The following is a 57541-nucleotide window of genomic DNA, read 5'->3' on the forward strand; positions in this document are numbered from 1 at the left end:
TGAGCTTTTGCGCCAGGGCGGCGGCAAAGGCCTGTGGGCAGGCGCGATGGGCGTTGTGACCCGCCGCCGGGATAGTGGTAACCGGCAGCCCGGCCCCGGCGGCCAGACGCTGAAATTTGAGGTCGTGCTCGCCGCAGAGATAGTGGAAAACAGGAAGGCGCTGGATTTCCGGCAGCAGATACGGCTGGCGGGCGAGCGAGGTATTGAGCAGCATAGCGGCCAGCGCCTGCGGATCGTTATCGGCTCGCAGGGCGATCAGCTGTTGCCGCTGCGGTTCGCGCAGATCGGCAAATACCGGCTGGCGATACCACTTATGCAGCGTGTCGCCCAGCGGCTGCTGGCGGAACAGGCTGGCCCAGTGGCGATCGTCAGCCAGCCGCTGCGCCCGCTCATGGGGCGACGCCAGCCCGAAGTGAGCGCCTTCCACCACCACGCCAGCCAGCGACGAATCTGCATAGCGGCAGGCGTGATACAGCGCCGCGCGGCCGCCGAGCGAATAGCCGATCAGCCAGTAGCGTTGAATGCGATGCTGTCGCAAAGTGGCGTTCAGCCGCGCCGAAAGCTGTTCAAAACCGCTGACCTGCTGCGCCCGTGAGCCGCCGTGTCCGGGTAGGTCAATGCTCAGCTGCGGCCAGTCGCGGAAAAAATCCTGCACCGGCTGCCACTCCCGACCGCTGCCCAAAAAGCCGTGCAGCCAGACCAGCGTCGGCCTGTCGCTGCGGTGTTCGCCCTGCCAGCGCGCGTGCAGTATCATTTTCGCCATGCTCCGGCGAGCCACGGTGCGCCCGCCTCAACCTTCAGCTCAATCAGCGTGGCGGTGGTGCTACGCCAGCCCGCTTCAACAGCAGCCTGCAGCGACGGCCAGTCTTCCGGCTGACGGTAAGCCAGGCCGAACATAGCGGCGGCGCTGGCGAAACACGCCTGCTGCGGCAGGGTGAAAAAGCGCGCCCGCTCGTTTTCAGGCGTCGGCAGCAGGGAAAAAATCTGTCCGCCGCCGTTATTGACCACAATCAGCACCAGCGGCCCGGCGGTCAGCGCCAGGCTGTTGAGGTCATACAGCGCCGAGAGATCGCCCACTATCGCCAGCAACGGTTTGCCGCTGCCGCGCTGTACGCCGGTCGCGGTGGCAAGTAGCCCATCAATGCCGCTGGCACCGCGGCTGGCATAGACGGGATAGCCAGCAGGCAGGCGGGCAAAGGCGTCGGCCAGCCTGATGGTCAGGCTGTTGCCCAGAAACAGCGCGCCCTGCTCCGGCAGCAGCTCTGCCAGCCGCTGCGCCAGCTGCGCTTCACCAAACTCCTGTAGCCTTTCGGCGAGCGCTGCGTGGGTTTCCAGCGCCAGCGCCTGTAGAGAAGGCAGCCATGCGGGTTGCGAAACGGCTTGATGATCGACAAGCCATTTGCCGATGTCGGCCACTATGCGCTGACTGCGATGATGGGCGGGATCCAGATGGCCGGGCAGCGGATCGATGAGCCAGTATGCCGCCGGATCCGCTGCCGCCAGCCAGCTGGTCAGCCTTTTCCCGGTAAGCCGGGCGCCAAACTGAATAATGATTTCCGCTCGATCGAGCGCCTGCCGCGCATGTTCCTCCTGGAGCCAGAGTTCGCTACAGGGAAACGGCGCGCCGGTATGGGACTGTATATCCGCCAGCAGCGGCCAGCCCAGCGTCTCTGCCCATTCAGCCAGCGCCACGCCCTCCTGCGCCGTGATTTTGCCCGCGATAATCAGCCCGCGCTTTTGCCGCCAGCGCGGCCAGCTGTCGAGCACAGGCGTGGCCCGCTCCGCATGGATGTTCAGCCAGGGCGTGTCTTCGAGCCACCATTTGCCCAGCGCATCGTGCCAGGCCTGGAACGCCGAGGACGCTTCGCCGTATAAAGGTTCGGCAAAAGGCACGTTGATATGTACGGTGCCTGTAGGATGCTGTTGCAGCAGCGCATCAATGGCCGAAACCAGCCAGCGAGACGGAATATCTGCAGAGGGTCGGGGAAGATCCAGCGCGCCGCCGACGTGGCTGGCGAAAATACCGGGCTGGATGATGGCCTGATTGGCGCCGCAACCGATGAGTTCCGGCGGGCGATCGGCGCTGAGCACGATAAGGCGTTCGCCGGTCAGGCTGGCTTCGATCACGGCGGGCGCAAGATTGGCGACGGCGGTGCCGGAAGTGACGATTATCGCCACCGGACGCTGCGTCGCTTTCGCCAGGCCCAGCGCCAGATAGCCGAGGCCGCGCTCGTCAAAGTGGGTATGACAGATCAGGTTGCCCGCGGCGGCTTCCAGCGTCAGCGGCGCGGATCGGGAACCGGGTGCAATACAGATGTGCTGCACGCCATGACGGCTAAGGGCTGCCAGTATAACGGCGGCCCAGTGGCGGTTGAAGATACTGTGCGACATCACCCACTCCAGATCAAACAAGCAGCGGGCAGTATAAGAGCGCCCTGGCGGGCCGATTTTGATTTAGGGCAGGATTAACGTGTTATTTTCACTTTGGCAACCTGGGCGGCAAAAACAAAACGGGCACCCTGAAGGTGCCCGTTATTACTGGCGTAGCGCCCGGCGTTATCGCTTAGCGACGCGCCAGCAGCAGTCCTACCACCAGGCCCAGCGTAGCGCCTACGCCGATGCCCTGCCACGGCTTCTCATGAACATACTCATCAGCACGGCTGGCAACTTGTTTAGCGCGATGGTAGTAGTTATCTGAGGCGTTGCTGACGCGTGCTTTAACGTCGTTCAGCGATTTTTCCGCTTTGGCTTTCAGCTCAACATATTTCTGATCGGCCGGATCGCCAGATGATTTCAGCACTTCCTCCAGCGTTTCGGTCAGCAGAGCCAGATCGTCATCCAGGCGGGTGTCGAGTTCTTGTGGGTCAGTTGTCTTAGCCATAACATCTCCTTGTGCGAATAATACCTTTAACTATAGACACTTTTTGCCGCTTTGCTTGTTTATCCGCCCAGGAATCGGCTGATATTGATTCCCGTTAAATGCCTGCTTTTGTCAGATTTATCTGCTAAATTTTGCCTGACTGAATTTCTGACGCCACACGCTGTCGTAACTCCCTGTGACCCGCTCACAATTCAGCTAAAACAGGCTCTTATAGCCACAGATCTAGCGCAGTTTTTACAGTTCCGTTCAGCAAAGGATATGACTCTGGCATGAATCGAAGAATGTTTATGAAGGCGTCAATGGCTTTCGCTACGGTAAGCGGGATGTCCGGTTTATCGACGTTGTTTGCACAGGCCGCCTGGGCCGACACCGATATCGCCGACGGCTCGGCAAAGCGTTTCGATTTTGACGTGTTGCAAAAAATGGCCGCAACCCTTGCGCAGAAACCTTACGGCGGCGCGCCCGCTCCCCTGCCCGAAACGCTGGCCACCCTGACGCCGCAGGCCTACAACGAAATTCAGTACGATGCGAATCATTCGCTGTGGAACGGCAACGCCGATCGCGAGCTTGACGTGCAGTTTTTCCACGTCGGCATGGGGTTTAAACGCCGTTTACGCATGTTCTCCGTGGATGCCGATCGGCAGGCGCGTGAAATTCACTTCCGCCCCGAGCTGTTTAACTACAACGACGCCAAAGTCGATACTAAACAGCTGGAAGGCAAAACCGATTTAGGCTTCGCCGGTTTCCGCGCGTTTAAAAAGCCGGAGCTGGCCAGCCGTGATATCGTCTCCTTTCTGGGCGCCAGCTACTTCCGCGCGGTTGACGATACTTATCAGTATGGTCTTTCCGCACGCGGCGTGGCTATCAACACCTTCGGCAGCAAAGAAGAGTTTCCGGACTTCACCGCCTTCTGGTTTGAAACGCCAAAAGCCGATGACACCACCTTCACCGTCTATACCTTGCTGGACGGCGAGAGCTGCACCGGCGCGTTTAAATTTATTATTCACTGCGAAGAGAAACGCGTAGTCATGGAGGTGGAAAACCACCTTTATGCCCGTAAAGATATCGACCAGCTGGGCATTGCACCAATGACCACCATGTTCAGCTGCGGCACCAACGAGCGCCGCATGTGTGACACTATCCATCCGCAGATCCACGACTCCGATCGCCTGGCGATGTGGACCGGCAGCGGCGAGTGGATCTGCCGCCCGCTGAATAATCCACAGCGGCTGACGTTTAACGCCTATCAGGACGAGAACCCGCGCGGCTTCGGCATGTTGCAGCTGGATCACGACTTTGAGAATTATCAGGATGTGATCGGCTGGTACAACAAGCGTCCGAGCCTGTGGGTGGAGCCGGTCGGCAAGTGGGGCAAAGGCGCAATTAACCTGATGGAGATCCCGACCACGGGCGAAACGCTGGATAATATCGTGTGCTTCTGGCGTCCTACAGAAAGCATCAAGGCCGGCAGCGCGCACAGCTTCAGCTACAAGCTATACTGGAGCGGCCTGCCGCCGGTTCACAGCGATCTGTCGCGCGTGAAGGCAACCCGCACCGGTATGGGCGGCTTCCCTGAAGGCTGGGCGCCGGGCGAGCATTATCCGGACGTCTGGGCACGCCGTTTTGCGGTGGATTTTGTCGGCGGCGATCTGAAAGCGGCCGCGCCAAAAGGCATCGAACCGGTGATTACGGTCACCTCGGGCACCGTTAAACAGGTCGAGATCCTGTATGTCGAGCCGATTGACGGCTATCGCATTCTGTTTGACTGGTATCCGAACAGCGATTCCGTCGAGCCGGTTAACCTGCGTTTGTTCCTGCGCACCAAAGACCAGACGCTGACCGAAACCTGGCTCTATCAGTATTTCCCACCGGCGCCGGATAAGCGTAAATACGTTGATGACCGGCAGATGACGGCGGGCTAAACGTTAACAGGCGAGGAACTCCTCGCCTTTTTTATCCCTGTTCAATTCAGGCAAATGGCACAGGGATACTCGCAAAAGCCGTCCGGCTAATTTCTGTTACCTACAAAGAAAGTCCTGTGCCGACATCAGGCTACGATGCCTGGCGCGAGAAGAACGGCGCTGCCTGCTGTAGAAAAAACCGGACAGCACTATCCCATCGGGTAGCGCAAGCCAACCTGACGCCCCTGCCTCACGCCCGGTTGAGCTAAGTAATTCTAAGCCAGCCACTCCGTATCGAGCTTGCTGGCCTCTGTCATCAATCCAATCGCCAATATCCGCAATGAAAAATTGTATATACAAAAAATCACTTAACTTTGGTATTAAAATAAGAAAACCACTTGAAATGGCTATAAAGTGGACTTATCTTGTATATACAAAAATCAGGGAAGAAGGATGAAACATCATGGAGCTGATGATTTCTCAGAAAATCAGGCTGAAACTGTCTGAAAAAAAGCCTCCCGTAACGGAAGATGAAATAATCCAGTGCTTTTCCAACAGGGACGGGCATTTTCTTGAAGATAACAGAGAGGATCATCAGTCAGATCCTCCGACGCGTTGGTTTATTGCTGAAACGGATTATGGAATAAAACTCAAAGTGGTTTTTATCTTTTATCCGGGTAGAGGGGTAGCTATCAGGACGGCATACGCCCCTGACGATGACGAAATACGCATCTACAACAAATATGGATACGAAAAACTATGAGTAACAACGTTAACAAGCCAGACCAAAACGGCTCTCTCATCGCCTCAACGGATGCCGCATGGGAAGAAGGCGTGCTTGGGCGTAGCGAAGCGCATGTTAAAATTTCCAGCGAGGCAAGCGCTGCGGCGTTTGAAAAAGAGATTAATGAGGCGCTTGAGCTACAGCCCATCTCAATACGTCTTAACAAGTCGCTGATTGAAGATCTCAAAATGATTGCAGAGCTTGCGGGGCTGGGCTATCAGCCGCTGATCAGGCAGGTGCTGACAAGATTTACCGACTGCGAGAAAAAAAGAATTTTACGCCAGGTTCACTCTGAAGAGATGAAAAAACAGTCCGGCAAGAAAGCAAAAAAAGTGGCGTGACCCGCCCGGATAGCCCTGCTAACGCAGGGCTTGCCACCGCTGGCAAATGTCAGCAGCCGACGTGCTGTTAAGAAGCCATTGTTAAGGCGTCTTTCCGCTCTCTTACTTATTTGTGTATCCGCGCCCTTTCCATATCCACATGCGGGATGCCGTCTTCCGGATAGACCTCGCCCGTCGGCTTAAAGCCAAACTGTCCGTAAAAATCCTGCAGATGCGCCTGAGCGGATAAAAAGATGTCGTGCTGCGGCCAGTGGCGCTCGCAGTCAACAATCGCCTGCTCCATCAGCCGGTTGCCCAGCTTCAGGCCTCGCGCCTCGCCAGAGACGATCACTCGCCCAATCTTCACCGGCTCCTCGTCGTTTTTTGGCGCAAGCAGGCGCGCATAGGCCAGCAGCTGGTTATTCGCTATGCCCAGTAAATGACGGTTCTCACCGGCCAGATCCGCGCCGTCCACGTCCTGATAAGGACAGTTCTGCTCGACGATAAACACCGCATTGCGTAACGCCAGGATCTGGTACAGCTGAGTTGCATTCAGCTCGCTATGATGTAGATTCTGCCAGCGGATCTCCATTTTCTTTCTCCCGATGTGCGTCAATTTTGTTACTGTCAGGTGAGGGATACTGCCATTCCCTTCCGCACAGGCTAAGGTTTTATATGACAAAAATAACTGATAATAAAGAGTATTTCGATACCTGCTTCGACAGGCAGGCGCTGTCGGCCGCCTGTTTTGAAGGCGTCATTTTTGAAGGATGCGACTTCAGCCACTGCAACTTTACCGCCGCCAGGTTTATCCGCTGCAAATTTATTAACTGCCGCTTCGACCAGTGTAATCTCAGCGTGATGGAAATGCCCGATTCGCGTTTTAACGAGGTCAGCTTTACCGAATGCAAACTCAGCGGCACAGACTGGACGCGCGCTTACTGGCCCGCTTTTAATCTGGATCACGAGCTGCGTTTTACGCAATGCCTGTTGTCCAACGCCTCCTTTTTCGGCCTGACGCTGCAAGAAGTGAAAATGATGGAGTGCCAATTGCATGACGTGGATTTCAGAGAGTGCGATCTGAGCAAAGCCGAAATACTGAACTGCGATCTGGCCGGAAGCTTGTTTAACAGAACCAATCTTCAGGCGGCGGATTTGACCGACTCGCGCGATTTCTCCATCAATGTACTGAACAATTCGGTGGCAGGCGCAACGTTTTCCCGTCTGGAAGCGTTAAGCCTGCTGGAAAGCCTGGGCGTCAACCTGGTGGACTGAAGCCTGCCCGGTTGCGCACAAAAAAAATCCCGGCCTGTCAGTCAGGAGCCGGGATTTTTTAACAGCCTGCTGAGTTACATCAGCGGCTGCGCCATCTGCACCAGCGAGATCAGCGGCTGCGGATAAATACCCAGCACCAGCACCAGAATCGCCGAGATCAGTACAACCACGCCGCCGGCGGTAAAGGCCCAGTTAGCTGGCGTATCGCGCTGCAACAGCTCCGGTGGGTTCAGATACAGGCTAACGGTCACGCGCAGATAGTAGTAAAGGCCGATTGCGCTGCCTACCACTACCGCACCAGTCAGCCACCACAGCTGCGCGCCCACGCCTACGGCAATCACGTAAAATTTACCGATAAAGCCCAGCGTCATTGGGATACCCGCCAGCGACAGCATCATTACCGTCATCACCGCCGACAGGATCGGACGGTGCCAGAACAGGCCGCGATAGGAATACAGCGAGTCCGCGTCCGGGCCGCGATACGGGCTGGACATCAGGCTGACCACGCCGAAAGCGCCCAGGCTGCTGAACAGATAACCGGCCAGGTAAACGCCCACCGTTTCCAGCGACAGCTGATGCGTCTGGATAGCAATCAGCGCCACCAGCAGATAGCCCAGATGCGCAATGGAAGAGTAGCCCAGCAGACGTTTGATATTGCTCTGCGAAATCGCCATCAGGTTGCCGAACAGAATCGAGGCAAACGCGATAATCGCCAGCACCAGACGTACCGCTTCGCTGTCGGCGGCCGGCGCGTACAGGAACAGGCGCATCACCACGCCGAAAATGGCGATTTTGCTGGCAGTCGCCAGGAAGGTCGACACCGGCGCAGGCGCGCCCTGGTAGACATCCGGCGTCCACAGGTGGAAAGGCACCAGCGACAGCTTAAAGCCCAGGCCCACAATCATCATGCCCAGCCCCGCCAGCAGCAGCGGCTGTTGCAGCATTCCGTCGTTCAGGCTGCGGCCCAGCGCAATAAAGCCCAGGTTGCCGGAGTTGGCATAAAGCAGCGCCATACCGAACAGCAGAAAAGAGGAAGCCACAGCGGACATAATGGTGTATTTGATGCTGGCTTCCAGCGAGCGCTTCAGCTGGAAGGCGTAGCCCACCAGGCCGAACAGCGGCAGGGAAATCAGCTCAATACCGATAAACAGCGAAGCCAGGTGATTAGCGCTTGCCAGCACCACGCCGCCCAATGCTGCAATCAGCACCAGCAGGTAGAACTCTTCCTGGTTATCCGGGTAGTTGGTCAGCCACGGATAGGCGAAGGTGCAGGTTGCCAGGCTGGCTAAAATCACCAGGCCGGTATAGAGCATTGAATAGCCATCGACACGCAGCAGCGGCGTCACGTCCATCGCGCCCGCGTGTCCCACGAACCAGAGTGAGAACAGCGCCAGGTTCAGCCCTACTACCGCCAGCGTGGCATTGACGAAGTGGTTGCGCCGCCACGCAATGGAGAGCATCACGACTACCACCGTCAATCCGACGATCAGCATGGGCAGCAGCGCGATCAAATGTTGAGGAGTTATTGTCATGGCGAATTACGGCCTTGTAGTTGAAATTGAAGCGGTAAACCACTGCTGAATATTGCTCATTGCAGCATGTGAGGTGTCCAGAATCGGCTGTGGGTAAACGCCCAGCAGCAGCAGCAGAACCACCAGCACCATAATCATCAGGAACTCGCGCGGCGACATGCCCCGCAGCGGCGTTTCTGACTTCGGTGCGCCGTAATAGGCCCGCTGCATCATAATCAGCGAGTATACGGAAGCGAACACCAGACCAAAGGTAGCAATGACGATGATCACCGGCACCGACTGGAAGCTGCCGGTCAGGATCATAAATTCGCCAACGAAATTACCCGTGCCCGGCATCCCCAGATTCGCTACGGCAAAGAACAGCGACAGACCCGGCAGCCACTTGATGCGCGCCCACAGCCCGCCCATCTGACGCATATCGCGAGTGTGCAGACGCTCATAAAGCTGGCCGCACAGGATAAACAGCGCTGCGGCGGAAAGACCGTGCGCAATCATTTGCACCACCGCGCCCTGGAAAGCGAGCTGGCTGCCGGTATAGATAGCAATCAGCACAAAGCCCATGTGCGAAATAGAGGTGTAGGCGATCAGGCGTTTGATGTCGTACTGCGAGAAGGCCATCCAGGCACCGTAGAAAATCCCGATAATCCCCAGCCACATCGCAATCGGCGCGAACTCGGCGGACGCGTTCGGGAACAGCGGCAGCGCAAAGCGCAGCAGACCGTAAGCCGCCGTTTTCAGCAGAATGCCCGCCAGGTCAACGGAACCGGCCGTCGGGGCCTGACTGTGCGCATCCGGCAGCCAGCCGTGCAGCGGCACCACCGGCATTTTCACCGCGAAGGCGATAAAGAAGCCCAGCATCAGCAGATACTCAACGGTGTTGCTCATTGGCGTTTTCAGCAGATCTTCGTAGTTAAACGTCCAGACGCCCGTGGCGTTGTAGTTAACGAAGACCAGCGCCAGAATCGAAATCAGCATCACCAGGCCGCTGGCCTGAGTGTAGATAAAGAACTTGGTGGCCGCGGTGATACGCGTTTTCCCGTCCGACGCCTTGTGTCCCCACAGCGCGATCAGGAAGTACATCGGCACCAGCATCATTTCCCAGAAGAAGAAGAACAGGAACAGATCGATAGCCAGGAACACGCCGATAACGCCGCCCAGGATCCACAGCAGGTTCAGGTGGAAAAAGCCCTGCCATTTCTCAATTTCGTTCCAGGAGCAGAGGATAGCCATCACGCCCAGCAGGCCGGTAAGCACCACCATCAGCAGCGACAGGCCGTCCAGCGCCAGATGCACGTTGATACCGAAACGCGGTATCCAGGAAACCAGAAACTCGGATTGCCACTGCGGCAGCCCGGCGGCCTGGGTCAGCGAATAGCCGCCCTGCAGCCAGAGCTGTAGCGAGAGCGCCAGCGTCAGCCCCATCGAGATCAGCGCTATCCAACGCGGCACCTTGCTCCCGAAGCGTTCAAACTGCCAGCAAAGCAGGCCGCCGATGAACGGGATGAGTATAAGCCAGGGTAATAACATGGCGATTTGATTCCCTTTTCTGAACCTGCATGGGCTATCTTACTGGCCATTTTTGCCCCCGGCAGTGCTCGCAGTCCTCACATACTAAAGTATGCTGCGGGTGCGGCGCGCTGGCGGTGACAAAACTGACTGCGCCGATGACGCCCAACATTCAGGTAATTTTTAACATCTTTTAATTCTGGGTGAGTGTTTACCCCACCCCGCTCACAAACTTTTAGACCACCATCAACAGCGCGAGCACCACGACCGCACCGACGCTCATCGAAGCGACGTACCAGCGCAGATAGCCGTTTTCGCTGACCACCAGCCCTTTGTTCGCCAGGCGGGAGAACAGGGCCGGGATATTCATCAGCGCATTCAGCGGATCGCGTGACAGGGCCCAGGCGACGAACAGATAAGGCTTGACGAAAATCTTGTCGTAAAGCCAGTCGAAGCCCCAGGCGGCGAACCACCAGGTGGTGAAGAATCGGCCAACCGCGCTGCCGGCGATGCTGTTAACCAGCGAGCGTTTGCCCAGCCACAGAAAGGCCGCCAGCAGGATGCCGATAATCGCCACTACGCCAGAAGTGATTTCCAGCGTCAGCACGCTGCCGTGCGCCAGCTCGGTGGTTTCCGGCAGCACGCCGCGCAGCGGAGGAACAATCAGCGCACCAATAAAGGTGGAGAGGATCAGCAGCACAATCAGCGGCAGATGGTGCGTAATGCCTTTGCCTGCGTGCGCGTGAATTTTCTCTTCGCCGTGGAAGGTAATAAAAATCATGCGGAAGGTGTAGAGCGAGGTCATAAAGGCCCCGACCAGACCGGCCACCATCAGATTAATATGACCGTTCGCCAGCGCACCCGCCAGGATCTCGTCCTTACTGAAGAAGCCAGCGGTGATCAGCGGCAGCGCCGACAGCGCCGCGCCGCCTACCAGGAAGCAGGCATAAACCAGCGGGATGCTTTTGCGCAGGCCGCCCATTTTGAAAATGTTCTGCTCGTGGTGGCAGGCCAGGATCACCGAACCGGACGAGAGGAACAGCAGCGCTTTAAAGAACGCATGGGTCATCAGATGGAAAATCGCCGCATCCCACGCCTGCACGCCAAGCGCCAGGAACATGTAGCCAATCTGGCTCATGGTGGAGTAGGCAAGCACGCGTTTGATATCGGTTTGCACCAGCGCGGCAAATCCCGCCAGCACCAGCGTAATCGCGCCAATAATCCCCACCAGGTGCAGCACTTCCGGCGTCATCAGGAACAGACCGTGGCTGCGGGCAATCAGATAAACGCCCGCCGTTACCATGGTCGCGGCGTGGATCAGCGCAGAGACCGGCGTCGGGCCTGCCATCGCATCCGCCAGCCAGGTTTGCAGCGGCAGCTGTGCCGATTTACCTACCGCGCCGCCAAGCAGCATCAGCGTCGCCCATTGCAGCATAGGGTTATCCGCCGCAAAGTGCGCAGGCGCCAGCTCGACCATCTCACGGAAGTTCAGCGTGCCCAGCTCGTTGTAGAGAATAAACAGCGCAAACGCCAGGAAGACGTCGCCGACGCGCGTGATGATAAAAGCTTTCATCGCCGCCGCGCCGTTGTTCGGGTTGGTATAGTAGAAACCGATCAGCAGGTAAGAGCAAAGCCCCACGCCTTCCCAGCCCAGATACATCAGCATCAGGTTATCGGCCAGCACCAATACCACCATGCTGGCGATAAACAGGTTGGTATAGGCGAAAAAGCGCGAGTAGCCCTCTTCGCCGCGCATATACCAGGAGGCGAACATATGGATAAAGAAGCCAACGCCCGTGACCACCGACAGCATGGTCAGCGACAGGCCGTCCAGCGTCAGGTTGACTTTGATATCAAAGTTGCCAACGTGCATCCAGGTCCACAGCGCCTGATTAAAAACAGCCTGGCCCTGCGCAAAGAAATCCAGTCCGGCATAGAGCGTGACCAGTGCGGCCAGCCCTACGGAGCCCATCCCTACCGTAGCGGCCAGATTTTCTGACCAGCGGCCGCGCGAAAACGCCAGCAGCACGAAACCGATCAGCGGGAATAAAATAGTTAAATAGAGAAGATTCATCCGCGCATCTCGCTCACTTTATCAATATTGAGGTTCTGGCTGCGACGATGCAGCTGCAGCAGCAGCGCCAGGCCAATACTTGCCTCGGCAGCGGCCAGGCTGATCGCCAGGATATACATCACCTGACCGTCCGCCTGTCCCCAATAGCTGCCCGCGACCACAAACGCCAGCGCCGCCGCGTTGATCATGATCTCAAGGCTGATCAGCATAAACAGCAGGTTGCGGCGGATCACCACGCCGGTCAGGCCAAGCACAAACAGGATGGCCGCCAGGATAAGCCCGTGTTGCAAAGGGATCATGCGTTTTCCTCCTTCTTCACCGCATCAGGGCGATTGCTTAACACCTCGCCCGGACGCTGTTCGCGACCGATATGGTAAGCCACCACCAGACCGGCCAGCAGCAGCATGGAAGCCAGCTCCACCGCCAGAACGTAAGGGCCGAACAGGCTGATGCCGACCGCTTTGGCATCGATCATCGTGCCGTCAATGCCCTGGTCATTAATAGTCAGGATGGCGTAAACCATCACCACCAGCAGCAGCAGCGACAGCAGACCGGGGCCGAACCAGACGCCCGGCTTCAGCCACTCGCGCTCCTGCGCCTGCACGCTGTCGCCCAGGTTTAGCATCATCACCACAAACACGAACAGCACCATGATAGCGCCCGCATAAACGATAATTTCCAGCGCCCCGGCGAAATAAGCGCCCAGCGAGAAAAACACGCCCGCCACCGAAAGCAGTGAAATAATCAGATATAACAGCGCGTGGACCGGGTTGGTGTGGGTGATAACGCGCAACGTCGTCAGCACGGCCACCAGTCCGCAAAGATAAAACGCAAATTCCATGCCTGGCTCCTTAAGGTAACAAACCCTTGACGTCGATGGGTTTGGCTTCGCTTTCCGCTTCACCTTTGTCTTTGCCTTCGATCGCCATGCCCGCCATCCGGTAGAAGTTATATTCCGGATATTTGCCCGGCCCGGAGATCAGCAGGTTCTCTTTTTCATAAACCAGATCCTGCCGCTTAAACTCGCCCAGCTCGAAATCAGGGGTAAGCTGGATAGCGGTGGTCGGACAGGCTTCTTCACACAGGCCGCAGAAAATGCAGCGCGAGAAGTTGATGCGGAAAAACTCCGGATACCAACGGCCGTCCAGCGTTTCTGCCTTTTGCAGCGAAATACAGCCTACCGGACAGGCTACCGCGCACAGGTTACAGGCCACGCAGCGCTCCTGGCCGTCGGGATCGCGGGTCAGCACGATGCGGCCACGGTAGCGAGGCGGCAAATAGACCGGCTCCTCCGGGTACATCTGCGTTTCACGCTTGGCAAAAGCATTCGATCCGATCAGGACGATACTGCGTACCGTGGTGCCGAACCCTACCAGAATATCTTTTATTTTCATGGTAATAACCTCTTACTGCGCGTTGTACAGAATCACTGCGGCAGTCGCCAGCAGGTTCAACAGCGTCAACGGCAGACATACTTTCCAGCCGAACGACATCACCTGGTCGTAGCGCGGACGCGGCAGCGCAGCACGGATCAGAATAAACATCATCATGAAGAAAGCTGTTTTAATCGCGAACCAGAAAACGGGCGGCAGCCACGGACCGTTCCAGCCGCCGAAGAACAGCGTCACAATCAGGGAAGAGACGGTTACGATACCGACGTATTCACCGACAAAGAACAGGCCGAACTTCATACCGGCGTATTCGATGTGGTAACCGTCGGCCAGCTCCTGCTCTGCTTCCGGCTGGTCAAAAGGATGACGGTGACAGACCGCGACGCCCGCAATGGCAAAGGTCAGGAAGCCAAAGAACTGCGGAATGATGTTCCACAGGTGCTGCTGGCTGTTGACGATATCCACCATATTGAAGGAACCGGCCTGCGCCACCACGCCCATCAGCGACAGGCCGAGGAACACTTCGTAGCTCAGCGTCTGCGCCGAGGCGCGCATCGCGCCCAGCAGCGAGTATTTGTTATTACTCGACCAGCCCGCAAACAGCACCGCGTACACGGCCAGACCGGCCATCATCAGGAAAAACAGCAGACCGATATTCAGATCCGCGCCCATCCAGGTCGAGGTGACCGGCACAATGGCCATTGCCAGCAGCAGCGAGGTGAACGCGATCATCGGCGCCAGCGTAAAAATCACGCGGTCGGTAAACGGCGGCGTCCAGTCCTCTTTAAAGAACATTTTGATCATGTCCGCCACCAGCTGGAGCGAACCGCCCCAGCCGACGCGGTTTGGCCCGTAGCGGTTCTGGAACAGGCCCAGCAGGCGACGTTCGCCAAAGCTCATAAAGGCGCCGCAGCCTACCACCACAAACAGGATCACCAGCGCTTTGCCGACGGCAATCAGTACATCTGTAACTTCCGGTGTCAGCCAGCTCATTGTGTTGCCTCCTGCAGATCCTCAATACTTGCCCCCAGCAGGAACGGCGGTACGCCCGGCAAGCCCAACGGTAAACCCACCTGCCCTGCCTGCAAGGCGGTCGAGAAGCGAACCGGTAGACGCAGCGTTTCGCCCGCGCAGCGGAAGGCGACCGTAGCGCCTGCGTTGACGCCCAGTTTCGCCGCGTCTTGCGGGTTAACCATCACGTAAGGCAGCGGCATACGCTGCTGGAATACCGGTGAACGCTGGGTCATCTCTTCGCTGCCGAACAGATGGAAGTAAGGCGCGACGCGCCAGCCGTTCTCTTTGCCCGCGAAGGCTTCCGGCACGGCGGTGAACCATTCCAGCTGGCCTTCGCCCGCTTCGAACAGGCGCACGCCCGGATCGCCAAAGCGCAGTTTGCCGCCCACTTCGTCCTGGAACTTATTCCACGCCTGCGGAGAGTTCCAGCCTGGCGCCCAGGCAAACGGGATCTGCGAACGAGGCGCATTCGGCTGGTTGTTCCCTTCCATAGAGAAGGCGAACATGGTGTCTTTATCCTGCGGCTGACGCGGTTCGTGCACGCTGATATTGGCGCGAGCCGCGGTACGGCCGCTGGCGCGGATCGGCGAGCGGGCCAGTTTCTGACCGCGAATACGGAAGCTGGCGTCCGGCGCGGCGGCCTTGATCCCGGCCAGCTGCGGTAGCGCCGCCACGCAGGCATCGATCACGTGATCGAGCTGCGTCCAGTCCACTTCGCGGCTGCTGATGGTGCTGGCCAGCGAGTGCAGCCAGCGCCAGCTTTCCAGCATCTGGATTTTGTCATCGTAGTAGGACGGATCGTAAACCTGGAAGAAGCGCTGCGCGCGGCCTTCCTGATTGACCACGGTGCCGTCGCTTTCTGCAAAGCTGGCGGTGGAAAGGATCAGACCCGCTTTCTCGGTGGTCGCCGTGCGTTGATGATCGATAACGATCACGTTCGGCGTGTTGGTCAACGCCGCATCGACACGGGCTTTTGGCGCATGGCGATAGAGATCGTTTTCCATAATGATAACAGCATCGGCAGAGCCACTTGAAAGCTCGTCGAGCGCTGCATCCAGCGGCTTGCCGCCGATCATGCCCAGGCCCACGCTATTGGCTGCGCCGGATAGCAAAGTGATACCCACGTCCGCGCCGCGTCCTTTCAGCGCTCTGGCAACGTTAGCCGCCGCCTGGATCATCGCCTCGCTGCCCGCGTGCACGCCGGAAATAATCAGCGGTTTCTTCGCGCCGGCCAGCGCCTGTACCACTACGTCGATCTTACCGCTCAGTTCACGATCGAGACCGTCTACCGCCGGCGCCGTTTCATCCAGCGCGTTAGCAATAGCGAAGCCCAGACGCGCCTGATCTTCCACCGGTGCGCGATAGCTCCAGGCGGCGATGTCGTCCAGACGGGTTTCGTCTACGTTGGTGACAAACAGCGGATGTTTGGCGTGTTGGCCGATGTTCATAATCGCCGCAATCTGCCAGTCGGCCACTTTCTGCGCCGCCGCCATTTCGCGCGCTTTGCCCTTAACGGCCTGGCGCACGGAGAGCGCGATGCGTGCGCCGACCTGGGTCAGATCTTCGCCCAGCACCAGCACGGCATCGTAGCTTTCGATTTCGCGCAGCGCTGGCGTATGGATACCGCCTTCGCGCAGTACTTTCAGCATCAGTTCCAGACGCGCCTGCTCGCCAGCCGGAATACCGGTGGAGAAGTTCTCGGCACCGACCAGCTCACGCAGCGCGAAGTTGCTTTCAACGCTGGCGCGTGGCGAACCGATACCAATCACTTTTTTCGCCTGGCGCAGCACGTCCGCCGCGCCCTGCATCGCCTGCTCGGCGTTGAGCGCGATCCAGTCGTCGCCGCGACGCTGCATCGGCTGGCGCGGACGATCCTTCAGGTTGACGTAGCCATAGCCGAAGCGGCCACGGTCGCACAGGAAGTACTGGTTTACGGTGCCGTTATAGCGGTTCTCAATACGACGCAGTTCGCCGTAACGCTCGCCGGGGCTGGTGTTGCAGCCGACGCTGCACTGCTGGCAGATGCTTGGCGCGTACTGCATATCCCATTTACGGTTATAACGCTCGGAGTGCGTTTTATCGGTAAATACGCCGGTAGGGCAGATTTCCACCAGGTTGCCGGAGAACTCGCTCTCCAGCACACCGTCTTCCGGGCGACCGAAGTAGACGTTGTCATGCGCGCCATACACGCCCAGGTCTTTGCCGTCCGCGTAATCTTTGTAGTAGCGCACGCAGCGATAGCAGGCGATACAACGGTTCATTTCGTGCGAGATGAACGGGCCGAGATCCTGATTGCGGTGGGTGCGTTTGGTAAAGCGGTAGCGGCGGAAGCTGTGGCCGGTCATCACCGTCATATCCTGGAGATGGCAGTTACCGCCCTCTTCACAGACCGGACAGTCGTGCGGGTGGTTGGTCATCAGCCACTCCACCACGCTTTCCCGAAACTCTTTCGCTTCGCCGTCATCAATAGAAATAAAGGTGCCGTCGGAGGCTGGCGTCATACAGGACATCACCAGGCGACCACGGGTATCTTCGGCATTCTGGAATTGCTTTACCGCGCACTGGCGGCAGGCACCGACGCTACCGAGCGCCGGATGCCAGCAAAAATAAGGAATATCAAGGCCGAGCGAGAGGCAAGCCTGTAGCAGGTTGTCCGCGCCGTCGACGTCGTATTCTTTACCGTCTACATGAATTGTAGCCATAGTGAAATTGCTCAAGTAAGGCTCGAAACCGAGCGTTAAACACAATTCTTTAAATAACCGTCTTACCTGACGTTGTAGCGGTGTTAGCGGCGTTCTCTTACCCCGGTCACTTACTGAAGTAAGCTGCCGGGGATGCGTTCTCTTGCTACCTGGCTACAACGCCAATTAATTTGGTTATTTCGCGCATTTCTTTGTTTGCACGGTATTTTTACCAGCGCGCCTTCAGCAGGTTCGCCTGGATACCGGCGATCGCGTGCGCGTTGCTGTAAACCTGCGGCGCCATGCCGGCTTCAAATTCTTCACGGAAATACTTGATGGCGCTCTGCAGCGGCTCTACCGCGCCCGGCGCGTGCGCACAGAAAGTTTTGCCCGGCCCAAGCTGGCGGCAAAGCTGCAGCAGGGTTTCGATATCGCCCGGCTGCCCTTCTTTCCGCTCCAGCGCGCGCAGGATTTTTACGCTCCACGGCAGGCCGTCGCGGCACGGCGTACACCAGCCGCACGACTCGCGAGCAAAAAACTCTTCCAGGTTGCGCACCAGCGATACCATATTGATTTCGTGGTCGACCGCCATCGCCAGCGCGGTGCCCAGACGGCTGCCCGCTTTGCCAATGCTGGCGAACTCCATCGGCAGATCCAGATGCGATTCGGTCAGGAAGTCGGTGCCCGCGCCGCCCGGCTGCCAGGCTTTAAACTTCAGGCCATCGCGCATGCCGCCCGCGTACTCTTCCAGAATTTCGCGCGCCGTGGTGCCGAAAGGCAGCTCCCAGACGCCAGGGTTTTTCACCCGGCCGGAAAAGCCCATCATCTTGGTGCCGGTATCGTCGCTCTTAGAGATGTTCTTGTACCAGTCGACGCCGTTGGCGAGGATTGCCGGCACATTGGACAGCGTTTCCACGTTATTGACGCAGGTCGGCTTGCCCCAGACGCCTGCCGAAGCAGGGAAAGGCGGCTTGGAGCGCGGGTTAGCGCGGCGGCCTTCCAGCGAGTTAATCAGCGCGGTTTCTTCGCCGCAGATATAGCGGCCCGCGCCGGTATGCACGATCAGCTCGAAATCAAAGCCGGTGCCCAGAATGTTTTTGCCGAGATAGCCCGCTTCGGTCGCTTCCGCGATGGCGCGACGCAGGTTGACGGCCGCTTCAATATATTCGCCGCGCAGGAAGATATAGCCGCGATACGCTTTCAGCGCGAAGGCGCTAATCAGCATCCCTTCCACCAGCTGGTGCGGCATTTGCTCCATCAGAAGACGGTCTTTATAGGTGCCCGGCTCCATCTCATCGGCGTTACACAGCAGGTAACGAATGTTCATGGATTCGTCTTTCGGCATCAGGCTCCACTTCAGTCCCGTGGAGAAACCTGCGCCGCCGCGCCCTTTCAGGCCGGAATCTTTTACCAGCGCCACGATTTCGTCAGGCGCCATGCCCTTCAGCGCCTTTTCCGCTCCGGCATAGCCGTTTTTGCTGCGATATTCATCGAGGAACACCGCCTGCTTGTCTTCGCGCATACGCCAGGTCAGCGGGTGCGTCTCTGCAGTACGAACAATCTCTTTAATGGTCATTGATACTGCTCCAGTAACGTGACGACGTTTTCCGGCGTGAGATGCACATGCGTGTCCTCATCCACCATCATCGTCGGGCCTTTGTCGCAGTTGCCCAGGCAGCAGGTCGGCAGCAGCGTAAAGCGGCCGTCCGGCGTGGTCTGGCCCGGCTTGATGTTCAGGCTGGCTTCCAGCGCTGCCTGAATACCCTGATAGCCGGTGATATGGCACACCACGCTGTCGCAGTAGCGGATCACATGGCGGCCAACCGGCTGGCGGAAGATCTGGCTGTAAAACGTGGCTACGCCCTCTACGTCGCTGGCCGGAATGCCCAGCACGTCGGCAATGGCTTTGATAGCGCCATCCGGCACCCAGCCACGCTGTTTCTGCACGATTTTCAGCGCTTCAATCGACGCCGCCCGCGCATCTTCGTAATGGTGCTTTTCCTGTTCTATCGCATCATGCTCTGTCGCACTCAGGACGAAAGCATCTGAAGGCTCGATCGTTTCGATCGCAATTCTTTGATCGTGCATAATTAGCGGTCCACGTCTGACATAACAAAATCAATACTGCCGAGGTAAACGATCAGATCGGATACCAGGCTGCCGTTGATGACGGAAGGGATCTGCTGCAGATGCGGGAAGCTAGGCGTGCGCACGCGGGTGCGGTAGCTCATGGTGCTGCCGTCGCTGGTCAGATAGTAGCTGTTGATCCCTTTGGTAGCTTCAATCATCTGGAAAGACTCGTTGGCCGGCATCACCGGACCCCACGAAACCTGCAGGAAGTGGGTGATCAGCGTTTCAATATGCTGCAGCGTGCGCTCTTTCGGCGGCGGCGTGGTCAACGGATGATCGGCTTTAAACGGCCCTTCCGGCATGTTTTTCAGGCACTGTTCCAGGATGCGCATACTCTGCCGCATCTCTTCCATTTTCAGCATAACGCGGGTGTAGGCGCAGCTGATGCCGTCACCAATCGGCACTTCAAAATCAAAGTTTTCGTAGCCGGAGTAAGGACGCCATTTGCGCACGTCGAAGTCCAGACCGGTTGCGCGCAGGCCCGCGCCCGTGGTGCCCCATGCCAGCGCCTCTTCCATGTTGTAGGCGGATACGCCTTTGGCGCGGCCAATCAGCACGGAGTTTTTCAGCGCCGTCTGTTCGTAGGCCTTCAGGCGCTTCGGCATCCAGTCAAGGAATTCGCGCAGCAGACGATCCCAGCCCTTCGGCAGATCGTGCGCCACGCCGCCGATGCGGAACCACGCCGGATGCATACGGAAGCCGGTAATAGCTTCCACCACGTCATAAATTTTCTGGCGGTCGGTAAAGGCAAAGAACACCGGTGACATCGCCCCGACGTCCTGAATAAAAGTAGAAATATAGAGAAGGTGGCTGTTGATACGGAACAGTTCGGAAAGCATCACGCGGATCACGTCAACGCGCTCAGGCACTTTAATGCCCGCCAGCTTTTCTACCGCCAGCACGTAAGGCATCTCGTTTACGCAGCCGCCAAGATATTCAATGCGGTCGGTATAGGGGATATAGCTGTGCCAGGACTGGCGCTCGCCCATCTTCTCCGCGCCACGATGGTGGTAGCCGATATCCGGCACGCAGTCGACAATCTCTTCGCCGTCCAGCTGCAAAATAATGCGGAAAGCACCGTGCGCCGAAGGATGGTTAGGGCCCAGGTTGAGGAACATAAAGTCCTCGTTGGCGGTGCCGCGCTTCATGCCCCACTCTTCCGGTTTGAAGGTCATCGCCTCCATTTCCAGATCTTCTTTCTGCTTGGTCAGCTCGAAGGGATCGAATTCGGTGGCGCGCGCCGGGTAATCTTTACGCAGCGGATGGCCTTCCCAGGTTTGCGGCATCATGATGCGCGTCAGGTGCGGATGGCCGTCAAACGTAATGCCGAACATCTCCCAGGTTTCGCGCTCGTACCAGTTGGCGTTGGCGAAAATTTTGGTGATGGTAGGTACATGCAAATCGTTTTCGGACAGCGCCACCTTGAGCATAATGTCGCGATTGCGCTCAATGGACAGCAGGTGATAGAAAACGGAAAAATCCGCCGCTGGCAGTCCGTCGCGATGCGTGCGCAGGCGTTCGTCCATACCGTGCAGATCGTACAGCATGACATAAGGCTTCGGCAGCTTGCGCAGAAACTCTACAATTTCCAATAATTGTTCGCGTCTTACCCAGACCACCGGAATGCCGGTGCGGGTTGGCTGAACGGTAAAGGCATCTGGCCCAAAACGGTTACGCAATTCGCCGATCACCGGATCATCCAGGTGATCCCGGGTTTGCCATTCTGGCTGAGCGAGATCTTGCGTGGTTAAATCTGTCATAGGTCGTTCACCATGTGGGCCTGTCGACAGGCACTCAGTATTGGCGTCAGAACAGGCCGCCCGCGTATTATTTTTTTCTGCGTGCTGTTTGGGCCTTGTTCATTAACTCTTAAATTTCGTCCGGGGTGCGCAAGTTGGTGACCGCAATGCGTTCGCCCTGCTTCCTTTCACGTTCGGACTGCATGTTGGCTCGATAAACGCCCTGATCGCCGACCACCCAGGAAAGCGGACGACGCTCTTTGCCGATCGATTCCTGGAGCAGCAGCAGAGCCTGCATATAGGCTTCGGGGCGTGGCGGACAGCCGGGAATATAAACGTCAACCGGCAGGAATTTATCCACGCCCTGCACCACGGAATAGATATCGTACATGCCGCCCGAGTTAGCGCAGGCGCCCATCGAAATCACCCACTTGGGCTCCAGCATCTGGTCGTAAAGACGCTGAATAACCGGTGCCATTTTGGTGAAAGGCGTACCGGCTACTACCATGAAGTCGGCCTGACGAGGCGAGGCGCGGATAACTTCGGAACCAAATCGCGCCACGTCGTGCACGGAGGTAAAGGAAGTTGTCATCTCTACGTAACAACAGGAAAGGCCGAAGTTAAACGGCCACAGAGAGTTTTTACGTCCCCAGTTCACCATATCGTGCAGAGCATGTTCGAGCTTGCCCATATAAACGCTTTGATGAACGTGCTTTTCCAGCGGGTCGGTGACGATCTCCTGCTTCTGCAGCGGGTAGCGATCGTTATCGCCGTTCGGGTCTGCGCGGGTTAGCGTATAATCCATTGTTATGCCTCGCTTTTACTGCGTGTGACGATGGGAATGCGAAACGGTAGTGGTTTTGGCTACCACACGGCGAGGTGGGGGTGCCCAGTCCAGCGCGCGGATCCGCACCAGATAAACCAGTCCGGCAAGCAGTACCAAAATAAAGATGGTGGCTTCGATAAAGCCGATCCAGCCGCTTTCGCGGATGGCGGTCGACCATGCATACAGATAGAGCGCTTCCACGTCGAAAATGACGAAGAACATGGCGACCAGGTAGAACTTGGCGGACATGCGCATCTTGGCGGTGCCGACCGGCGCGGCGCCGGACTCAAAAGGGGTATTTGTGTATCTTCCGCGTGCTTTTCCGCCCAGAAACCACGCTCCGGCTAACATTGCACAGCACAGACCGATGGAGACGATCAGAAATACGGCAAACGCCCAATGATGAGCGACGACTTCAGTGGTTGTTGACATACACTCTGCTTAACTCAATAAAGGGCGTCAGGGGGCTGCTCTCATGCACGGCAGTTGGCTGAAGCCTCGATTCACGGGAAAAAATAAAAAACCAGATAAACTATGCTGTCTTTGTTGATTAAGCAGCAATTTTATGGGGTTTTTTACTCCTTTATATAACCTTCTGTCAACTTTCATAAAAGTATCCGTAGGTTATTTTACACAAGTAGCATTTATTTAACATTTGATGCGCAAAGATTGCGCTAAATCGTGTCAGTGACCGACCCTGCACTAAAGTGTAGCGGGTATTTCCCTGCACGGATCGCGGTTTTAACACAGGCTATTCTGGCAGGAATTGCCTGCATTTCCTTCCCCTTACAAGGGTTATTTTTTTGATCCAGCACACGGTTTTAGTCTTTATGAGAAAAAAATAGCCAGGCAGAAGTGAGCAAAATCAATTCAATTTGATTTTTAATTTTTTCACGATGCCGGATAAGGTCAACAAACGGCGTTGGCGCTTTTTAAAACACCAGCATAAAAAAGACCAGGAGAAAAACGCGGGAGAAAGGAAATTAAGGCATAAAAAAAGCCCTCCGAAACACTAACCGTTTCGAAAGGCTTTTTTAGACAGCTCTGCTAACTTTTGTGAATATTAATCAGGATGTTAGAGAAACCGAATTATCACTCGTCTTCATCTGCAAAAGCGGAGCGATCCTGACCCGTAGCGGTCAGATTGTAGGGATCGTTGCTCGACTCCATGGCGTTGAAAATAGCCAGCGCCAGTTCGTTGTCGCTTTCCGGATTGCGGCACAGCAGGTATTCCGTATCCGGCAGCATCGGCAACCCTTCGGCTGCACCCATCACGCGGAGTTCCGGGCTCATCATCTCTACCGGACGAGCGGTCACGCCCAGACCCGCTTTAACGGCGGCGCGGACGGCAGCCAGCGTAGAGGCCACATAAGAGATGCGCCACGGGATACCCGCTTCGTTAAGGTGATCAATAGCCATATCACGATAAGGGCTTGGCTCGTCCAGCAGCACCAGAGGAATTGCTTCTCCGCGCTGGAACACGTAATCGGCCGCACAGTACCAGAGCGTGGGCGAAGTACGCAGGACCTGCCAGGTAAAGTTCATCGGGCTGGAAGTGGTTACCACCAGGTCTACTTCTCCCTGGTTCAGCATTTCCATCATAAATGGATTACGCTTGACGCGAACATCGATAGCCAGCTTCGGATAAACCGAGGTCACGCGGTTGAGCAGGAAAGGCAGAATGGTGTCTGACGTATCGTCAGAAGCGCCGATAGTCAGCACGCCCTGGATATTGCTGTACATCAGCGAGGTGCAGGCTTCATCGTTAAAGCGCAGGATTTTTCTGGCGTAGCCCAGCAGCTGAATACCGTGCTCGGTCAGCAGCTTATTACGGCCATGCCGGGCGAACAGCTCTTTCCCTACCAGCTGCTCCAGACGCTGCATCTGCTGGCTGACAGCAGACTGCGTACGGCATACTGCCGCCGCGGCAGCGGCAAAAGTATTCAGATCGGCGACGGCCACAAACGTTCTGAGCAGATCGAGATCGAGATTAAGAATTGGACGATTTGCACTGGTCATGTTTTCTTCACTTTTATAAGATTTTTAAGATACTACTATCCTGGTGTTATTATCTGCTTTATCAATAAGATAGAGAGACAACCGTAGGCAATGCGACCCGTTGGCTCGTCATTGCCTTAATCACAAACGCGTTATCCCAGCGGCCCAATATGCCCGACTGATGCCGTTGCAAGGCCGCTGACAGATTTATACGTTTGGTACTTCAGCGTGCGTCAGGTTACCTGCCGCCACACCCTGTTACCGTCCAGCCGCCCGCTGGATTAGCCCGGCGCTGTTAGTGTAAGACAACCATAAAAAATCAAACAGCCAGAACACTGTAGTCACAGTGGAATAATAATAAACAAAGCTTAACATTATTGGCGATAAAACGCGCTAAATATTGTTCCGGAAACAGGTTCGTCATACGTCCTTTTTCCTGAAGGATATCCTGACATACTGTCGATTACTTTTTAAGCCCAAATCCGATTATTCTTATCAGTAAAATAATTTTTTATTGTGGATCGCACCTTCTGCTCGCTTTGCACCATAAAAATTTATCAATTAGTAACAATATATCAGCAACGACTGCTCTCCCGTTAAGGTTCTGTCGCTTTTTGTCACCGTCGCCTGTTGCTGCGGTGATGGGCAACCACTGACCAGCCAGTTAAGCAAAGCTGAATAGTTTCATGCGGTGTCAATGCATCTTATTTTACCTAATCGTTACAAAAATGGCCTTCTTGCTTGCAAAAAAACGGGCTTTTTTACACGCTCCTGCACCCAATGCAGGCGTAAGTTTTATTAAACCTTCTCCAGGAAAAAGCGTCGAACCTGAACGGGCTTTGCTGCTGTGCCGTTCAGACAACGCGCAGGCGCGCCGGGCAAACCCGCTATCGGGCTTCAAAAGCGCTGGCGAGAGGAGTACATTGTGCGGGTTTACTTTTCCACGGCAGGAATGCGGCTCAGCCAAAGGCGAATGAAATGACCCCAATTGATAAATCCAGCAAGCTCGATAACGTTTGTTATGACATCCGAGGCCCGGTATTAAAAGAAGCCAGACGCCTTGAAGAAGAAGGCAATAAAGTCCTCAAGCTCAATATTGGCAATCCTGCGCCTTTTGGTTTTGAAGCCCCTGACGAAATCCTGGTCGATGTTATTCGCAACCTGCCGAGCGCGCAGGGTTACTGCGACTCTAAAGGTCTCTATTCGGCGCGTAAAGCTATCGTGCAGCACTATCAGGCTCGCGGCCTGCGCGAAATCACCGTCGAGGACGTTTATATCGGCAACGGCGTTTCCGAACTGATCGTGCAATCGATGCAGGCATTGCTGAACAGCGGCGATGAGATGCTGGTGCCGGCGCCCGATTATCCGCTATGGACGGCCGCCGTTTCGCTTTCCAGCGGTAAAGCGGTGCACTACCTTTGTGACGAGTCGGCTGGCTGGTTCCCGGACCTGGACGACATTCGCAGTAAAATCACTCCGCGCACGCGCGGTATCGTGATTATTAACCCAAATAACCCAACCGGCGCAGTTTACAGCAAGGAGCTGCTGCTGGAAGTCGTGGAGCTGGCCAGACAGCATAATTTGATCATTTTCGCCGATGAAATCTACGACAAAATCCTTTATGACGCCGCTCAGCACCACTCTATCGCCGCGCTGGCGCCGGATCTGTTAACCATTACCTTTAACGGTCTGTCAAAAACCTACCGCGTGGCGGGGTTCCGCCAGGGCTGGATGGTGCTGAACGGGCCGAAAAAACATGCCAAAGGCTACATTGAAGGGCTGGAAATGCTGGCCTCAATGCGCCTGTGCGCTAACGTGCCTGCGCAGCACGCCATTCAGACCGCGCTGGGCGGCTACCAGAGCATCAGCGAGTTTATCGTGCCGGGCGGCAGGCTGTATGAACAGCGCCAGCGCGCCTGGGAACTGATCAACGATATTCCGGGCGTCAGCTGCGTCAAGCCGGACGGCGCGCTTTATATGTTCCCGAAAATCGATGCCAAAAAATTCAATCTCCATGACGATCAGAAAATGGTGCTGGATTTCCTGCTGCAGGAAAAAGTGCTGCTGGTGCAGGGCAGCGCCTTTAACTGGCCATGGCCGGATCATGTGCGCATCGTCACCCTTCCCCACGTAAACGATCTTGAAATGGCTATCAGCAAGTTCGGCCGTTTCCTGGAAGGCTATCGCCAGTAGTCTGATACCGAACCGGATCGGCCAATATCGCTGCATTCTGTAAACTACCGTGATGCCAGAGCGGAATACTTACCGCTCTGGTCTTCAGGCACAGGAAACCGTCCGATGAATCAAAGTCATTTTTTCGCCCATCTCTCCCGTCTTAAACTCATCAACCGCTGGCCGCTGATGCGCAACGTGCGCACGGAAAACGTTTCCGAACACAGCCTGCAGGTGGCGATGGTGGCCCATGCACTGGCAGTGATTAAAAATAAAAAATTCAACGGCAACCTTAACGCGGAACGGATCGCGCTGATGGCGATGTACCACGACGCCAGCGAAGTCCTGACGGGCGATTTGCCAACGCCGGTAAAGTATTACAACGCGCAGATCGCCAACGAATATAAGAAGATTGAAAAGATAGCGCAGCAGAAGCTGGTCGAGATGCTGCCCGACGAGCTGCAGGATGCCTGGCGACCGCTGCTGGACGAGCAGCAGCGCAGCGAAGACGAGACGGCTATCGTCAAGCAGGCTGATGCGCTCTGCGCCTACCTGAAATGTCTGGAAGAGCTGGCCGCCGGTAACCATGAGTTTCAGCTGGCGAAAGCCCGGCTGGAAAAGACCCTGACTCAACGGCGCAGCCCGGAAATGGACTATTTTGTAGAGGTCTTCGTGCCGAGCTTCAGCCTGTCGCTGGATGAAATCAGCCAGCAATCGCTGTAGCCGCGATTAAAACGGGAAGAGCAGCGGCACCAGCAGCACGCTGACCACCATAATCAGCAGCGTAAAAGGCACGCCCGTTTTGACAAAATCGCTGAAGCGATAGCCGCCCGGCCCCAGCACCAGCGTGTTGACCGGACTGGAAACCGGCGTCATAAAGGCGCTGGAAGCCGCTACCGCGACAATCATGGCGAAAGGATAAGGCGAAACGCCCATTTGATGCGCTGCGGCGACGCCAACCGGCGCCATCAGCACCGCCGTGGCGGTATTAGAGATAAACAGACCTATAGTCGCGCACAGAACGAACAGGCAGGTCAGCATGACGTGCGGCGTATAGCCGCCGGCCAGATCCATCAATCCGTCGACAATCAGCGTTATTCCCCCGGTTTTTTGCAGCGCCAGCGCAAACGGCATCATGCCCACAATTAAAATAATGCTCGGCCAGTGGATCGCCCGGTAGGCGCTTTCCATATCGATGCAGCGAAATTTACCCATCAGCAAACAGGCAATGAGCGCCGCTATGGGATTGGGGATTTCATTGGTGAGCATCATGGCAACCATCAGCGCCAGGCAAAAAATGGCGTGCGGCGCCTGGCTGCTGGCGGGCGCGACGTCTTTAACCTCAGCAGGCAGGCTGAGCAGCAGCACGTCCCGCTTTTGTAGCTGCAGCTGAGTGATTTTTTTCCAGTCGCCGATCACCAGCAAACAGTCCCCCAGCTCCAGCGGCAGATCGCTCAGTAAGCCTTCCAGTACCTCGCCGCGACGGCGGATGCCGATCACGCTCACGCCGTAACGTGTACGGAACGAGCTTTCCCGCAGCGTTTTGCCCTGCAGTTCGGAATCGGGAAAAATCAGCACTTCCGCCATGCCGACATCCTGCGCCCGATCGGAAAAGTATTCGCCGCGCAGGATCATCGGTTCCAGCCGGTATTCGCTGCAAAATTCGCGGATATCGATATCGGCGGCGGACATATCGATCAGCAGCACGTCGCGGGCGCGAAACTGCGTCATGCCGGTCACCGGCACCATCACACGCCGGAATTTGCGCCAGCGCTCCAGCCCAACCACGTTAATGCCGTAGCGCTCGCGCAACCGTAAATCGTCCAGCGGCTCGCCAATCAGCGGCGAACCGGGGTGCACGGCCAGGCGGCGCGCTCTGCCGCTCAGCCTGTAATCCCTGATCAGATCGCGGAAAGTACGTTCCTGTCCTTTTCTGGCCTGTTTGTTTTCCGCCGCGCCCAGCCAGAAACGCGCGACAAGCATATAGCCGATGCCCAGCAGCAGCGCGACCAGCCCGATCGGCGTGACGTCGAAGAAGCCGAAACCCGCCAGCCCTTCCCGCACCAGCTCGCTGTTGATCACCAGATTGGGCGCCGTCGCGACCAGCGTCAGCATGCCGCTGATCAGCCCCGCGAAGCTCAGTGGCATCATCAGCCTGCCCGGCGAACGGTTCATCTTCGCCGAGACGCTCATCACTACCGGGATAAAAATCGCCACCACCCCGGTAGAGCTCATAAACGCGCCCAGACCGGCTACGGTCAGCATCAGCAAAGCCAGCATTTTCGCTTCGCTGCTGCCCGCCATTTTCATCAGCCAGTCGCCCATTCTCAGCGCCACGCCGGTACGAACCAGCCCTTCACCGATCACAAACAGCGCCGCGATCAGCAGCACGTTAGCGTCGCTGAAGCCCATCGTGGCTTCCTGCAAGGTCAGCGTGCCGCTAAGCACAAAGGCGATAATCACCAGCAGCGCCACAACATCCATACGCACCTTGCCGCTGACAAACAGCGCGATCGCCATTGCCAGCAGGCTCAGCACCCAGATAAGCTCGTTATTCACATCCGCTTCCCGCTTATGAGCAAAACTGTCGGGAGGATGCCATAAAAAAGCCCCGCGGATGCGGGGCTAAATCATAAGTTAGTGCTTTCGATGCACGTCGATGGTGCCGTCACCGTTTTTATTGATGATCAGCTCCTCCAGCGAGCTGAGCTGCATGGCGACCTCTTCCAGACGAGGTGAACCGGCAGGGGCGTTGACGGCAATCACATGGCTGCCCGCCGCGAGGCCGGAAAGGATACCCGCAGCGGCGTCTTCCACTACCACGCACTCTTCTGGCTCCAGCTCCAGCAGCTGGGCGCCCAGTAAATAGGCATCCGGTGCCGGCTTACCGTTTTGCACGCGTTCAGCGGTGACGAATACCTCCGGTTCCGGCAGGCCAGCCGCCTTACGCCGGGCAGAAGCAACGGGAACAGAGCCGGACGTAACGATAGCCCACGGAATATGCAGCTCGTTAAGCGTGGCGAGCAGTTCCTGCGCGCCCGGTAAAGCTACGATGCCGTCAGTATCTTCCGCTTCGATTTTTTCCAGCGCCAGAAACTCCTGCTGGATGGCCTCTTCAGACGCGCCGGCCATAAAATGACGCAGTGAGGTGATAGCCTGCTTGCCGTGGATAAAATTCAGCACCTCATCCGCTGCGATGTTGTGCCGCGAGGCCCAGTTTACCCAGGCGCGTTCGACTACCGGGAGAGAGTCCACCAGCGTGCCGTCCAAATCAAACAGAAAACCTTTACACTTCACTACATGTTCCTTCTCAGGCGTTGATGATTTGCGCGATCTCGTTCGCGCTCAGATGATACTGCCTTGGGCAAGTGTGCCATACGGCCAGCATCCGTTGATACTTTTCCCACATCGGCGTCTGGGCGTTAAAGCCGTGGCTGCCCGCATCAAACTGAGTATAGCGGCCTTCAATCTGTACCATAAACCGCACGTAGCCAAGGAATCGCGCCTCGGTAGCGGCGTCGAAGCCTAAAAACTGCAGGCGACGCGCTTCGATTTCGCCGGGATCTTTCAGATTTGTCCAGGACACATGCAGCGCGTGGTGCATCTCCATAATATCAATCAGCGTACGGCAGACGGATTCCGGCAGCTCGCCGAATTCGCGATCCAGCTCGCGCATTTGCAGGCCATAGCCGCGTTCGACGATCGTTTGCAGACGACGATAGCGCTCAAGATTATCGGGATCCAACAGGCTCATCAGCTTGTACTGGTTAGAAAGGATTAAACGCTGCGCATGGCTCATTTCCATCATCAACTCCTGGTGTCACGGTGGACAAAATGAAAGGATGGCGCAAGGATCGCATAACGCGCTGTGGCGAGGCACAGCAAACCGCTACTTCTTTGATGCAGGGCAGTTTTTCGCCGCCGCAGCGGCGAAAACCGTAGAACTCAGAGATCGTCGAGGAAAGTTTTGTCCAGCTGACCGAAAGCGCGCTTCAGCACGTCGGCGAGAGCCTGGTAAGTAGGTTTGCCTTCAACAGGCGCCAGCGCCTGGCCAGCGGCCTGAAGTTTTTCGCGCACTTCGTGAAACCAGCTAAGCAGCGTGGGCGGCAGCGGCGTGGCGGAACGTTTGCCCAGCCACCACAGGCCCTGCATCGGCAGGCTACAGGCGAACAGCGCGGTGGCGACGGCAGGCCCAAGCTGGCCCCCCAACGCGATCTGCCAGGTCATGGCGAAGACGGCCAGCGGCGGCATAAAACGGATGCCGAATCGCGTCGCCGTGGTAACTCTGTTTTCCGGAAACAGAGGCGCAAGACGCTTGTCGGCTGGCCACGTCTTCATATAATGCTGCCCGTTCTGAAACAGCTTGACCCAACCGACAGTGCCGGATTCATTTGCCATGGTTGACCTCAACTTCACGGATAAAAATTAAACAAAAAATACCACGTAACAACTTTACCTTACAGCCTTCAAAAAATTTTGTCTTTACAAGGCACTCTGGTTATCCTGTGCGCGATTGTTGAATGGCTGTTACATGCTTGCTGCGATTCTGCTGAGCTCACACGGACCGGCCCGCACAAATTCAAAAAATCTTTGGGTTTTTATGAAATTTTTTTGCTTTCGGACAAATTATGCCGACAGCATGATGTTCATCATAATGTACCAGCTTTCATGCGCTACGCTGATAGTCTGATTGAGTTTTTTTTCGCCACCCTCAACCAATAGGACCTACCATGTCGAGTAAGTTAGTTCTGGTTTTGAACTGCGGTAGCTCTTCGTTAAAATTCGCCATTCTTGATCCCGCAAACGGCGACGAATATCTTTCCGGTTTAGCCGAATGTTTCCACCTGCCCGAAGCGCGCATCAAGTGGAAACTGGAAGGCGAAAAACAGGAAGCGGCCCTGGGGGCTGGCGCAGCTCACAGTGAAGCTCTTAACTTTATCGTTAAAACTATTCTGGCACAAAAACCAGCGCTGTCTGCACAAATTACTGCAATAGGTCACCGTATCGTGCACGGCGGCGAAAAGCTGACCCAGTCCGTGGTGATTGACCAGGACGTTGTTCAGGGTATTAAAGACGCCTCTTCTTTTGCGCCGTTGCATAATCCGGCGCACCTGATCGGTATCGATGAAGCGATGAAAAACTTTCCGCATCTTTCCGATAAAAACGTGGCGGTGTTCGATACCGCGTTTCATCAGAGCATGCCGGAAGAGTCTTACCTGTATGCCCTGCCTTATCATTTATATAAGGAACACGGCGTGCGCCGCTACGGCGCTCACGGTACCAGCCACTACTACGTCACGCACGAAGCGGCCAAAGCGCTTAACAAGCCGCTGCATGAACTGAACATCATTACCTGTCATCTGGGCAACGGCGGTTCCGTCAGCGCAATTCGTAACGGCGAGTGCGTGGACACCTCTATGGGCCTGACGCCGCTGGAAGGCCTGGTCATGGGCACCCGCTCCGGCGATATCGATCCGGCGATTGTGTTTTTCCTGCACGACACGCTGGGGATGAGCGTTGACGCCATCAACAAAATGCTGACCAAAGAGTCCGGGCTGCTTGGCCTGACCGGCGTGACCAGCGACTGCCGCTACGTGGAAGAGAACTACACCACCAAAGAAGATGCTAAGCGCGCGATGGACGTTTATTGCCATCGCCTTGCCAAATACATCGGTTCCTATACGGCGCTGATGGAAGGCCGGCTGGACGCGGTTATCTTTACTGGCGGCATTGGCGAAAACGCCGCAATGGTGCGCGAGCTGACGCTGAAAAAACTGGCGCTGCTCGGTTTTGAACCCGATCATGAGCGTAATCTGGCCGCTCGCTTCGGCAAAGCGGGTTTTATCAATAAAGAAGGCACCCGACCTGCTATTGTCATCCCGACTAACGAAGAGCTGGTGATTGCGCAGGACGCCAGCCGCTTAACCGCTTAAGTGCACACCGTCAGCTCAGGCTGACGGTGCTGTTTCAGACATCAGGAAACCCACCGCCGCTGTTTTTCCGGCAGTTATCGCTAAAGCATCGGCATAACGGGTCTAATTATGAGAGGTTTACCTTGTCTCGTACCATAATGCTCATCCCTACCGGCACCAGCGTCGGTCTTACCAGCGTCAGCCTTGGCGTTATCCGCGCGATGGAGCGTAAAGGCGTCCGTCTCAGCGTGTTTAAACCTATCGCCCAGCCGCGTACCGGCGGCGATTCGCTTGACCAGACCACGCTGATTATCCGTAAAAACTCCGCGATTCCGGCAGCCGAACCGCTGCAGATGAGCCGCGTGGAATCGCTGCTCGGCGCTAATCAGCAGGACGTGCTGATGGAAGAGATCATCGCGCGCTACCACGAGAACACCAAAGATGCAGAAGTGGTGCTGGTGGAAGGCCTGGTGCCGACGCGCAAGCATCAGTTCGCTACGGCGCTGAACTATGAGATCGCCAAAACGCTGAACGCGGAGATCGTTTTTGTGATGTCGCCCGGCAACGATTCGCCGGAAGCGCTACAGGAGCGTATCAAGCTGACGCGCAGCAGTTTCGGCGGCAGCAAAAATAAAAACATCACGGGCGTGATCGTTAATAAGCTGAACGCGCCTGTTGATGAACAGGGCCGTACCCGTCCCGACCTTTCCGAAATTTTTGATGACTCCACCAAGGCCAGCATTGCCAATATCGATCCGCAGCAGCTGGCCGTCAACAGTCCGCTGCCGGTGCTGGGCTGCGTGCCGTGGAGCTTCGATCTGATAGCTACCCGCGCTATCGATATGTGCCACCATCTTAATGCGCAGATTATTAACGAAGGCGATATTGCCACGCGCCGCGTGAAGTCGGTGACGTTCTGCGCCCGCAGCCTGCCGCATATGCTGGAGCATTTTCGTCCCGGCTCGCTGCTGGTGACCTCCGCCGACCGTCCTGACGTGCTGGTGGCTGCCTGCCTGGCGGCAATGAACGGCGTGGAGATCGGCGCTATCCTGCTGACCGGCGGCTATCAGATCGATGCGCCTATCCAGCGCCTGTGCGAACGCGCCTTCGCGACCGGCCTGCCGGTGTTTATGGTGAAAACCAATACCTGGCAGACCTCGCTGAGCCTGCAAAGCTTTAACCTGGAAGTGCCCAGCGACGATACCCAACGCGTTGAGCGGGTGCAGGAATACGTGGCCAGCCATATCAGCGCCGACTGGATTGACTCGCTGACCGCCGCCTCCGAGCGCAGCCGCCGCCTGTCGCCGCCGGCCTTCCGCTATCAGCTGACCGAGCTGGCCCGCCATGCCCGCAAGCGCATCGTTCTGCCGGAAGGCGACGAGCCGCGTACCGTTAAAGCGGCCGCTATCTGTGCCGAACGCGGCATCGCTACCTGCGTGCTGCTGGGCAATCCGGATGAGATCCAGCGCGTAGCCGCCGCCCAGGGCGTCGAGCTGGGCAAAGGCATCGAAATCGTCGATCCACAGCAGGTGCGGGAAAACTATGTGCCTCGCCTGGTGGAGCTGCGTAAAAACAAAGGCATGACCGAGGTTGTGGCGCAGGAGCAGCTGGAAGACAACGTGATGCTGGGCACCATGATGCTGGAAAGCAGCGAAGTGGACGGTCTGGTTTCCGGCGCGGTGCACACCACGGCCAACACCATTCGTCCGCCGTTACAGCTGATTAAAACCGCGCCGGGCAGTTCGCTGGTCTCTTCGGTGTTCTTTATGCTGCTGCCGGAGCAGGTGCTGGTGTATGGCGACTGCGCCATCAATCCGGATCCGAATCCGGAGCAGCTGGCTGAAATCGCCATCCAGTCCGCCGATTCCGCTACCGCTTTCGGCATTGAGCCGCGCGTGGCGATGATCTCCTACTCGACCGGCAACTCCGGCGCGGGCAGCGACGTGGAAAAAGTGCGCGAGGCTACGCGCATCGCCAAAGAGAAACGCCCGGATCTGGTGATCGACGGCCCGTTGCAGTACGACGCTGCGATTATGGCCGACGTCGCCAAATCCAAAGCGCCGGATTCACCGGTCGCCGGTCGCGCCACCGTGTTTATCTTCCCGGATCTGAATACCGGTAACACCACCTATAAAGCCGTACAGCGCTCTGCCGATCTTATTTCCATCGGGCCGATGCTGCAGGGTATGCGCAAGCCGGTTAACGATCTGTCGCGCGGCGCGTTAGTAGACGATATTGTTTATACTATCGCCCTGACCGCCATTCAGGCGAAACAGGCCGAAGGTTAATACGCACTTTAAATTGAAGCGGATCGAAAGGTCCGCTTTTTTTTTGCGGAAATAAAAAAGTCATCCTGGCGGAATAACATTACCCCCGGTATTTGCGCCCGTCCTGGAACATTCATTTTTACGCAAAGAAAAAACACACAACTCTCTGATATAAAAAATAAAAATTCTGAATAAAATTATTCCTGGTAGAATCCAGGTTCCGGTGCCAGGCTTATCATGGCAAGAGACAGAGTCTTTTTGATAATAATGTCTTCAGGAACAACACCTATATCAGGCAAGGGAGTTCTCTCATGAGCGATCACCAAGTTCATCCGGTTTACAATGAAGTAAATAGCGGCATTCCGCTAAAGCGTATTTCATGGAGCGCTATTTTCGCAGGCGTGATCCTTTCCGTGGTTATTTATTTGCTGCTAACCATTCTGGGTACGGCAATTGGCGCGACCACGATCGATCCGTTAAAAGAACAAAATCCGCTTGAAGGCCTGGGCACGGGCGCCACTATCTGGACAGGGCTGAGCATGCTGATCTCTGTCGGTGCGGGCGCCTATATCACCGGCCGCCTGGCACAGCGTGAAGGCGCGCTGCACGGATTACTGATGTGGGCCGTGAACACGCTGGTTTGCGTGTGGCTGTTCGCTATTGTGCTTAGCAGCGCCGTTAGCGGTACTGCCAGCGTGATCGGCTCCGGCTTCAACATGCTGGGCAACGGTATTTCCAGCGTAGCGCCTTCTGTAGGCCAGAACATTAAGCAGAAACTGCAGGAAAACAATATTGACCTGAACAATCTGCAAAACGAGCTGGAAACCACGCTGCGTCAGACCGGCAAGCCAGAATTGCAGCCGGAAAAACTGCAGCAGGACGCTAATAAAGAAGCCGATACCGCGCAAAATCAGGCTGAGGACACTGCCAAAGATCAGCAGAATGCCGATACCGATTTAGCCAGCTGGTTCTCAGGCGTCGTGCAGCGTAACCAGGCTACCCTTCAGGCTGCCGACGTTGACGCGCTGAAAAACATCGTTAAAGCCCGTACTGGTAAGAGCGATCAGGAAGTCGATCAGATCGTTGCTCAGACGCAACAGAGCTACGAGCAGGCTTACCAGAAATATCAGGAACTGAAAAAACAAGCGGAGCAGAAAGCCCGTGAAGCCGGTGAGCAAGCCGCCGCCGCTACGGCAAAAGCCAGCTGGATCGCCCTGATCACGCTGCTGGTGGAAGCCGCGATCGCAGGTTGGATGGGTATGCTGGGTCGTAAAACACAGCCCCGCCTGGCCGTACGCGAAACTCGCTAATCACCAGTGCTAAAAAGGCCGCTTATGCGGCCTTTTTTTTAGCGATTCTGCTCGCCGTTGCGGCTCAGCCACAGCGACAGCGCTTTCAGCGAATCATCCGTAAACTCGTCGCAGCGGCCAGTGATCTCTTCCGGCGTCATCCAGAATATCTCTTCGACCTCTTCTTCCTGCATCGCGAACGGGCCGTGAGACACGCAGCTAAACAGGCCTCCCCACACGCGACAGTGCTGGTCTTCATAATAGAACAGACCATGCTCCGCAAAAGGTACAGCGGCAATGCCCAGCTCTTCTTCTGCTTCCCGACGCGCCGACTCCAGCATCTCTTCGCCGCTTTGTACTACGCCGCCAGCGGTTGCATCCAGCATTCCCGGCATAAAGTCTTTGTTCTGCGTCCGGCGCTGCACCAGGATCTTGCCTGCGCCGTTATGCACCACGATATAGGTGGCGCGATGACGTAAACATTGCGCCCGCATCTGCGCCCGGCTGGACTTCGCGATTACCTCGTTATCTTCGTTAACGATATCCACCCACTCCGTGCCGCTGTCTTGCTCCACCATCCCCAACCCTTACTTTTCTGGCGCCTTCGCGCTCGTTGATGCCTGCCCGCGCAGTCTGCCACGGGTCGCCTTAAGATACTGATCCCGCTGTGTCATTCTGCGGTATCTTTAGAAGATTCAGACAGCCAAAGCTGCACCGACGCCCGCTGCCACTGAAAATGAGCGTAATCCGCCACGCGCGCCGGTACGCTGTCGCCATGCAGCGCCAGCCTGTTAATCATTATCGCTAAATCCGTATCCGCTATCGACCACTCGCCAAAAAGATTCTGCTGGCCCGACGGCAGCAGCTTTTCAACGGCGCTTATCAGTTTATTAGCGGAGCGCTGCGCCGCCGTCGACAGCGGCGCAAAGGTTTCGCCAGCAAACAGAACTTCCGTGGGGCGCTCCTGGCGAAGCGGCAGAAAATCACTGCGCAGCCAGGCCTGGATCTCTCTGGCCCTGGCGCGCTTTTCCCGGCCCTGCGGATAAAGCCGTTCAAACTCCGGCGCAGGAAAGCGCTCCTCCAGATATTCGGCGATGGCGGAGGATTCAGAAAGCATAAAATCATCAAGCTGCAAAGTGGGCACGCGGCGCGTCAGCGACAGCGCGCCATAGCCCGCCTCAAGGTGCTGGTCGCTGGCCAGATCGATACGCTTTACTGAAAAAGGCACCCCCTTTTCGCTGAGCGCCACAAAAACAGACATCACATAGGGACTAAAAAAACAGGCATCTGACCACAAAACAACGTTGGGATAATTCATCCTCGGTTCCTTATCAGGCGGCGTCTGCAACCTGTTTACCCATTTTTTTAACAGAAGGCAATCTCTCCTGACCGGCGTCGGTTACTTTGCCGACGCGCGTCGCGCTTTCCCGTCAACTTCGCCTAAGCTTATGGCATTGACGACACCCTTTGAGGAGAAAAAAATGCACATTTTACTCACGGGCGGCACCGGTCTGATCGGCAGCCATCTGATCCCTCGTCTTCTATCCCGGGGCGACAGCGTGAGCGTGGTCACGCGCGACGTCGTCAGCGCACGGCAGAAACTGGGGGAAAAGGTTAGCCTGTGGTCCGGGCTGGATCAGCAGCGTAACCTTGACGGCGTGGATGCCGTTATCAACCTGGCCGGCGAGCCTATCGCCGACAAGCGCTGGACCGAACAGCAAAAGCAGCATCTTTGTGAAAGCCGCTGGCAGATGACCGAAAAGCTGGCCACGCTGATCAATGCCAGTACGACCCCGCCGAAAGTTTTTATCTCCGGTTCGGCAACGGGGTTTTACGGCGATACCGGCGATGTGGTGATCACTGAAGACGATCCCGGCCATGCGGAATTTACCCATAAGCTGTGCGCGCACTGGGAAGCGCTGGCGATGGCGGCCGACAGCGACAGAACACGGGTTTGCCTGCTGCGTACCGGCGTCGTGCTGGCTAAAACCGGCGGCGCGCTGAGCAAAATGAAGCTGCCCTTCAAACTGGGCATCGGCGGCCCCCTTGGCAGCGGACAGCAATATATGCCGTGGATCCACCTGGACGATATGCTGAACGCGATCCTGTGGCTGCTGGATAACCCGGATCTACGCGGGCCGTTCAATATGGTTTCGCCCTACGCGGTACGCAACGAGCAGTTCGCCGCCATGCTGGGTCATGCGCTGCACCGACCAGCCTTTATGCGCACGCCCGCCAGCGCGATTAAGCTGATGATGGGCGAATCCGCGGTGCTGGTGCTGGGTGGTCAGCACGTGTTGCCGAAGCGGCTGGAAGCGTCAGGCTTCAGCTTTCGCTGGTATCAGCTGGACGAAGCGCTGGCGGACGTGGTGTAACGGCCCTATTTCAATGCGCCCGCTAAAAACTGCTGCAGCCGCGGACTTTGCGGATGGTTAAACAGCACCTCCGGCGGCCCCTGCTCTTCTATCCGGCCCTGATGTAAAAAAATCACGTGGCTGGAGACGTGGCGGGCAAATTCCATTTCGTGCGTCACTACCACCATGGTTTTGCCCTCTTCCGCCAGCTTTTGCATAATCCGCAGAACTTCGCCCACCAGCTCCGGATCGAGCGCCGAGGTTGGTTCATCAAACAGCAGCACTTCCGGCTCCATTGCCAGCGCGCGGGCAATGGAAACGCGCTGCTGCTGGCCGCCGGAGAGATGCACCGGATATTTTGCCCGCGCGCGCTCGTCGATGCCGACCTTATCCAGATAGCGAATGGCCCGCGACTGCGCCTCGGCCTTGCTCAGGCCCAGCACCTGGATGGGCGCCTCCATCACGTTTTGCAGCACCGTCAGATGGCTCCAGAGGTTAAAGTGCTGGAACACCATCGTCAGGCTGGTGCGCAGCGCCCGCAGCTGCTCTTTATTGGCGACTTTTAGCTGGCCGTCGGTGTCGCGCACCAGATTAATCAGCTGATTATTAACGGCAATAGAGCCTTCGCTCGGCTTCTCCAGAAAGTTAATGCAGCGCAAAAAGGTACTTTTCCCCGAGCCGGAAGAGCCAATAATGGTGATGACATCGCCCGCCTTTGCCTGAAGCGAGACGCCCTTCAGCACTTCATGATCGCCATAGCGTTTATGCAGCTCGGTGACGTTTAGTTTATTGGACATAGGTCTACTCAATGGGTCGATGAAGGTTTCATATGCGCCAGCCAGCGTTTTTCCGCCCTGCGGAACAGGCTAATCAATACATAAGAGATAATCAGATACAGCGCCGCCGCGATGCCGAAAGCAACGAAAGGCCGATAGGTGGCGGAGTTGATATCGCGCGCGACCTTCAGCAGGTCGGGCACGGTCGCGGTAAAGGCCAGCGCCGTAGAGTGCAGCATCAAAATTACCTCATTGCTGTAGGCGGGCAGCGCGATGCGCAGCGCCGAAGGCAGAATAATGCAGCGATAGAGCTTAAAGGTAGAGAAGCCATAGGCGCGCGCCGCCTCGATTTCACCATGCGGCACGGCGCGGATGGCGCCAGCGAAAATTTCCGTGGTGTAGGCGCAGGTATTCAGCGTCAGCGCCAGCAGCGTACAGTTCAGGCCGCTGCGGAAAAAGGTATTCAGCAGATCGTTGCCTTTAACCACGTCCAGCGTATACATGCCTGAGTAGAACACCAGCAGCTGGACATACAGCGGCGTGCCGCGAAACAGATAGGTAAACAGCCAGACCGGAAAGCGTACGGCTTTAATGGACGACACGCGGGCGATCGCCAGCAGTATCGCCAGACAGCCGCCCAGCGCCACGGAGATAATCAGCAGCCAGAGCGTAATCGCCACGCCGGAAAAGCGGTAGCCGTCCGTCCACAGCAGGGCCTTCCAGTATTCCTGCAAAATGTCGATCATAAGTCCGCCCTTTTCACGCCCACGGAGTAGCGACGCGTAAGCCACCACAGCACGCCGTTAGAAAGCGTGGTGAAAATCAGGTAAACCACACCGGCGACGATGGCGAAATAAAACGGCTGCCAGGTGCTTTTGCCCGCCAGCTGCGTGGCTTTTACCACATCCTCCAACCCCAGCAGCGACACCAGCGCGGTCGCCTTGAGGATCACCTGCCAGTTGTTGCCGATGCCGGGCAGCGCATAGCGCATCATCGCCGGGAACAGGATGCGGCGGAACGTTTGCGACGCGGTAAAACCGAACGCGGTGGCCGCTTCGATTTGCCCTTTCGATACCGCCATAAAGGCGCCGCGAAACGTTTCCGTGAAATAGGCGCCGTAGATAAAACCCAGCGTAATAATGCCCGCCGTCATCGGATCGATATTAAACTGGCTGAGGCCCATCAGCTCGGTAACCTGGTTAAGCGCGATTTGCAGCCCATAGAAGATCAGCAGCATCAGCACCAGATCGGGCACGCCGCGGATCAGCGTGGTGTAGCTTTCAAACAGCATTGCCAGCGGACGACGGCCGGAAAGCTTTGCGCCCGCGCCAATAAGGCCCAGCACCACCGAAAGCAGCACCGAACAGAGCGCCAGCTCCAGCGTCACCATCGCGCCTTTGAAAATGATTGCAGAGTAGCCATACAGCATAAGGAGTTTCCTGTCTGATTTAAGGCGTTTGCCCCAACGCCGGGGGCAAATCGGGGGCCGCCAGCGCCGCCCCCTGACAGGTTTTCTTAGCCGCCGTAGACGTCAAAGTTAAAATATTTTTTCGCCAGCTTGTCATAGGTGCCGTCCTGGCGCATCGCCGCCACGGCTTTATCGATAGCGGCTTTCAGCTCGGTGCTTTCTTTCGGCAGCCCCATACCTGTGCCGACGCCAAAGATTTTTTCGTCCTTCACTGCCGGGCCGGCAAAAGCGTAGTCTTTACCAACGGGCTGCTTGAGGAAGCCTTCGCTGGCGGCCACTTCATCCTGAAACGCGGCGTCGATACGTCCCGCCGTCAGATCCTGATAAACCAAATCCTGATTGGCATAAGGCGTTACGGTTACGCCCTGCGTGCGCCAGTACTGGTTGGCATAGGTTTCCTGCGTTGTGCCCTGCAGCAAACCAATAGTTTTGCCCTTCAGCGACGCCACGGTCGGTTCGATTTTGGCACCTTTAGGGGCGATCAGGCGGGCGTTGGCGGCATAAAGTTTTTCAGAGAAGGCGATCTCCTGCTGACGCTTTTCGGTAATAGAAAGCGAAGAGATAATCGCATCGATTTTTTTCGCCTTCAGCGACGGGATCAGCGCGTCGAAATCGCTTTCGACGAAGGTACATTTCGTTGCCATACGCTTACAGATCTCGTTGGCAAGGTCGATATCAAAGCCCACCAGTTCGCCCTGCGCGTTTTTGGATTCAAACGGCGCATAGGTTGGGTCGGTGCCGATACGCAGCGTTTTGGGCACGGCGGCCAGCGCGCTACCGGCAGAGAACGCCAGCAGCAGAGAAAGAGCCATCACCTGCTTCTTCATAGATTATCCTCAGAGTCACTTTTATTATGGAGGGGCCAGCGTAAAGACGTGCAGCTTTCATGCCACCTTTACCAGAGGGTCACGAAAGCGCACCGGCGCATAAAGAAGTTAAAAAAACGCGACCCGACAGCAGGATTATGGAAGAAGAATGCCTCGCTTTGGTGCATTTTCTGCACGCAAAGCGTGTTTATGGGAGCGGGCGCACCAAAAAAGCGCAGGACACAGGCTTCTATGCACCCTGCCAGCGCGTGAAAAGATCGTTATCCAGCTCGATATCAAACTGATCCAGCACGCGGTTGACCGTCTGGTCAACGATGTCCATGACGTTCTCAGGACGATGATAGAAGGCCGGTACGGGCGGCATGATAATCGCGCCCAGCTCCGCCGCCGTGGTCATCATCCGCAGATGGCCCAGATGCAGCGGCGTTTCCCGCACGCAGAGCACCAGACGACGACGCTCTTTCAGGATCACGTCCGCCGCACGCGTCAGCAGACCGTCGCTGTAGCTGTGGACGATGCCGGACAGCGTTTTCATTGAACAGGGCAGGATAGCCATTCCGTCGGTTTTGAACGAGCCGGAAGAGATGCTGGCGGCGATATCGCGCGCGTCATGCACCACATCCGCCATCGCCTGCACGTCGCGCACGGAATAGTCGCTTTCCAGCGCCAGCGTCTGCCGCGCGGCCTGGCTCATCACCAGATGCGTTTCCACTTCGTCGACCTGTTGCAGTATCTGGAGCGTGCGAATGCCGTAAATTACGCCGCTGGCGCCCGAAATGCCGATGATAAGTCGTTTCATAATAATCCTTAACCTTCCTGGGGCCGGCCCAAAAAAAATGGGCCGGAATAGCTTCCGACCCATGATACCAGGAAAGCGGCGAGCGCATCAGCCCTCGTTGTGCATTTCCAGGTTTTCGACCTCGTTCTGGCGCGCCAGCGCTTTTGCGTCGTCGTTGCGCAGCGACTGGATATGCTCCAGATAGCGCTGATCGACATCTTTCGTCACGTAGACGCCGTTAAACACCGAACATTCAAACTGGGCAATATCCGGATTTTCTTCGCGCACCGCCTCAATCAGATCGTCCAGGTCCTGGAAAATCAGCGCGTCGGCTTTGATCAGCTTGCAGATCTCGTCCACTTCCCGCCCGTGCGCAATCAGCTCGGTCGCGCTTGGCATATCGATGCCGTAGACGTTCGGGAAGCGGATTTCCGGCGCGGCGGAAGCCAGATAGACTTTTTTCGCCCCGGCTTCGCGCGCCATTTCAATAATCTGTTCCGACGTGGTGCCGCGCACGATGGAATCGTCCACCAGCAGCACGTTCTTACCGCGAAATTCCGCGCGGTTGGCGTTCAGCTTGCGGCGCACCGCGCTGCGGCGCTGGTGCTGGCCCGGCATAATAAAGGTGCGGCCCACGTAGCGGTTTTTCACAAAACCCTGACGGTAAGGCTTGTCCAGAATGCGCGCCATTTCCAGCGCGATATCGCAGGAGGTTTCCGGGATCGGGATCACCACGTCAATATCCAGGTCTTCCCATTCGCGGGCAATCTTTTCGCCCAGCTTGGTGCCCATGCGCACGCGGGCGCTGTATACGGAAATTTTGTCCAGGAAGGAATCCGGGCGGGCAAAATAGACGTACTCGAACAGGCACGGGTTGCATTTGGGGTTTTCCGCGCACTGACGGGTGAACAGCTGCCCTTTCTCAGTGACGTAAACCGCTTCGCCCGGCGCCACGTCGCGCAGGAACTCAAAGCCCAGCGTATCCAGCGCCACGCTTTCGGAAGCCACCATATACTCGCTGCGGCCGTCTTTCATTGCGCGCTTGCCGATAACCAGCGGACGGATGCCGTTGGGATCGCGGAAGGCGACCAGGCCGTGGCCGATAATCATCGCTACGCAGGCATAAGCGCCGCGCACGTGCTGGTGCACCGCCGCCACCGCCGCGAAAATATTCTCCGCTTCCAGCGGATAGTGCTGAAAACGATCCAGCTCGGTGGCGAAAATATTCAGCAGGATTTCCGAATCGGAAGTGGTGTTCACGTGACGGCGGCCGCTTTCAAACAGCTGCTTGCGCAGCTCGTGGGCGTTGGTCAGGTTACCGTTGTGCGCAAGCGTAATGCCGTAAGGCGAGTTAACGTAGAAGGGCTGCGCTTCAGAAGCGCTGGAGCTTCCGGCGGTCGGGTAGCGGACGTGGCCGATCCCCATATTGCCCTGCAAACGCTGCATATGGCGGGCTTCAAAAACATCGCTCACCAGGCCGTTTGCTTTACGCAGGCGGAAGCAGTTCAGGGCATCAATGGTAACGATGCCTGCGGCATCCTGGCCACGGTGCTGCAGCACCGTTAACGCATCATAAATCGACTGGTTGACCGGCATAAAACCGGCGATCCCGACAATACCGCACATGTGGTCATTTCCTCATAAGCCGCAACCCCGGCTCAATTACCGGGGTAAAAAACTCGACGTGCTTTTCAGGTAGTCAAAAAACCACCTGATTATATAGCTAAACTGGGGAATCAGCTGGGACTGCTGCCAGTCCGGGCTTTTGGAAAAGCCGGTGAAGGTATCAAGGAAAAACAGCATGGCCGACACAATCAGTACGCCGCGTAATGCCCCGAAACAGACTCCCAGCACCCTGTCGGTTCCCGACAGGCCGGTTTTTTCAACCAGCGAGCCAATCACATAGTTGACTATCGCGCCGACAATCAGCGTGGCGATAAACAATGCCGCGATGGCGATTCCATTTCGAACCAGTTCGTCTTCAAAACCTGTGAACCAGACAGCAAGGAAGGAGTAATAATGACTGGCGACAAAAAATGCGCAACCCCAGGTGACGAGCGAAAGTGCTTCCCGAACGAACCCGCGGATCAGGCTGACAAGAGCCGAAAAACCAATAACCGCAATAATGACGTAATCTATCCAGACCATGAACTCTTCCAGCGACTGTGCCTCTGATCAGGCTGCATCCCTCTGCTGTCTGCCGCGTCGGCACGGGCAGCACAGGGACACAACCTGAGTTCGGGGCGAATTCTAACAGAAAAAGAAAACGTTTGCGTAGCTTTTCCTTAACCGTCCTGATGAAAACCGGGCGTGAAAAAAACCAGCGCAAAACCTGCAGAGATAACGGGAAAACAGGCTGGCCGACTCGTCCCGGCAACTGTTTGATTTACTTTGTTTTACGGGCTACCGCCTCGCCTGAAACGGCACAACGACAGCCCGATTTCAGCGCCTGAAAGGCGCCGTCTCTTGCTGCGATAGCAACAATCTAACGTGCGCTATAAGGCTTTACCACGCCGCTCAGTCCGGAGATGCCTTTCAGCTCGCCCACGGCGGCCTGCATCTTCGCTTTTGAAGCGTCCGGCCCGACATAAACGCGGGTAATCTGGCCCTGCACCGGCGTTGACGGCACCGTAAAGGCGCGATAGCCGGAAAGGCGCAGCGAGGCGACGATTTCGTTAACCTTAGCGGCGTTCTTCAGCGCCCCCAGCTGCACGACCCACGCCTGACCTGCCGGCGCGCTCTCCTGCTGTACGGGCTTCGGCTCCGGTTTCGGTTCCGGTTTGGTTTCCGGCTTCGCTACCGGCTTAGGTTCCGCCTTCGGCTTCTCTACGGGTTTTGGCTGCGCTTTGGGTTTTTCGACCGGTTTTTCCGTCACCACATGACTTACCGGCGGCGGCGACACCACGGTCGGCTGGTTGCCCGCCTGCGGCGCGGTAGAGCCGCTTTCAGCCTGCGAGGTATTTTCATTGGTCTGGCCCGCTATCGCTGTGCCTGCGCCTTCCGGCGGCTGGGCTGGCAGCGACTGCGTGACCGGCGGCACCATCTCCGTTTCCTGCTGATCGCCAGGCTTAGGCACCAGCGGGATCGCGGCGAACTCTTCTTTATAGTGCTTTTTCTTACCGTCCAGCAGGCCCGGCAGCACGATAACGCCCAGCGCCACGATGATCACCGTTCCGACCAAACGATTTTGAAACTTACTTGCCACTGCCACTCTCCGTTTCCATCGTTTCCATTACCTGCGCTACGGTGTGGAAAGAACCGCACACCAGCACGATATCCTGCGGCCCGGCCTGTCGCCGCGCCTGGTCAAACGCCGCCGCCACGCTGGCACAGGCCTGCGCGCCCGGCAAATGCGCCAGCAGCTGCTCCGCGCTTGCGCCTCGCGGCCCTGCCAGCGGCGCGCAGTACCAGTAGTCGACCTGCGGCGCCAGGCAGGCCAGCGTCCCGGCGATATCTTTGTCGTGCAGCATGCCGACCACCGCATGGACCTTTCCGGCTTTCGGCAGCTCGCCCAGGCGTTCGGCCAGGTAGCCAGCCGCATGAGGATTATGCGCGACATCCAGAATAATGCGCGGCGATTGTGCAACGGTCTGAAAACGACCGGGCAAAATCGCTTTGTCCAGCTCGTAAAGCGTGGCGTCATCAACTTTTAACGACGATGCGCGCAGCGCGGCCAGCGCGGTGGCGGCATTCGGCAGCGGCACCTGCGGCATCGGCAGGCCGTTCAGCGTGCCCTGCGCGTCGGTAAAGCTCCAGTCGTGCTCGCCAACGCGGTAAGACCAGTCGCGACCACGCTTCAATAACTGCGCGCCCAGCTTATCGGCCACTTCGCCAATGGTATGCGGCATATCAGGTTCGCCAACGATAGCAGGCTTGCCGCCACGAAAGACGCCCGCTTTTTCGCGGCCAATGCTTTCACGATCCGGGCCAAGCCAGTCGGTATGATCGAGCGCGATGCTGGTGATTACCGATACGTCGGCATCCACGATATTGGTCGCGTCCAGGCGGCCACCCAGCCCCACTTCCAGGATCACCACATCAAGCTGCGCACGCTTAAACAGCCAGAGCGCGGAAAGCGTACCGTACTCGAAATAGGTCAGCGAAGTGTCGCCGCGCCCTTTTTCAATATCGGCAAATGAGGCGGTATGCTCCGCTTCGGCCAGCTCAAGCCCCTGAATGCGCACGCGTTCGGTATAGCGCACCAGGTGCGGCGAGCTGTAGACGCCGACGCGATAGCCGGCGGCCATCAGCAGCGTTTCCAGCGTCCGGCAGGTGGTGCCTTTGCCGTTGGTGCCGGCGACGGTAAAAACAAACGGAGCAGGTTTAAGAAGGTCAAGCCGTGCGGCGACGCGCTGAACGCGCGCCAGCCCGAGTTCGATAGCCTGAGAATGCAGATTCTCAAGATAATGAAGCCACGTGGCCAGAGGCGACGTGGCTTGAGGAAGAGTATCCATGTATCCCGTTCACAAGTTACGGTTCATTGGTGAAAGGGCGACGCGCGCCCTTTCGGACATCGGTCAGGCTTCAGGGCTTTGTGGCGCCTCTTCCACCTCTGGCACGCGCTCTTCCTGCGGCGCCGGCAGATTCATCATCTTCGCCAGCACGGAGGCGAGCTTAAAGCGCATCACCGGACGGCGCACGATCATGTCGATAGCGCCCTTCTCGATTAAAAATTCGCTGCGCTGGAAGCCCGGCGGCAGTTTTTCACGCACGGTCTGTTCGATCACGCGTGGGCCGGCAAAGCCGATCAGCGCTTTAGGCTCGGCGATGTTCAGATCGCCCAGCATGGCGAAGCTGGCGGAAACGCCGCCCATGGTCGGATCGGTCAGCACGGAGATATAAGGCAGACCGCGCGCCTGCATTTTCGCCAGCGCGGCGCTGGTTTTCGCCATCTGCATCAGCGACATCAGCGCTTCCTGCATACGGGCGCCGCCGGAGGCGGAGAAGCAGATCAGCGGGCAGTTGTCTTCCAGCGCCTGCTCAACGGCACGCACAAAGCGAGCGCCAACCACGGAGCCCATTGAGCCGCCCATAAAGGAGAACTCAAACGCGGCCGTCACAACCGGCATGCCGTGCAGCGTGCCTTTCATCACAATCAGCGCGTCTTTCTCGCCGGTGTCTTTCTGCGCCGCGGCCAGACGATCCTTGTATTTTTTGGAATCCCGGAACTTGAGCACATCTTTCGGCTCCAGCTCGCTGCCCAGTTCGGTCATCGAACCTTCGTCCAGCAGGCTGTGCAGACGGTCACGTCCGTGCATACGCATATGGTGATCGCATTTCGGGCAAACTTCCAGATTGCGTTCCAGCTCGGCACGGTAGAGAACCTGGCCGCAGCTGTCGCATTTGGTCCAGACGCCTTCCGGAATGCTGGCTTTGCGCGATGGGGTGATTGTGCTCTTGTTGAGAATTCTTTCAATCCAGCTCATTGATGACCTGTTATGTTGTTTATTGTGCTAAATCAGATACTTAACACAGATTATCGCCTGAGAATTAGGCGGTATTACATCATAAAACCGTTTTGCGCGCTACCAATTCGTCAACGGCCCGCGTTTCCCTTTTGCGCCACCGCGCACGGGCGGGCCGGGCTGTTTATTTATCATGTCGCGAAGCGGTCAGCAACGACCATAAAAACGTATTTTATGAGCAAAAGCATCAGGAAGGAACCCGCCCGCCGCCGCTGCCGGCGGACGGACGATAACAGAGAGGCTATTGCGGCTTCTGCTGACGCGCCGCGCGGCGATGACGTAACACTTCCACCACGCCTGGCAGAACCGAAACCAGAATAATAGCGACGATCAGATAGTGCAGGTTTTGCTGGATAGCAGGCAGGTTGCCAAAGAAGTAGCCGGCATAAGAGAACAGCACCACCCAAAGAATACCGCCCGCCACGTTGAACAGCGCAAAATGGCGATAGGACATTTTGCCCATACCGGCGACGAACGGCGCAAAGGTGCGGACTATCGGCACAAAGCGCGCCAGGATAATCGTTTTGCCGCCGTGACGCTCATAGAACTGATGCGTTTTATCCAGGTAGCTGCGGCGGAAAACTTTTGAGTTCGGATTGCTGAACAGCTTATTGCCGAACAGGCGTCCGATGGTGTAATTCACCGCATCGCCGACAATCGCCGCCACGCAAAGCAGCAGCGCCATCACGTGCACGTTCAGCGCGCTGTCCGGGATAGCCGCCAGCGCGCCCGCCACGAACAGCAGCGAATCGCCGGGCAGGAAAGGCGTCACCACCAGCCCCGTCTCGCAAAACAGAATCAAAAACAAAATGGCATAAATCCAGACGCCATACTGTGCAACCATCGCCTGCAGATGCACATCAATGTGCAAAATAAAGTCGATGACGGTGTGAATCACTTCCATACAGGTTCCTTAATGCGTTAATCCTCGAGGAATAGCGGCCCCATCGGCGGACGGGGTAAATCATAACGTTCCGGGTAATCGACCGCGACCAGATAAAGCCCTTCGGCCCGCGCCGTCGCCGCCGCCAGCGTGCGATCTTTCGCCGCCAGCAGCTCGGCCATCCAGCTTTCCTGCTGATTTCCACAGCCTATTTCCATCAGGCTACCGACAATGTTGCGCACCATATGGTGCACAAAAGCGTTGGCTTTGATATCCACCACCACGTAAGCCCCGTGACGGCTGACATTAAGGTGTATGACGTTGCGCCAGGGCGTGCGCGACTGGCACTGCACCGCGCGAAAAGAGGTAAAGTCGTTTTCGCCCAGCAGCGCCTGCCCTGCCCGCTGCATTTTTTCCACATCCAGCGGATGGTAAAAATGCGTTACGCCGCCGTGCAAAATCGCCGGACGCAGACGACGGTTATAGATGACGTAACGATAGCGCCGCGCCGTGGCGCTGAAGCGGGCGTGAAAATCGTCCGCAACCGGCTTCACCCAGCGCACGGCGATATCGTCCGGCAGGTTGGCGTTGACGCCCAGCGTCCAGGCGGCATCTTTACGCAGCGAGGTGGTTTCAAAATGCACCACCTGGCCAGTACCGTGCACGCCCGCATCGGTTCGGCCTGCGCAGAACACCACCACCGGATGATCGGCCACTTTAGAGAGCGCTTTTTCCAGCTTCTCCTGCACGCTTCTGACTTCCTGCTGCCGCTGCCAGCCGTAATAGCGGCTGCCGTCATACTCAATGCCCAGCGCCAGTTTGTACGTTTGCGGCGCCGACATTACCAGAAGTACTCCTGTACCAGTTTCTCAGCGGTTTTCACCGCCATCAGCGCGCCGCCAAAGCGTACGTTGTCCGCTACCGACCAGAATTGCAGCAGCTCCGGGATGCCGTAATCGTTGCGCACGCAGCCCAGGCTGAGCAGTGCGCTGCCCGATGCGTCGCCGACCTGCGTCGGATAGTCGTTTTCATCGGAAAGCGCGATATCTTCCGCCTGCATCAGCGCTTCGCGCGCCTCTTCCGCCGACATCGGGCGCAGGTTTTCCACGTGCACAATTTGCGCGTTGCCGTAAAAAACCGGCGCCTGAACGGTGGTGACCGAAATCGGCAGCCCTTCATCCTGCAGCACTTTACGCACCTGATCGATCAGGCGGCGCTCCTGCAGCACGCTGCCTTCGGCGTCCGGCAGCAGCGGCAGCATGTTGAAAGCCAGCTGGCGACCGAAGAAGTTCTCTTCCGCCGGCATCCCGTTCAGCAGCCGCGCGCTTTCGCCCGCCAGCGAGTCCACGGCGGCCTTGCCGTGTGCCGAAGCGGCAATCAGGCTGGTCACCTGCAAACGGCCCAGGCCCGCCTGATCCACCAGCGGTTTGATCGCGCAGAGCAGCTGGCTGGTGACGCTGTCGGCCACGCTGATGATATTGCGGTTGCGGTAGTCGGCCAGCACCTGCGGGTTCACGTCCGGCACCACCAGCGGCACGTCCGGCTCCAGCGCGAAAAGATCGCTGCTGTCGATCACCAGGCAGCCCGCGCTCGCGGCTTCTTCGGCATAGCGCGCCGAGGCTTCGCGACCGGCGGCGAAAAAGGCCAGCTGCACCTGCGACCAGTCGAACTCGCTGGCGTTGTTAACCAGCAGCGTTCTGCCTTCAAAACGCAGGTTTTCGCCCGCGCTGCGTTCGCTCGCCAGCAGATACAGCTCACCAACCGGGAACTGACGCTCGGCCAGTAATTCCAGTACTGCTCCCCCTACTGCGCCTGTCGCGCCCAGTAGCGCAATATTCCAGCCGTCAGACATGTTGGTTTACTCCAGATAATGTACATAAAAAACAGAGGGCGGTGACGACACCGCCCGACGATTCAGAATTGTTCGTAGCGGGCGTCGCGCCCTTACGTGGGGGCGCGCCGCCTGAAATTTTTAGCAATCGGCCTGCCAGTACGCGCTGAAACCCAGCGCCGACAGCAGCGTCGCGGTGCTTTCGCTATTGCACTGCACGCGCAGCGAAGACCATTCGCGACGTTCCAGATAATTTTTACGCAGGCGATCGAATTCACCCGGTACGGCCGCCACTTTTCGCAGCGGCGCGTCGTCGCGGCGCACATCATACACCAGATGCACCAGTCTTTTCAGCGTCGGCTGATCCAGCTCGCCGCGCAGCGTGATCTGACCAAACTCCGGCGCGGGCAGCAGGGTTTCCAGCGCCACCTGCTGCGGGTTGCCTAAAAACTGCGTCCAGGCTTCAAATACCTGGGTGGTGCCGCGCGCTTTCCCTTCCAGGGTGTAGCCCGCGATATGGGCGGTGGCGATATCCACTTTTTCCAGCAGCGGCAGGGAAAGCTCCGGCTCCGGCTCCCACACGTCCAGCACCACGCTGAGATCGCGGCGCGTTTCCAGCACCTTCAGCAGCGCCTGATTGTCCACTACCGGCCCACGGCAGGCGTTGATCAGAATAGCGTTGGGTTTCAGCGCCCGCAGCAGCGCCTCGTCGGCCAGATGCAGCGTTTTGTAGGCGCCCTGCTTAAACAGCGGCGTGTGGAAGGTCAGGATATCGGCTTCCGCCACCAGCTGTGAAAGCGGCAGGAAGTCCCCTTCGTCGCCTCGATCGGCACGCGGAGGATCGCAAAGCAAAGTGCGGATCCCCAGCGCGGCAAGACGAGCCTGCAGGCGCCCGCCGACGTTGCCGACGCCGACAATGCCGACGGTGCGATCTTTCAGCGCGAAGCCGTCGCGTTCCGCCAGCAACAGCAGCGCAGAGAAAACGTATTCCACCACGGCGATGGCGTTACAGCCCGGTGCCGCCGAAAAAGCGATCCCCTGTTGTTGCAGAAAAGCCTCATCAATATGATCGGTGCCTGCCGTGGCCGTGCCGACAAATTTTACCGGCTTGCCGTTTAACAGCTCCGCATTGACTTTGGTCACGGAGCGCACCATCAGGCCGTCAGCGTCATCCAGCTCGGCCTGCGGGGCGGGACGGCCGGGAACGGCCACTACATCGCCCGTGCGGCTAAACAGTTCGCGCGCATAGGGCATGTTTTCATCAACGAGAATTTTCACAATCGGGGTTCCTGCTCGGTAACAGTGAGGGACGTTATTCTGCCATAAAGCCGGGAAAGGGATAAGCCCGTGGTGCGGCGAGCCAACAAGCCGCCCTATTTAAAGATCATTTTTGCATAAGGGTTTTTGCGACAGGCCGCAAGCCGCTGGTAAAATGCCAGGCTAACACGTAAGTCCGTAACGGCCAGCGTTAAATGATTGAGTCCTTGAAGCATTATCGGCTACTGATTGATGCGTGTAATCAGCACGCGGGTGTTGTGACAGGCTTTGTCCTGACACACTTCGCTAAACCACAGCTGGCCGCTGTCGCCCACCATTACGCCCTGATCCCTGGCGAACAGATCTTCATATTTCTGCGCGATAATGACGCGGCTTAAATCGGGCGTGAATACGCTGCCGTAGTGCTTCTTTAACATTGCCGCAGTGCGATAGGTTTTCGCTTTCCCTTTTAAACCGACCTCAAGCGGATAAGCAATCATCGTCGCCACTTTGGCTTTGTCTTTTGCCGCCACCGCCTGTTGCAGTTCGCCAAGAAAATCCTGGTATTTCTGATGGGAGCCAAACAGAAAATCCAGACGCTGATCCACTTCCTGAGCCGTGGCTGCATAAGCGTTCCCCATGCCGAGAAACAGGGATAGCAGCAGAATAGCCAGCCGGGTATACATAAAATTCTCCTTGAAAAGCGGCCTGTGCGCCGCGCTAACTTTAGGCTTAAGTCGGCAGCCACGTCAAAGACAGAGCGCGGTCAAGGGCGATCGAAAATGGCCGCCAGCGACGCCTCTTCCAGCTGTTGATACAGCGAAAACTCGTCGATAACCGCGCAGCCCAGCGCCTGCTCAAAGGCCAACTGATTGGGATGGCCCTTGCCCGCTGCTCCCCTTTCGCTGCCCAGGTTCGACTGGAAAATGCCTGCGGCGCTGACCGGCAGAAAATCTTCATAAACCACTGGCCTGGCCTCTATGGTGCCGTCGTCGATCAGGCTTTGCAGCTGCTCACGGCTGGCCTGCTCCGGCAGCGTCGCGCCCGCCGACAGCCGATAGCTAAAATAGCCCAGCTTCTGCCGACGCAGCTCGTGCATATCATCCGGGAAAGCGGCAAAGTTCGCGGCCAGCCCGGCGGCTTTATCCCCCGCCGTCGGCTGTTGCAAAAGCCGATCGTAAAGCGCACGGCCTGCGGGCGTCAGCGCCAGCCCGCGCTGCTCGATTTCACCAAAGCGCGCGGTGTGCCTGCCCTCGCTGTTGTCGGTAAAGGTGATTTTTTCGCTCAGCGCCTTAAAGCTGGTCTGACGCAGCAGAATGGGCACGCGACGCGGCGGCGGCCCTTCAATGCTCTCTTTCGGCACGATCTGATAAGCGGGCATCTGCCGCTGCACGGCGTCAATATCCAGCGTGCGCGGCGTAAGGTGGTTAATGTGCGGCCCTTTAAAAGAAACCACGTCCGCAATCAGGCGGTGCTGATCCAGCAGCGACTGATAAGTTGCCCCGTCCACCTGCGCTTCGCTGTGCCACTGAAAGGTTTTCAGCGCTTCGGCGACAAACTCATCCGCCTGTGCGGCGGTTAAGCCTTGCTGAGCATGGCCGATCTCAAGCAGTTCCAGCAGACGCGGCGTAAAGATATTCCGCTGGTCGAGGATCTGGCTCACCTTCTGCTTCAGTCCGTCATCATCGATCAGCTCCAGGCGCAGCAGCGAGGTAAACACGCGGAAAGGATTATATTGCAGCGAACGCGCGTCGACGGGGCGGAAAGCGGTAGCGTGCACCGGCACGCCTGCCGCAGAAAGATCGTAATAGCTGACCGGATACATGCCCATTACCGCAAACAGTCGGCGCATGGTCGCCAGCTCCTGCGCTTTGCCAAGGCGGATAGCGCCGTGCCGTTCAACGGCCAGCCGGTTCAGCTCCGGCGCGCTGTCGGCGTCCGCAAAGGTCTCGGGATGGGCCTGCAAATAGCGGGCGTTCACCTCTTTCACTAACTGCAACAGCGTGCGGTACTGCGGCACTTCCTGCTGGTACATCAGCGACATCGCTTTGGAAAAGGCGTCGCGGATCGCATCGGGTGAACTAAACCGGGTCATAGTCTGGCCTTATGATAGAGGGCGCCTAAACAGCGAAAGCCTTTCTTCAAGCATAGCGCCCGGCGGCCGGTTATTCGCCCTGTTTTTCGCCTGTTTGCGCGGTGTGGCGACGGCCACTAACAAAGCCATTCGCAGGAATGGCTCAGACTGCTGACAAAGCCAGAGGGTTCGTGCGGCCTGGATTTTTTGCCGCGAAACGGCAGCTTCACAGCAGCAGAGGCTGAACGGCCAGCCGTTCGCGCATGGATGCGCGAAACGAGCCCCCGTGGACGAGTTGTTCCGGCCTCCGCTGCTTTTCACCGGCCTGAACGCGACTTGATGACAGAGGATGATTTTGTCAGCAACCTCCGTTAACGCATCGTTTGCACCGCGCGAGGCTGCATTTTGCCGCTGCCGATTTTTTGCGTCTGCGCCGTGCGCCTGCGCGTGACAATAAAACTCAGCATCAGCACGATAGCGGCCACGGCGGCGGTCATCAGCGTTTCATAACGATAATCGGGCGAAATAAACATATAGCCCAATACCACCAGAATAATGCCGATGGTAAACAGCGTCAGCCACGGAAACAGCCACATCTTAAATTCCGGCGTCCGGCCGCTGCGTTCCAGCCTGCGGCGCATAATCAGCTGGGAAACGGCGATAACCAGATAGACCAGCAGCGCGATGGCGCCGGTGGTGGAAAGCAGAAAGTCGAAAACCCTGCCGGGAAAAGCGTAGTTGGCGAAACAGCCTGCAAAACCGGCCAGCGTTGAGCTGAGTACGGCAACGCGGGGCACGCCGCCGGCGGAAATTCGCGCGCCGGCCCGCGGCGCATCACCACGCTGCGCCAGCGAGTAAAACATGCGGGAGGCGGTATACAGCCCGGAGTTCATGCAGCTGCACACGGCGATAAACACTACCGAGCTGACCAGGATACCCGCGCCCGGCAGATGCAGCACGTTCAGCGCGTATTGAAAGGTTCCCTGTTCTTTCAGTTGTGGATCGTTCCAGGCGACCAGCGACACCACCAGGAAAATCGACAGCAGATAGAACAAGGCAATACGGTAAACCACCAGGTTAGTCGAGCGCCGGATCTGCTGCCCCGGATCCTTTGTCTCGGCGGCGGCAATGGTCACGATTTCCGCGCCAAAGAAGGAGAAGATGGTGATCAGCACGCCGGAAAGCACCGCGCCGCCGCCGTGTGGCATAAAGCCGCCGCTATCCCACAGGCGCGACACGCCGCTGACGTGTGCCAGAGGCCAGTAGCCCGCGACCGCCGCGATGCCCACCGCGATAAAAGCCAGGATAGCCACCACTTTAATCAGGGAAAACCAGAATTCGAACTCGCCGAAGTTTTTCACGTTGAAAAGATTGGTGCAGGTCAGCAGAGTCATAATAGAGAGTGTGTAAACCCAGGCGGGCACGGCGGGTAAAGCGGTATGAAGGATGTTCGCGCCGGCTATCGCCTCCACCGGGATCACCAGCACCCAGAACCACCAGTAGAGCCAGCCGATGGTAAAGCCTGCCCAGGGGCCAAGCGCCCGTGAAGCGTAGGTGGAAAAGGAGCCGGAGTCAGGCTGCATAACCGCCATTTCTCCCAGCATTCTCATCACCAGCAGCACCAAAAAACCCGTTAATATATAAGAAATTAAGATAGCCGGCCCTGCGGTGGCAATGGCGCTGGCAGAGCCGATAAACAGACCGGCGCCGATAATCCCGGCGATGGAAATCATGGTGACCTGGCGACTGGATAACCCATCGCCCAGCGTGGATGGCGGTTTTGCTGAATAACTCATCGTAATTCCTGCCTTAGCGTAGTGGACGTTAGCGCTTAGCTCGTGCAAATTCCTTTTTTCAGTTTTGCCGTCATAAAACTGTCATTTCCTGAATTAATTCTGGACGTTGCCGAAAAAGGAGTAAAAGGCTTCAGGCCGTTTTGCCATAGCCTTTTCTTATTTCCGCCTGGAGGGTTTTACGCAGTGACGCTTTACTATGCAGAGAAGAGGCAGGAGAAAAATCAGGCAGCGGTAATAAAGGTTATTTATTTGTAGCCGCAGACGGGTACACTCTCGGCTCTTATTACTGATTCAGGCTCGACAATGAATTTTCTTTATCCTTTGATGGCGGTGTTGATCTGGTCGTTTAACGCCATCGTCAGCAAAGTCTCGGCGAACGTTATCGATCCTGCCGCTATTTCCTTTTATCGCTGGCTGATAGCGCTGGTGGCGCTGACGCCCTTCGTGCTGCCTGCGGTATGGCGCAATCGGACGCAGGTCAGGCAGCAGTGGTGGCGGCTGCTGACGCTGGGTCTGCTCGGCATGGTGCTTTATCAAAGCCTTGCCTACTATGCCGCGCACAGCGTCAGCGCGCTTTCGATGGGTATTCTGGTTTCGCTGATCCCTCTGCTGACCGTGCTGATCAGCATTGTGCTGCTGAAAGTGGCGCCCACGCTGGGCATTCTTATCGGCAGCGTGCTCTCTTTTGGCGGGCTGGTGTGGCTGATTAGCCAGGGCAGTCCCGAACGGCTGCTGACGCAGGGCATGGGCACGGGCGAGCTGATGCTGTTTGCCGCTTCCACCTCTTACGCGCTGTATGGCGTGCTGACCCGTCGCTGGGCGATCCCGCTGCCAAACTGGCAAAGCCTGTACGTGCAAATTGTGTTTGGCGTCATACTGCTGCTGCCGGGCTTTTTACTGGCAAAAGATGTGGCGCTGAACGCGCATAACCTGCCGCTGGTGCTGTTTGCCGCGCTTCCGGCTTCTATTCTTGCGCCGTTTTTATGGATCCAGGGCGTGATGCGCATGGGCGCCAGCACCGCCTCGATTTTTATGAATCTGACGCCTGTCTTTACAGCAGTTATCGCCGTGCTTTTTCTGCATGAAAAGCTGCACAGCTATCACTTTATCGGCGGCGGCGTCACGTTATGCGGCGTGATCCTGGCGCAGCGGCTGCGTACGCCGCTGCGGATCGGCAAAACAGCGCGCGCGACGGCGGATCCCTGAAAAATAATCCGCCGCGCGGCGCGCCGCTACTACCTATCGCGTAACGGGATTGTTATCATAGCCAATCCCCCTTTTTTCCGGCGCTTTCCGGACAGTGTTGAGTTAAGGATTTTGCCATGCAACCTCTTAATGGCCCAGGCGCGCCATTACCCGGCGAACGAGCGACGGTCGCTGATACCGGCCGAACCGGACCGGGCGATCAGCCGCTGACCCCTGCTCAGCGCACCACGCTGGAAAGGCTGATTGTCAAAATCATGTCGCTCAGTTCGCTAAAGGCCCCGGAGCTATGGGCCGGACTGCGTCATGAAGTGGGCGTGAAGAACGATGCCGGTCTGCTGGCGCGTCATTTTCCGGCGGCGGAGCAGTTTCTTAATACGCGGCTTGCGCAGGTGCAGAACACGCACGCGACCCGACAGCTGTTTCAGCAGCTGAGCGATTTGCTGCCTGCGGGCAATAATCGCCAGGCGGTGAGCGATTTTATCCGGCAGCAGTTTGGTCATACGGTGCTCAGCTCGCTGAATCCCGATCAGCTGCGACAGGTGCTGACCATGCTGCAAAATGGCCAGATGGCGATCCCGCAGCCGCAGCAGAACCGCGTCACCGATCGCTCGCTGCTGCCTGCGGAGCACCACGCGCTCAATCAGCAGGTCGCTCGCCTGGCTGCCGTTACCGGCGAACAGCCGGTGAAGCTGTGGACTTCCGTGCTGAAGGTGGTCAACCTGCACAGCGGCGATCCCATTCCTTCACGCCTGTTCCCGCTGCTGACCCAGTATCTTCAGGTTAGCCAGACGCTGAGCCAGCAGCCTGCCCCGACGCTGCATACGCTTCTCGCCTCGCTGAAGGTGCCTTCCGATCATGCAGAGCAGCGCATGCTGGAGGAGGCCAGCCAGCAGCGCTTCCAGCTGCCGCCGCAGGCGATCCTTACCGCAGCCCAGGCGCAGGATTTGATGAATCTGCTGTTTGCGCGGCGGGCCGAACGGCTGAAGGAGATGCCGCTGGCCGACAGCGAGATCCATCCGCAGCCGATTATTTCCGGCTACGTGCCGCCGGTGCTAAGGCCGCTGGCGACGCGTCCGGCCGTAACCGCTTTTGCCGCGCTGGTGCTGTTTATTTTTCTGCTGTGGCTGTTCCTTT

General features: G+C 57.3%; 53 protein-coding genes and 1 pseudogene (2 of these 54 only partly in view). 12 read left to right on the forward strand and 42 right to left on the reverse strand.

What is annotated here, in order from left to right; translation table 11 throughout:
* The 3 genes from menH to elaB all read right to left on the reverse strand — a co-directional run.
* Nucleotides 1–754: the 5' portion of a 2-succinyl-6-hydroxy-2,4-cyclohexadiene-1-carboxylate synthase gene (menH, locus tag AB6T85_RS19500; protein WP_369896424.1), read on the reverse strand. Its footprint begins 11 nt before the window's first position; 754 of the gene's 765 nt are visible here — the first part of the coding sequence; it begins with the start codon at nucleotides 752–754; its stop codon lies beyond the left edge, outside the window.
* Nucleotides 751–2391, reverse strand: a complete 1641-nt coding sequence (menD, locus tag AB6T85_RS19505) for a 2-succinyl-5-enolpyruvyl-6-hydroxy-3-cyclohexene-1-carboxylic-acid synthase (RefSeq protein ID WP_369896408.1) — start codon at nucleotides 2389–2391, stop codon at nucleotides 751–753. Before menD ends, menH begins: the two co-directional genes overlap by 4 nt.
* A gap of 172 nt (nucleotides 2392–2563) precedes the next feature.
* Nucleotides 2564–2881: a stress response protein ElaB gene (gene elaB / locus AB6T85_RS19510; RefSeq protein ID WP_253459807.1), complete on the reverse strand. Its 318-nt coding sequence runs from the start codon at nucleotides 2879–2881 to the stop codon at nucleotides 2564–2566.
* Between the two features lie 269 nt (nucleotides 2882–3150).
* Between elaB and AB6T85_RS19515 the strand changes: the two genes are divergently transcribed.
* The 3 genes from AB6T85_RS19515 (at nucleotide 3151) to AB6T85_RS19525 (ending at nucleotide 5907) form a co-directional block, all read left to right on the forward strand.
* Nucleotides 3151–4803 carry a glucan biosynthesis protein D gene (locus AB6T85_RS19515; protein ID WP_125288238.1) on the forward strand — a complete coding sequence of 551 codons (1653 nt, stop codon included), beginning with the start codon at nucleotides 3151–3153 and terminating at the stop codon, nucleotides 4801–4803.
* A gap of 442 nt (nucleotides 4804–5245) precedes the next feature.
* Nucleotides 5246–5545: a hypothetical protein gene (locus AB6T85_RS19520; protein ID WP_369896409.1), complete on the forward strand. Its 300-nt coding sequence runs from the start codon at nucleotides 5246–5248 to the stop codon at nucleotides 5543–5545.
* Nucleotides 5542–5907: a hypothetical protein gene (locus AB6T85_RS19525; protein ID WP_369896410.1), complete on the forward strand. Its 366-nt coding sequence runs from the start codon at nucleotides 5542–5544 to the stop codon at nucleotides 5905–5907. Before AB6T85_RS19520 ends, AB6T85_RS19525 begins: the two co-directional genes overlap by 4 nt.
* A 106-nt stretch (nucleotides 5908–6013) precedes the next feature.
* On the opposite strand, the gene AB6T85_RS19530 is transcribed toward AB6T85_RS19525, so the two are convergent.
* A complete protein-coding gene (locus AB6T85_RS19530) occupies nucleotides 6014–6478 on the reverse strand; it encodes a GNAT family N-acetyltransferase (protein ID WP_253459804.1) in 465 nt (154 codons plus the stop codon).
* Nucleotides 6479–6561: 83 nt separating this feature from the next.
* On the opposite strand from AB6T85_RS19530, the gene AB6T85_RS19535 reads away from it, so the two are divergent.
* Entirely contained in the window at nucleotides 6562–7161 is a 600-nt protein-coding gene (locus tag AB6T85_RS19535; protein ID WP_369896411.1) for a pentapeptide repeat-containing protein, read from the forward strand.
* A 74-nt stretch (nucleotides 7162–7235) separates the two neighbouring features.
* Here the strand turns inward: AB6T85_RS19535 and nuoN are convergent, their stop codons facing one another.
* From nuoN to lrhA, 14 genes are all read right to left on the reverse strand, one after another.
* Entirely contained in the window at nucleotides 7236–8693 is a 1458-nt protein-coding gene (gene nuoN, locus AB6T85_RS19540) for an NADH-quinone oxidoreductase subunit NuoN (RefSeq protein WP_253459799.1), read from the reverse strand.
* 6 nt (nucleotides 8694–8699) lie between these two features.
* Nucleotides 8700–10220, reverse strand: a complete 1521-nt coding sequence (nuoM, locus tag AB6T85_RS19545; protein ID WP_253459796.1) for an NADH-quinone oxidoreductase subunit M — start codon at nucleotides 10218–10220, stop codon at nucleotides 8700–8702.
* Between the two features lie 214 nt (nucleotides 10221–10434).
* Nucleotides 10435–12273 carry an NADH-quinone oxidoreductase subunit L gene (gene nuoL, locus AB6T85_RS19550; protein ID WP_253459793.1) on the reverse strand — a complete coding sequence of 613 codons (1839 nt, stop codon included), beginning with the start codon at nucleotides 12271–12273 and terminating at the stop codon, nucleotides 10435–10437.
* Nucleotides 12270–12572, reverse strand: a complete 303-nt coding sequence (nuoK, locus tag AB6T85_RS19555) for an NADH-quinone oxidoreductase subunit NuoK (protein ID WP_034894855.1) — start codon at nucleotides 12570–12572, stop codon at nucleotides 12270–12272. Before nuoK ends, nuoL begins: the two co-directional genes overlap by 4 nt.
* Nucleotides 12569–13114 (reverse strand): NADH-quinone oxidoreductase subunit J, encoded by a 546-nt coding sequence (nuoJ, locus tag AB6T85_RS19560; RefSeq protein ID WP_125288247.1) that lies wholly within the window; start codon nucleotides 13112–13114, stop codon nucleotides 12569–12571. The genes nuoK and nuoJ overlap by 4 nt, the downstream gene beginning before the upstream one ends.
* Nucleotides 13115–13124: 10 nt before the next feature.
* Complete coding sequence (gene nuoI, locus AB6T85_RS19565) at nucleotides 13125–13667, reverse strand: NADH-quinone oxidoreductase subunit NuoI (protein WP_253459790.1); 543 nt, start codon at nucleotides 13665–13667, stop codon at nucleotides 13125–13127.
* Between the two features lie 12 nt (nucleotides 13668–13679).
* Entirely contained in the window at nucleotides 13680–14657 is a 978-nt protein-coding gene (nuoH, locus tag AB6T85_RS19570) for an NADH-quinone oxidoreductase subunit NuoH (RefSeq protein ID WP_253459787.1), read from the reverse strand.
* A complete protein-coding gene (gene nuoG, locus AB6T85_RS19575) occupies nucleotides 14654–17380 on the reverse strand; it encodes an NADH-quinone oxidoreductase subunit NuoG (protein WP_253459784.1) in 2727 nt (908 codons plus the stop codon). Before nuoG ends, nuoH begins: the two co-directional genes overlap by 4 nt.
* Before the next feature lie 208 nt (nucleotides 17381–17588).
* Nucleotides 17589–18929, reverse strand: a complete 1341-nt coding sequence (gene nuoF / locus AB6T85_RS19580; RefSeq protein ID WP_253461264.1) for an NADH-quinone oxidoreductase subunit NuoF — start codon at nucleotides 18927–18929, stop codon at nucleotides 17589–17591.
* Nucleotides 18930–18931: 2 nt separating this feature from the next.
* Complete coding sequence (gene nuoE, locus AB6T85_RS19585) at nucleotides 18932–19447, reverse strand: NADH-quinone oxidoreductase subunit NuoE (protein ID WP_253459782.1); 516 nt, start codon at nucleotides 19445–19447, stop codon at nucleotides 18932–18934.
* A gap of 2 nt (nucleotides 19448–19449) precedes the next feature.
* Nucleotides 19450–21249, reverse strand: a complete 1800-nt coding sequence (gene nuoC, locus AB6T85_RS19590; RefSeq protein WP_253459780.1) for an NADH-quinone oxidoreductase subunit C/D — start codon at nucleotides 21247–21249, stop codon at nucleotides 19450–19452.
* 109 nt (nucleotides 21250–21358) lie between these two features.
* Nucleotides 21359–22033 (reverse strand): NuoB/complex I 20 kDa subunit family protein, encoded by a 675-nt coding sequence (locus AB6T85_RS19595; RefSeq protein WP_125288254.1) that lies wholly within the window; start codon nucleotides 22031–22033, stop codon nucleotides 21359–21361.
* Nucleotides 22034–22048: 15 nt separating this feature from the next.
* Nucleotides 22049–22486: an NADH-quinone oxidoreductase subunit A gene (locus tag AB6T85_RS19600; protein WP_253459778.1), complete on the reverse strand. Its 438-nt coding sequence runs from the start codon at nucleotides 22484–22486 to the stop codon at nucleotides 22049–22051.
* Nucleotides 22487–23146: 660 nt separating this feature from the next.
* Nucleotides 23147–24073 carry a transcriptional regulator LrhA gene (lrhA, locus tag AB6T85_RS19605; protein WP_125288256.1) on the reverse strand — a complete coding sequence of 309 codons (927 nt, stop codon included), beginning with the start codon at nucleotides 24071–24073 and terminating at the stop codon, nucleotides 23147–23149.
* A gap of 957 nt (nucleotides 24074–25030) precedes the next feature.
* Here lrhA and AB6T85_RS19610 point away from each other — a divergent pair.
* Both AB6T85_RS19610 and yfbR read left to right on the forward strand, forming a co-directional pair.
* Complete coding sequence (locus tag AB6T85_RS19610) at nucleotides 25031–26245, forward strand: pyridoxal phosphate-dependent aminotransferase (protein ID WP_253459776.1); 1215 nt, start codon at nucleotides 25031–25033, stop codon at nucleotides 26243–26245.
* A 105-nt stretch (nucleotides 26246–26350) separates the two neighbouring features.
* Complete coding sequence (gene yfbR / locus AB6T85_RS19615; protein WP_253459774.1) at nucleotides 26351–26947, forward strand: 5'-deoxynucleotidase; 597 nt, start codon at nucleotides 26351–26353, stop codon at nucleotides 26945–26947.
* A 6-nt stretch (nucleotides 26948–26953) separates the two neighbouring features.
* Here the strand turns inward: yfbR and AB6T85_RS19620 are convergent, their stop codons facing one another.
* The 4 genes from AB6T85_RS19620 to yfbV all read right to left on the reverse strand — a co-directional run bounded on the left by AB6T85_RS19620 (nucleotide 26954) and on the right by yfbV (nucleotide 30622).
* Nucleotides 26954–28783 carry an SLC13 family permease gene (locus tag AB6T85_RS19620; RefSeq protein WP_253459772.1) on the reverse strand — a complete coding sequence of 610 codons (1830 nt, stop codon included), beginning with the start codon at nucleotides 28781–28783 and terminating at the stop codon, nucleotides 26954–26956.
* A 78-nt stretch (nucleotides 28784–28861) separates the two neighbouring features.
* Nucleotides 28862–29521: a sugar phosphatase gene (locus AB6T85_RS19625; protein WP_301251932.1), complete on the reverse strand. Its 660-nt coding sequence runs from the start codon at nucleotides 29519–29521 to the stop codon at nucleotides 28862–28864.
* Between the two features lie 13 nt (nucleotides 29522–29534).
* The gene (locus AB6T85_RS19630; protein WP_301251980.1) at nucleotides 29535–30029 is read right to left on the reverse strand and encodes a YfbU family protein; all 495 of its coding nucleotides are present in this window, start codon (nucleotides 30027–30029) and stop codon (nucleotides 29535–29537) included.
* 140 nt (nucleotides 30030–30169) lie between these two features.
* Nucleotides 30170–30622 carry a terminus macrodomain insulation protein YfbV gene (gene yfbV / locus AB6T85_RS19635; protein WP_253459766.1) on the reverse strand — a complete coding sequence of 151 codons (453 nt, stop codon included), beginning with the start codon at nucleotides 30620–30622 and terminating at the stop codon, nucleotides 30170–30172.
* A gap of 332 nt (nucleotides 30623–30954) precedes the next feature.
* On the opposite strand from yfbV, the gene ackA reads away from it, so the two are divergent.
* From ackA to AB6T85_RS19650, 3 genes are all read left to right on the forward strand, one after another.
* Nucleotides 30955–32157, forward strand: coding sequence for an acetate kinase (gene ackA / locus AB6T85_RS19640; protein WP_253459762.1), 1203 nt, complete (start codon nucleotides 30955–30957; stop codon nucleotides 32155–32157).
* Between the two features lie 122 nt (nucleotides 32158–32279).
* On the forward strand, nucleotides 32280–34424 hold the full coding sequence (pta, locus tag AB6T85_RS19645) for a phosphate acetyltransferase (RefSeq protein ID WP_253459759.1): 2145 nt from the start codon (nucleotides 32280–32282) through the stop codon (nucleotides 34422–34424).
* 290 nt (nucleotides 34425–34714) lie between these two features.
* Nucleotides 34715–35713 carry an APC family permease gene (locus tag AB6T85_RS19650; RefSeq protein WP_253459757.1) on the forward strand — a complete coding sequence of 333 codons (999 nt, stop codon included), beginning with the start codon at nucleotides 34715–34717 and terminating at the stop codon, nucleotides 35711–35713.
* Nucleotides 35714–35751: 38 nt separating this feature from the next.
* Here the strand turns inward: AB6T85_RS19650 and yfcD are convergent, their stop codons facing one another.
* The gene (gene yfcD / locus AB6T85_RS19655) at nucleotides 35752–36270 is read right to left on the reverse strand and encodes an NUDIX hydrolase YfcD (protein WP_125288264.1); all 519 of its coding nucleotides are present in this window, start codon (nucleotides 36268–36270) and stop codon (nucleotides 35752–35754) included.
* A 92-nt stretch (nucleotides 36271–36362) separates the two neighbouring features.
* Nucleotides 36363–37010 (reverse strand): glutathione transferase, encoded by a 648-nt coding sequence (gene yfcF / locus AB6T85_RS19660; RefSeq protein WP_301251935.1) that lies wholly within the window; start codon nucleotides 37008–37010, stop codon nucleotides 36363–36365.
* A gap of 163 nt (nucleotides 37011–37173) precedes the next feature.
* On the opposite strand from yfcF, the gene AB6T85_RS19665 reads away from it, so the two are divergent.
* Entirely contained in the window at nucleotides 37174–38067 is an 894-nt protein-coding gene (locus tag AB6T85_RS19665) for a TIGR01777 family oxidoreductase (RefSeq protein ID WP_253459749.1), read from the forward strand.
* 5 nt (nucleotides 38068–38072) lie between these two features.
* On the opposite strand, the gene hisP is transcribed toward AB6T85_RS19665, so the two are convergent.
* From hisP to AB6T85_RS19750, 18 genes and pseudogenes are all read right to left on the reverse strand, one after another.
* Nucleotides 38073–38843, reverse strand: a complete 771-nt coding sequence (gene hisP / locus AB6T85_RS19670) for a histidine ABC transporter ATP-binding protein HisP (protein WP_253459747.1) — start codon at nucleotides 38841–38843, stop codon at nucleotides 38073–38075.
* An 8-nt stretch (nucleotides 38844–38851) separates the two neighbouring features.
* Entirely contained in the window at nucleotides 38852–39568 is a 717-nt protein-coding gene (locus tag AB6T85_RS19675; RefSeq protein ID WP_301251938.1) for an ABC transporter permease, read from the reverse strand.
* Nucleotides 39565–40251: a histidine ABC transporter permease HisQ gene (locus AB6T85_RS19680; protein ID WP_369896413.1), complete on the reverse strand. Its 687-nt coding sequence runs from the start codon at nucleotides 40249–40251 to the stop codon at nucleotides 39565–39567. Before AB6T85_RS19680 ends, AB6T85_RS19675 begins: the two co-directional genes overlap by 4 nt.
* 86 nt (nucleotides 40252–40337) lie before the next feature.
* Nucleotides 40338–41117: a lysine/arginine/ornithine ABC transporter substrate-binding protein ArgT gene (gene argT / locus AB6T85_RS19685; protein ID WP_253459738.1), complete on the reverse strand. Its 780-nt coding sequence runs from the start codon at nucleotides 41115–41117 to the stop codon at nucleotides 40338–40340.
* Nucleotides 41118–41346: 229 nt separating this feature from the next.
* The gene (locus AB6T85_RS19690) at nucleotides 41347–41916 is read right to left on the reverse strand and encodes a UbiX family flavin prenyltransferase (protein WP_301730506.1); all 570 of its coding nucleotides are present in this window, start codon (nucleotides 41914–41916) and stop codon (nucleotides 41347–41349) included.
* Nucleotides 41917–42003: 87 nt separating this feature from the next.
* Nucleotides 42004–43521, reverse strand: coding sequence for an amidophosphoribosyltransferase (gene purF, locus AB6T85_RS19695; RefSeq protein ID WP_125288272.1), 1518 nt, complete (start codon nucleotides 43519–43521; stop codon nucleotides 42004–42006).
* 36 nt (nucleotides 43522–43557) lie between these two features.
* Complete coding sequence (gene cvpA, locus AB6T85_RS19700; RefSeq protein ID WP_125288273.1) at nucleotides 43558–44043, reverse strand: colicin V production protein; 486 nt, start codon at nucleotides 44041–44043, stop codon at nucleotides 43558–43560.
* A 337-nt stretch (nucleotides 44044–44380) separates the two neighbouring features.
* Nucleotides 44381–45100: a cell division protein DedD gene (dedD, locus tag AB6T85_RS19705; RefSeq protein ID WP_253459733.1), complete on the reverse strand. Its 720-nt coding sequence runs from the start codon at nucleotides 45098–45100 to the stop codon at nucleotides 44381–44383.
* Nucleotides 45090–46349: a bifunctional tetrahydrofolate synthase/dihydrofolate synthase gene (folC, locus tag AB6T85_RS19710; protein WP_369896414.1), complete on the reverse strand. Its 1260-nt coding sequence runs from the start codon at nucleotides 46347–46349 to the stop codon at nucleotides 45090–45092. The genes dedD and folC overlap by 11 nt, the downstream gene beginning before the upstream one ends.
* A 63-nt stretch (nucleotides 46350–46412) precedes the next feature.
* Nucleotides 46413–47321, reverse strand: a complete 909-nt coding sequence (gene accD / locus AB6T85_RS19715; protein WP_125288276.1) for an acetyl-CoA carboxylase, carboxyltransferase subunit beta — start codon at nucleotides 47319–47321, stop codon at nucleotides 46413–46415.
* Between the two features lie 280 nt (nucleotides 47322–47601).
* On the reverse strand, nucleotides 47602–48264 hold the full coding sequence (locus tag AB6T85_RS19720) for a DedA family protein (RefSeq protein WP_125288277.1): 663 nt from the start codon (nucleotides 48262–48264) through the stop codon (nucleotides 47602–47604).
* Between the two features lie 17 nt (nucleotides 48265–48281).
* Nucleotides 48282–49085 carry a tRNA pseudouridine(38-40) synthase TruA gene (gene truA, locus AB6T85_RS19725; protein ID WP_253459728.1) on the reverse strand — a complete coding sequence of 268 codons (804 nt, stop codon included), beginning with the start codon at nucleotides 49083–49085 and terminating at the stop codon, nucleotides 48282–48284.
* Nucleotides 49085–50095, reverse strand: coding sequence for an aspartate-semialdehyde dehydrogenase (locus AB6T85_RS19730; protein WP_301251943.1), 1011 nt, complete (start codon nucleotides 50093–50095; stop codon nucleotides 49085–49087). The genes truA and AB6T85_RS19730 overlap by 1 nt, the downstream gene beginning before the upstream one ends.
* Nucleotides 50096–50215: 120 nt before the next feature.
* Nucleotides 50216–51352, reverse strand: coding sequence for a 4-phosphoerythronate dehydrogenase PdxB (gene pdxB / locus AB6T85_RS19735; RefSeq protein WP_369896416.1), 1137 nt, complete (start codon nucleotides 51350–51352; stop codon nucleotides 50216–50218).
* Nucleotides 51353–51480: 128 nt separating this feature from the next.
* Nucleotides 51481–51567, reverse strand: a pseudogene (locus AB6T85_RS23775) (glutathione transferase); the annotation flags it as partial.
* Between the two features lie 6 nt (nucleotides 51568–51573).
* Entirely contained in the window at nucleotides 51574–52017 is a 444-nt protein-coding gene (locus AB6T85_RS19740; RefSeq protein WP_369896417.1) for a hypothetical protein, read from the reverse strand.
* A gap of 80 nt (nucleotides 52018–52097) precedes the next feature.
* Nucleotides 52098–53426 carry a 2-oxoadipate dioxygenase/decarboxylase HglS gene (gene hglS / locus AB6T85_RS19745; protein ID WP_253459717.1) on the reverse strand — a complete coding sequence of 443 codons (1329 nt, stop codon included), beginning with the start codon at nucleotides 53424–53426 and terminating at the stop codon, nucleotides 52098–52100.
* A 350-nt stretch (nucleotides 53427–53776) separates the two neighbouring features.
* Nucleotides 53777–55201 carry an amino acid permease gene (locus AB6T85_RS19750; protein ID WP_369896418.1) on the reverse strand — a complete coding sequence of 475 codons (1425 nt, stop codon included), beginning with the start codon at nucleotides 55199–55201 and terminating at the stop codon, nucleotides 53777–53779.
* Between the two features lie 303 nt (nucleotides 55202–55504).
* On the opposite strand from AB6T85_RS19750, the gene AB6T85_RS19755 reads away from it, so the two are divergent.
* Nucleotides 55505–56407, forward strand: a complete 903-nt coding sequence (locus AB6T85_RS19755; protein WP_253459710.1) for a DMT family transporter — start codon at nucleotides 55505–55507, stop codon at nucleotides 56405–56407.
* Between the two features lie 116 nt (nucleotides 56408–56523).
* On the forward strand, nucleotides 56524–57541 hold the 5' portion of the coding sequence (flk, locus tag AB6T85_RS19760; protein WP_253459707.1) for a flagella biosynthesis regulator Flk. It continues 2 nt past the right edge of the window; 1018 of the gene's 1020 nt are visible here — the first part of the coding sequence; its start codon is at nucleotides 56524–56526; its stop codon straddles the right edge of the window (only 1 of its three bases is visible, at nucleotide 57541).

The sequence above is a fragment of the Erwinia aeris genome, from assembly GCF_041224955.1.
Taxonomy (GTDB): domain Bacteria; phylum Pseudomonadota; class Gammaproteobacteria; order Enterobacterales; family Enterobacteriaceae; genus Erwinia; species Erwinia aeris.

Bases quoted from the DNA above. Each gene is read 5' to 3' on its own strand.
- menD (WP_369896408.1), bottom strand. From the start codon at position 2,391: ATGTCGCACAGTATCTTCAACCGCCACTGGGCCGCCGTTATACTGGCA.
- elaB (WP_253459807.1), bottom strand. From the start codon at position 2,881: ATGGCTAAGACAACTGACCCACAAGAACTCGACACCCGCCTGGATGAC.
- AB6T85_RS19515 (WP_125288238.1), top strand. From the start codon at position 3,151: ATGAATCGAAGAATGTTTATGAAGGCGTCAATGGCTTTCGCTACGGTA.
- AB6T85_RS19520 (WP_369896409.1), top strand. From the start codon at position 5,246: ATGGAGCTGATGATTTCTCAGAAAATCAGGCTGAAACTGTCTGAAAAA.
- AB6T85_RS19525 (WP_369896410.1), top strand. From the start codon at position 5,542: ATGAGTAACAACGTTAACAAGCCAGACCAAAACGGCTCTCTCATCGCC.
- AB6T85_RS19530 (WP_253459804.1), bottom strand. From the start codon at position 6,478: ATGGAGATCCGCTGGCAGAATCTACATCATAGCGAGCTGAATGCAACT.
- AB6T85_RS19535 (WP_369896411.1), top strand. From the start codon at position 6,562: ATGACAAAAATAACTGATAATAAAGAGTATTTCGATACCTGCTTCGAC.
- nuoN (WP_253459799.1), bottom strand. From the start codon at position 8,693: ATGACAATAACTCCTCAACATTTGATCGCGCTGCTGCCCATGCTGATC.
- nuoM (WP_253459796.1), bottom strand. From the start codon at position 10,220: ATGTTATTACCCTGGCTTATACTCATCCCGTTCATCGGCGGCCTGCTT.
- nuoL (WP_253459793.1), bottom strand. From the start codon at position 12,273: ATGAATCTTCTCTATTTAACTATTTTATTCCCGCTGATCGGTTTCGTG.
- nuoK (WP_034894855.1), bottom strand. From the start codon at position 12,572: ATGATCCCTTTGCAACACGGGCTTATCCTGGCGGCCATCCTGTTTGTG.
- nuoJ (WP_125288247.1), bottom strand. From the start codon at position 13,114: ATGGAATTTGCGTTTTATCTTTGCGGACTGGTGGCCGTGCTGACGACG.
- nuoI (WP_253459790.1), bottom strand. From the start codon at position 13,667: ATGAAAATAAAAGATATTCTGGTAGGGTTCGGCACCACGGTACGCAGT.
- nuoH (WP_253459787.1), bottom strand. From the start codon at position 14,657: ATGAGCTGGCTGACACCGGAAGTTACAGATGTACTGATTGCCGTCGGC.
- nuoG (WP_253459784.1), bottom strand. From the start codon at position 17,380: ATGGCTACAATTCATGTAGACGGTAAAGAATACGACGTCGACGGCGCG.
- nuoE (WP_253459782.1), bottom strand. From the start codon at position 19,447: ATGCACGATCAAAGAATTGCGATCGAAACGATCGAGCCTTCAGATGCT.
- nuoC (WP_253459780.1), bottom strand. From the start codon at position 21,249: ATGACAGATTTAACCACGCAAGATCTCGCTCAGCCAGAATGGCAAACC.
- AB6T85_RS19595 (WP_125288254.1), bottom strand. From the start codon at position 22,033: ATGGATTATACGCTAACCCGCGCAGACCCGAACGGCGATAACGATCGC.
- AB6T85_RS19600 (WP_253459778.1), bottom strand. From the start codon at position 22,486: ATGTCAACAACCACTGAAGTCGTCGCTCATCATTGGGCGTTTGCCGTA.
- lrhA (WP_125288256.1), bottom strand. From the start codon at position 24,073: ATGACCAGTGCAAATCGTCCAATTCTTAATCTCGATCTCGATCTGCTC.
- AB6T85_RS19610 (WP_253459776.1), top strand. From the start codon at position 25,031: ATGACCCCAATTGATAAATCCAGCAAGCTCGATAACGTTTGTTATGAC.
- yfbR (WP_253459774.1), top strand. From the start codon at position 26,351: ATGAATCAAAGTCATTTTTTCGCCCATCTCTCCCGTCTTAAACTCATC.
- AB6T85_RS19630 (WP_301251980.1), bottom strand. From the start codon at position 30,029: ATGGAAATGAGCCATGCGCAGCGTTTAATCCTTTCTAACCAGTACAAG.
- yfbV (WP_253459766.1), bottom strand. From the start codon at position 30,622: ATGGCAAATGAATCCGGCACTGTCGGTTGGGTCAAGCTGTTTCAGAAC.
- ackA (WP_253459762.1), top strand. From the start codon at position 30,955: ATGTCGAGTAAGTTAGTTCTGGTTTTGAACTGCGGTAGCTCTTCGTTA.
- AB6T85_RS19650 (WP_253459757.1), top strand. From the start codon at position 34,715: ATGAGCGATCACCAAGTTCATCCGGTTTACAATGAAGTAAATAGCGGC.
- yfcD (WP_125288264.1), bottom strand. From the start codon at position 36,270: ATGGTGGAGCAAGACAGCGGCACGGAGTGGGTGGATATCGTTAACGAA.
- yfcF (WP_301251935.1), bottom strand. From the start codon at position 37,010: ATGAATTATCCCAACGTTGTTTTGTGGTCAGATGCCTGTTTTTTTAGT.
- AB6T85_RS19665 (WP_253459749.1), top strand. From the start codon at position 37,174: ATGCACATTTTACTCACGGGCGGCACCGGTCTGATCGGCAGCCATCTG.
- hisP (WP_253459747.1), bottom strand. From the start codon at position 38,843: ATGTCCAATAAACTAAACGTCACCGAGCTGCATAAACGCTATGGCGAT.
- AB6T85_RS19675 (WP_301251938.1), bottom strand. From the start codon at position 39,568: ATGATCGACATTTTGCAGGAATACTGGAAGGCCCTGCTGTGGACGGAC.
- AB6T85_RS19680 (WP_369896413.1), bottom strand. From the start codon at position 40,251: ATGCTGTATGGCTACTCTGCAATCATTTTCAAAGGCGCGATGGTGACG.
- argT (WP_253459738.1), bottom strand. From the start codon at position 41,117: ATGAAGAAGCAGGTGATGGCTCTTTCTCTGCTGCTGGCGTTCTCTGCC.
- AB6T85_RS19690 (WP_301730506.1), bottom strand. From the start codon at position 41,916: ATGAAACGACTTATCATCGGCATTTCGGGCGCCAGCGGCGTAATTTAC.
- purF (WP_125288272.1), bottom strand. From the start codon at position 43,521: ATGTGCGGTATTGTCGGGATCGCCGGTTTTATGCCGGTCAACCAGTCG.
- cvpA (WP_125288273.1), bottom strand. From the start codon at position 44,043: ATGGTCTGGATAGATTACGTCATTATTGCGGTTATTGGTTTTTCGGCT.
- folC (WP_369896414.1), bottom strand. From the start codon at position 46,349: ATGGATACTCTTCCTCAAGCCACGTCGCCTCTGGCCACGTGGCTTCAT.
- accD (WP_125288276.1), bottom strand. From the start codon at position 47,321: ATGAGCTGGATTGAAAGAATTCTCAACAAGAGCACAATCACCCCATCG.
- AB6T85_RS19720 (WP_125288277.1), bottom strand. From the start codon at position 48,264: ATGGAAGTGATTCACACCGTCATCGACTTTATTTTGCACATTGATGTG.
- truA (WP_253459728.1), bottom strand. From the start codon at position 49,085: ATGTCGGCGCCGCAAACGTACAAACTGGCGCTGGGCATTGAGTATGAC.
- AB6T85_RS19730 (WP_301251943.1), bottom strand. From the start codon at position 50,095: ATGTCTGACGGCTGGAATATTGCGCTACTGGGCGCGACAGGCGCAGTA.
- AB6T85_RS19740 (WP_369896417.1), bottom strand. From the start codon at position 52,017: ATGTATACCCGGCTGGCTATTCTGCTGCTATCCCTGTTTCTCGGCATG.
- hglS (WP_253459717.1), bottom strand. From the start codon at position 53,426: ATGACCCGGTTTAGTTCACCCGATGCGATCCGCGACGCCTTTTCCAAA.
- AB6T85_RS19750 (WP_369896418.1), bottom strand. From the start codon at position 55,201: ATGAGTTATTCAGCAAAACCGCCATCCACGCTGGGCGATGGGTTATCC.
- AB6T85_RS19755 (WP_253459710.1), top strand. From the start codon at position 55,505: ATGAATTTTCTTTATCCTTTGATGGCGGTGTTGATCTGGTCGTTTAAC.